Annotated in this window: 47 protein-coding genes and 2 pseudogenes (1 of these 49 running past the window's edge); 15 read left to right on the forward strand and 34 right to left on the reverse strand. The window is 42.8% G+C overall.

Going from position 1 to position 57671, the window contains the following annotated elements:
• The 14 genes from DZ860_RS15725 to DZ860_RS15790 form a co-directional block, all read right to left on the reverse strand.
• The coding region (locus DZ860_RS15725; protein ID WP_133305448.1) for a hypothetical protein at nucleotides 1-202 on the reverse strand (202 nt) is incomplete at its 3' end.
• Between the two features lie 330 nt (nucleotides 203-532).
• On the reverse strand, nucleotides 533-1939 hold the full coding sequence (locus DZ860_RS15730) for a YfcC family protein (RefSeq protein WP_120033115.1): 1407 nt from the start codon (nucleotides 1937-1939) through the stop codon (nucleotides 533-535).
• A 48-nt stretch (nucleotides 1940-1987) separates the two neighbouring features.
• The gene (locus DZ860_RS15735; RefSeq protein WP_120033118.1) at nucleotides 1988-3097 is read right to left on the reverse strand and encodes an NAD/NADP octopine/nopaline dehydrogenase family protein; all 1110 of its coding nucleotides are present in this window, start codon (nucleotides 3095-3097) and stop codon (nucleotides 1988-1990) included.
• A gap of 202 nt (nucleotides 3098-3299) precedes the next feature.
• Entirely contained in the window at nucleotides 3300-4223 is a 924-nt protein-coding gene (locus DZ860_RS15740) for a LysR family transcriptional regulator (RefSeq protein ID WP_120033121.1), read from the reverse strand.
• A gap of 327 nt (nucleotides 4224-4550) precedes the next feature.
• Nucleotides 4551-5984 carry a sensor domain-containing diguanylate cyclase gene (locus DZ860_RS15745; RefSeq protein WP_120033124.1) on the reverse strand — a complete coding sequence of 478 codons (1434 nt, stop codon included), beginning with the start codon at nucleotides 5982-5984 and terminating at the stop codon, nucleotides 4551-4553.
• A 245-nt stretch (nucleotides 5985-6229) separates the two neighbouring features.
• Nucleotides 6230-6829, reverse strand: coding sequence for an outer membrane protein (locus DZ860_RS15750; protein WP_120033127.1), 600 nt, complete (start codon nucleotides 6827-6829; stop codon nucleotides 6230-6232).
• A 220-nt stretch (nucleotides 6830-7049) separates the two neighbouring features.
• Nucleotides 7050-7685, reverse strand: a complete 636-nt coding sequence (locus DZ860_RS15755) for a nuclear transport factor 2 family protein (RefSeq protein ID WP_120033130.1) — start codon at nucleotides 7683-7685, stop codon at nucleotides 7050-7052.
• A 10-nt stretch (nucleotides 7686-7695) separates the two neighbouring features.
• Complete coding sequence (locus tag DZ860_RS15760) at nucleotides 7696-8427, reverse strand: SDR family NAD(P)-dependent oxidoreductase (RefSeq protein ID WP_120033133.1); 732 nt, start codon at nucleotides 8425-8427, stop codon at nucleotides 7696-7698.
• Between the two features lie 29 nt (nucleotides 8428-8456).
• Nucleotides 8457-9614, reverse strand: a complete 1158-nt coding sequence (locus DZ860_RS15765) for an alkene reductase (protein ID WP_120033138.1) — start codon at nucleotides 9612-9614, stop codon at nucleotides 8457-8459.
• 9 nt (nucleotides 9615-9623) lie between these two features.
• Nucleotides 9624-10421: an SDR family NAD(P)-dependent oxidoreductase gene (locus DZ860_RS15770; RefSeq protein WP_120033141.1), complete on the reverse strand. Its 798-nt coding sequence runs from the start codon at nucleotides 10419-10421 to the stop codon at nucleotides 9624-9626.
• A gap of 133 nt (nucleotides 10422-10554) precedes the next feature.
• Nucleotides 10555-12168: a FadD3 family acyl-CoA ligase gene (locus DZ860_RS15775; RefSeq protein WP_207890645.1), complete on the reverse strand. Its 1614-nt coding sequence runs from the start codon at nucleotides 12166-12168 to the stop codon at nucleotides 10555-10557.
• A gap of 27 nt (nucleotides 12169-12195) precedes the next feature.
• Complete coding sequence (locus DZ860_RS15780; RefSeq protein WP_120033147.1) at nucleotides 12196-13995, reverse strand: FAD-dependent oxidoreductase; 1800 nt, start codon at nucleotides 13993-13995, stop codon at nucleotides 12196-12198.
• Between the two features lie 63 nt (nucleotides 13996-14058).
• The gene (locus DZ860_RS15785) at nucleotides 14059-15774 is read right to left on the reverse strand and encodes a class I adenylate-forming enzyme family protein (RefSeq protein WP_120033150.1); all 1716 of its coding nucleotides are present in this window, start codon (nucleotides 15772-15774) and stop codon (nucleotides 14059-14061) included.
• 12 nt (nucleotides 15775-15786) lie between these two features.
• The gene (locus DZ860_RS15790; RefSeq protein WP_165862916.1) at nucleotides 15787-16878 is read right to left on the reverse strand and encodes an MBL fold metallo-hydrolase; all 1092 of its coding nucleotides are present in this window, start codon (nucleotides 16876-16878) and stop codon (nucleotides 15787-15789) included.
• Between the two features lie 252 nt (nucleotides 16879-17130).
• On the opposite strand from DZ860_RS15790, the gene DZ860_RS15795 reads away from it, so the two are divergent.
• The 4 genes from DZ860_RS15795 (at nucleotide 17131) to DZ860_RS15810 (ending at nucleotide 23496) form a co-directional block, all read left to right on the forward strand.
• Entirely contained in the window at nucleotides 17131-18603 is a 1473-nt protein-coding gene (locus DZ860_RS15795; RefSeq protein WP_120033156.1) for a spinster family MFS transporter, read from the forward strand.
• Nucleotides 18596-19690 (forward strand): aromatic ring-hydroxylating dioxygenase subunit alpha, encoded by a 1095-nt coding sequence (locus DZ860_RS15800; RefSeq protein ID WP_120033159.1) that lies wholly within the window; start codon nucleotides 18596-18598, stop codon nucleotides 19688-19690. The genes DZ860_RS15795 and DZ860_RS15800 overlap by 8 nt, the downstream gene beginning before the upstream one ends.
• Nucleotides 19691-20027: 337 nt before the next feature.
• Nucleotides 20028-21068, forward strand: coding sequence for a ribosome small subunit-dependent GTPase A (gene rsgA / locus DZ860_RS15805; protein ID WP_120033162.1), 1041 nt, complete (start codon nucleotides 20028-20030; stop codon nucleotides 21066-21068).
• 1054 nt (nucleotides 21069-22122) lie between these two features.
• The gene (locus DZ860_RS15810) at nucleotides 22123-23496 is read left to right on the forward strand and encodes a sensor domain-containing diguanylate cyclase (protein ID WP_243641870.1); all 1374 of its coding nucleotides are present in this window, start codon (nucleotides 22123-22125) and stop codon (nucleotides 23494-23496) included.
• 249 nt (nucleotides 23497-23745) lie between these two features.
• Here DZ860_RS15810 and DZ860_RS15820 read toward each other — a convergent pair whose 3' ends face one another.
• Entirely contained in the window at nucleotides 23746-23973 is a 228-nt protein-coding gene (locus tag DZ860_RS15820; protein WP_120033167.1) for a helix-turn-helix domain-containing protein, read from the reverse strand.
• 9 nt (nucleotides 23974-23982) lie between these two features.
• Nucleotides 23983-24531 (reverse strand): DUF2975 domain-containing protein, encoded by a 549-nt coding sequence (locus DZ860_RS15825; protein ID WP_120033170.1) that lies wholly within the window; start codon nucleotides 24529-24531, stop codon nucleotides 23983-23985.
• A gap of 348 nt (nucleotides 24532-24879) precedes the next feature.
• Here DZ860_RS15825 and DZ860_RS15830 point away from each other — a divergent pair, with 348 nt between their 5' ends.
• On the forward strand, nucleotides 24880-25836 hold the full coding sequence (locus tag DZ860_RS15830; protein ID WP_120033173.1) for an AEC family transporter: 957 nt from the start codon (nucleotides 24880-24882) through the stop codon (nucleotides 25834-25836).
• A 77-nt stretch (nucleotides 25837-25913) separates the two neighbouring features.
• Here the strand turns inward: DZ860_RS15830 and DZ860_RS15835 are convergent, their stop codons facing one another.
• The 8 genes from DZ860_RS15835 to DZ860_RS15870 are packed head-to-tail and all read right to left on the reverse strand — an operon-like array spanning nucleotide 25914 to nucleotide 35594.
• Complete coding sequence (locus tag DZ860_RS15835; protein WP_165862917.1) at nucleotides 25914-27575, reverse strand: family 20 glycosylhydrolase; 1662 nt, start codon at nucleotides 27573-27575, stop codon at nucleotides 25914-25916.
• A 19-nt stretch (nucleotides 27576-27594) separates the two neighbouring features.
• Complete coding sequence (uxuA, locus tag DZ860_RS15840; RefSeq protein ID WP_120033179.1) at nucleotides 27595-28779, reverse strand: mannonate dehydratase; 1185 nt, start codon at nucleotides 28777-28779, stop codon at nucleotides 27595-27597.
• 35 nt (nucleotides 28780-28814) lie between these two features.
• Nucleotides 28815-29567, reverse strand: a complete 753-nt coding sequence (locus DZ860_RS15845; RefSeq protein ID WP_120033181.1) for a sugar isomerase domain-containing protein — start codon at nucleotides 29565-29567, stop codon at nucleotides 28815-28817.
• Nucleotides 29568-29573: 6 nt separating this feature from the next.
• Complete coding sequence (locus DZ860_RS15850; RefSeq protein WP_120033184.1) at nucleotides 29574-30722, reverse strand: N-acetylglucosamine-6-phosphate deacetylase; 1149 nt, start codon at nucleotides 30720-30722, stop codon at nucleotides 29574-29576.
• Nucleotides 30719-31489, reverse strand: a complete 771-nt coding sequence (locus DZ860_RS15855) for a glucosamine-6-phosphate deaminase (RefSeq protein ID WP_120033187.1) — start codon at nucleotides 31487-31489, stop codon at nucleotides 30719-30721. The genes DZ860_RS15850 and DZ860_RS15855 overlap by 4 nt, the downstream gene beginning before the upstream one ends.
• 1 nt (nucleotide 31490) lies before the next feature.
• Nucleotides 31491-32777: a hypothetical protein gene (locus tag DZ860_RS15860; protein WP_120033190.1), complete on the reverse strand. Its 1287-nt coding sequence runs from the start codon at nucleotides 32775-32777 to the stop codon at nucleotides 31491-31493.
• Nucleotides 32771-34063, reverse strand: coding sequence for an AGE family epimerase/isomerase (locus DZ860_RS15865; RefSeq protein WP_120033193.1), 1293 nt, complete (start codon nucleotides 34061-34063; stop codon nucleotides 32771-32773). Before DZ860_RS15865 ends, DZ860_RS15860 begins: the two co-directional genes overlap by 7 nt.
• 1 nt (nucleotide 34064) lies before the next feature.
• Nucleotides 34065-35594: a sodium:solute symporter family protein gene (locus DZ860_RS15870; RefSeq protein ID WP_120033196.1), complete on the reverse strand. Its 1530-nt coding sequence runs from the start codon at nucleotides 35592-35594 to the stop codon at nucleotides 34065-34067.
• Nucleotides 35595-35902: 308 nt separating this feature from the next.
• On the opposite strand from DZ860_RS15870, the gene DZ860_RS15875 reads away from it, so the two are divergent.
• Entirely contained in the window at nucleotides 35903-37075 is a 1173-nt protein-coding gene (locus tag DZ860_RS15875) for an ROK family protein (protein ID WP_120033199.1), read from the forward strand.
• Between the two features lie 109 nt (nucleotides 37076-37184).
• Here the strand turns inward: DZ860_RS15875 and DZ860_RS24960 are convergent.
• Nucleotides 37185-37319: pseudogene (locus tag DZ860_RS24960) on the reverse strand (IS5/IS1182 family transposase); the annotation flags it as partial.
• A 303-nt stretch (nucleotides 37320-37622) separates the two neighbouring features.
• On the opposite strand from DZ860_RS24960, the pseudogene DZ860_RS15890 reads away from it, so the two are divergent.
• Nucleotides 37623-37814 (forward strand): annotated as a pseudogene (locus tag DZ860_RS15890) (tyrosine-type recombinase/integrase); the annotation flags it as partial.
• Between the two features lie 146 nt (nucleotides 37815-37960).
• On the opposite strand, the gene DZ860_RS15895 reads toward DZ860_RS15890, so the two are convergent.
• From DZ860_RS15895 to DZ860_RS15915, 5 genes are all read right to left on the reverse strand, one after another.
• The gene (locus DZ860_RS15895; protein WP_120033202.1) at nucleotides 37961-39004 is read right to left on the reverse strand and encodes a GMP reductase; all 1044 of its coding nucleotides are present in this window, start codon (nucleotides 39002-39004) and stop codon (nucleotides 37961-37963) included.
• Between the two features lie 464 nt (nucleotides 39005-39468).
• The gene (locus DZ860_RS15900; RefSeq protein WP_120033205.1) at nucleotides 39469-40977 is read right to left on the reverse strand and encodes an NAD(P)H-hydrate dehydratase; all 1509 of its coding nucleotides are present in this window, start codon (nucleotides 40975-40977) and stop codon (nucleotides 39469-39471) included.
• Nucleotides 40978-41058: 81 nt separating this feature from the next.
• Nucleotides 41059-41508: a PAS domain-containing protein gene (locus DZ860_RS15905; protein WP_120033208.1), complete on the reverse strand. Its 450-nt coding sequence runs from the start codon at nucleotides 41506-41508 to the stop codon at nucleotides 41059-41061.
• Nucleotides 41508-42512, reverse strand: coding sequence for a response regulator (locus DZ860_RS15910; RefSeq protein WP_120033211.1), 1005 nt, complete (start codon nucleotides 42510-42512; stop codon nucleotides 41508-41510). Before DZ860_RS15910 ends, DZ860_RS15905 begins: the two co-directional genes overlap by 1 nt.
• 341 nt (nucleotides 42513-42853) lie before the next feature.
• Complete coding sequence (locus DZ860_RS15915; protein ID WP_120033214.1) at nucleotides 42854-43315, reverse strand: TetR/AcrR family transcriptional regulator; 462 nt, start codon at nucleotides 43313-43315, stop codon at nucleotides 42854-42856.
• 499 nt (nucleotides 43316-43814) lie between these two features.
• On the opposite strand from DZ860_RS15915, the gene DZ860_RS15925 reads away from it, so the two are divergent.
• The 3 genes from DZ860_RS15925 to DZ860_RS15935 all read left to right on the forward strand — a co-directional run bounded on the left by DZ860_RS15925 (nucleotide 43815) and on the right by DZ860_RS15935 (nucleotide 46510).
• Nucleotides 43815-44114, forward strand: a complete 300-nt coding sequence (locus DZ860_RS15925) for a YfcZ/YiiS family protein (protein ID WP_120033220.1) — start codon at nucleotides 43815-43817, stop codon at nucleotides 44112-44114.
• A 129-nt stretch (nucleotides 44115-44243) separates the two neighbouring features.
• Nucleotides 44244-44843: a hypothetical protein gene (locus DZ860_RS15930; protein ID WP_120033223.1), complete on the forward strand. Its 600-nt coding sequence runs from the start codon at nucleotides 44244-44246 to the stop codon at nucleotides 44841-44843.
• 179 nt (nucleotides 44844-45022) lie between these two features.
• Entirely contained in the window at nucleotides 45023-46510 is a 1488-nt protein-coding gene (locus tag DZ860_RS15935; RefSeq protein WP_120033226.1) for a DUF2264 domain-containing protein, read from the forward strand.
• A gap of 198 nt (nucleotides 46511-46708) precedes the next feature.
• Here the strand turns inward: DZ860_RS15935 and DZ860_RS15940 are convergent, their stop codons facing one another.
• Nucleotides 46709-47809 (reverse strand): 1-acyl-sn-glycerol-3-phosphate acyltransferase, encoded by a 1101-nt coding sequence (locus tag DZ860_RS15940; RefSeq protein WP_120033229.1) that lies wholly within the window; start codon nucleotides 47807-47809, stop codon nucleotides 46709-46711.
• Between the two features lie 274 nt (nucleotides 47810-48083).
• Here DZ860_RS15940 and DZ860_RS15945 point away from each other — a divergent pair, with 274 nt between their 5' ends.
• The gene (locus DZ860_RS15945; protein WP_243641871.1) at nucleotides 48084-48608 is read left to right on the forward strand and encodes an AraC family transcriptional regulator; all 525 of its coding nucleotides are present in this window, start codon (nucleotides 48084-48086) and stop codon (nucleotides 48606-48608) included.
• 128 nt (nucleotides 48609-48736) lie between these two features.
• Here DZ860_RS15945 and DZ860_RS15950 read toward each other — a convergent pair whose 3' ends face one another.
• A complete protein-coding gene (locus DZ860_RS15950; protein WP_120033233.1) occupies nucleotides 48737-50095 on the reverse strand; it encodes an alpha-amylase family protein in 1359 nt (452 codons plus the stop codon).
• A gap of 292 nt (nucleotides 50096-50387) precedes the next feature.
• Between DZ860_RS15950 and DZ860_RS15955 the strand changes: the two genes are divergently transcribed.
• A complete protein-coding gene (locus DZ860_RS15955) occupies nucleotides 50388-51044 on the forward strand; it encodes a DsbA family oxidoreductase (RefSeq protein ID WP_120033235.1) in 657 nt (218 codons plus the stop codon).
• Between the two features lie 106 nt (nucleotides 51045-51150).
• On the opposite strand, the gene DZ860_RS15960 is transcribed toward DZ860_RS15955, so the two are convergent.
• A complete protein-coding gene (locus DZ860_RS15960) occupies nucleotides 51151-52050 on the reverse strand; it encodes a DUF808 domain-containing protein (RefSeq protein WP_120033238.1) in 900 nt (299 codons plus the stop codon).
• Nucleotides 52051-52232: 182 nt separating this feature from the next.
• Here DZ860_RS15960 and DZ860_RS15965 point away from each other — a divergent pair, with 182 nt between their 5' ends.
• Complete coding sequence (locus DZ860_RS15965; protein ID WP_120033241.1) at nucleotides 52233-53162, forward strand: M14 family metallopeptidase; 930 nt, start codon at nucleotides 52233-52235, stop codon at nucleotides 53160-53162.
• Nucleotides 53163-53253: 91 nt separating this feature from the next.
• Here DZ860_RS15965 and DZ860_RS15970 read toward each other — a convergent pair whose 3' ends face one another.
• Nucleotides 53254-54855 carry a long-chain fatty acid--CoA ligase gene (locus DZ860_RS15970; protein WP_120033244.1) on the reverse strand — a complete coding sequence of 534 codons (1602 nt, stop codon included), beginning with the start codon at nucleotides 54853-54855 and terminating at the stop codon, nucleotides 53254-53256.
• Nucleotides 54856-55356: 501 nt separating this feature from the next.
• On the opposite strand from DZ860_RS15970, the gene DZ860_RS15975 reads away from it, so the two are divergent.
• Both DZ860_RS15975 and DZ860_RS15980 read left to right on the forward strand, forming a co-directional pair.
• Nucleotides 55357-56733: a hemolysin family protein gene (locus tag DZ860_RS15975; RefSeq protein ID WP_120033247.1), complete on the forward strand. Its 1377-nt coding sequence runs from the start codon at nucleotides 55357-55359 to the stop codon at nucleotides 56731-56733.
• Nucleotides 56730-57671, forward strand: partial view of a CNNM domain-containing protein gene (locus DZ860_RS15980; protein ID WP_120033250.1) — the 5' portion only. It continues 75 nt past the right edge of the window; only the first 942 of its 1017 coding nucleotides appear in the window; its start codon is at nucleotides 56730-56732; its stop codon lies off the right edge, out of view. The genes DZ860_RS15975 and DZ860_RS15980 overlap by 4 nt, the downstream gene beginning before the upstream one ends.

Raw genomic sequence — 57671 nt, forward strand, 5'->3', positions numbered from 1 at the left:
TAATTACTTTATCTTCAACAATACCCATACCAGACTCAGCAACCGCTTGTTGAGCAAGAGGAATACGAGCTTGGTTAGCTGCTAGAGATGCTGCACGGAAAATTGCATCTACTTGTTCTTGAGAAAAAGTAGCGAATTCTTCTTGAGCAGCTTTTACGCGAGCGACGAGTTCATCGAGCTCTGATAAATTACTTACGTACATATAATATTGTCCTAAATACCCATATATAAATACCCATATATAAACAATCATATACTCGTTAAAATAATAGACACTGAGATTCAAGTAATGTCATTTCTCATCAGTATTTTGAGTGTTAATTATCTTGATGTATTTAATTACTCTGTATGGGTTTAATTAATTTCAGTTTTGAAAGTCGATTTTACAATCGAGTTTTAATTAAGGAGCAGCGTAATAAACCCCACGCCAACTAACGTGTTATTTAAAAGCAGTTATTACGCTGCGAATTGATGAAATATCTTATTATTGTGTTCTATTTCTAACTCAGCACTTATTTGGATAAATAAAGTACTAGCTAAATACTACACCTAGGCTTAAAAACAGCATGATCATTGCCGTAATCATTCCGATTAATGGGCCAATAAATCGTAGCCAAGAGGAGTAAGCAACTCGACCAATCGCAAGCCCGCCCATTACAACCCCAGAGGTCGGTGTAACAAGGTTTGGTAAACCGGAGGCCGATTGGAATGCGGTTACAACTAGCTCACGACTCACTCCAGCAAAATCCGCTAACGGTGCAAGTACCGGCATAGATAAGACTGCAAGGCCAGAAGAAGATGGTACAACTAGACATAGCACCGCTTCTATCCAATAAATTGCATTAATAAAGGCAATTTGGTTTAAGCCAGCTAATAAACCCTCAGCATAATTAAGAATAGTGTGAGTAATATTACCGTTATCCATTACAACGACTAAGCCACGAGCAATAGCAATAATAAATGCTACGCCAAGTAAGTCTTTTGCTCCGTTAATAAAACTATCGGTAATTTCAACTTCTGTCATACGGGCAACAAAGCCGACGACGATACTCGCACCTAAGAAGAGAGCCGATAATTCCGCCATCCACCAGCCTGCGCTAGATACACCCCACATCATTAATACAAAGGTAAGGCCGAATATCATCAACACGACTTTACGAGTTGTTGTTAGCTCAGGTACCTTTTGATCTCTCGCATGTAAGAAGTGGCTTAAGTTATCTTCATATTGATGAGCAACAATCGAGCGCGTTGGATCTTGTTTTACTTTCGCTGCATAGCGCATCACATAAACAACACAGATTAACCAACCAATCACTAGAATAGCTAATCGGAGACCAAAACCATCCATAAAGTTGATTTCAGCAGCGTTAGAAGCAATTACCGTCGCAAATGGGTTAATAGTAGAGCCCAAACAACCAATACCAGCACCAATCATGATGATAGCAACACCAACGATACTATCGTAACCAGCCGCAATCATGACAGGAATAAGGAGCGCATAGAATGGTATTGTTTCTTCAGCAGTACCGTAAACTGTACCACCTAGAGCGAACAAACCCATTAGGATAGGAATCATCCACTTCTCACGGCCAGCAAGACGTTTCATGGTTCCACCGATACCAGCATCGATTGCACCAGTGTCTGTCACGACAGCAAGGAAGCCACCAATAACAAGTACAAACAGGGCAACGTCAACAGCTCGTGCAGCGTAGCTTAATGGATCATAGAAACCTTGAATCGGTGCCATCACAATATCAAACAAACCTTGTGGGTTCGCTTCTATTGTTTGGTAGGAGCCGACCATTGGAACCATTTTTCCTAATGTTTCATTCAGGACCATTTGGTACTGACCCGCTGGAATAATCCAGGTCAAGCCAGCCATCAGAACCGTCAGAAGCATCAAAATTGTATAAGCAGAAGGAAATTTAATTTTGTTCATTATTTCGTCCTAAAGTAAGGTTAACGCCCTACTAAACAGCTATGCTTGTTATGCAACACAATCCATGATTTCTTCAATACTTAAGTTACTAAGCCCCATTTTTTTCAGTGTTCTACCGTTTTCAAAGTAGTTGGTATCGTTGTAGGCATTATCAATATGCAAACAGCTAGTAATCATTGGCGTCTCAACGCGAGCCAATTGCGCAAATTCATAGCAAGGTACAAGAAGATAAGCCGCATCTTCAGTGATGTAACGGTTGCTAGCCGAGTTTGGCGCGCTGTTTAACTTGCCATGGGTTTCTGATGTACGGTTCACTTCATAAACGCTAGTGCAATCCATATCATAAAGATTGTTCATCGCTTCTAGCTCAGGTTTCAATGACAAACCAAACGCTGAACCAACCGCTAGACGCTCATTCTCCATTACTGCAGCCGCTTTTGCTGTTGAAATTGAGCAGCAGTCTTTGTAATAGTTAAATTGACCATCAAAGTTCTCCAATAACCCCATATTAAGCGTGGTTAATAAAGGGTGCCCGCCAAAGTTTATGTTTTCGAGACCTGCCTCAATAACATTACTTAAAGGTTTTAATGGCAGCGGCATCACTGGCTGTAAAGCATCAATTGCATGTTGGATACGATTCGCTGGTAATGACGCCACAGGTAAGTGGGTCTTCATACCCAAAATGGCAAGCTGAGCAGGACCGATGATTCGAGTTGCCCACGGAATAGAAATCGCGTCCACAAACGTAATATCTAGGTTTGCGTAACCTTGTTCAAATTTGATGTTGTTAAGCACAAGTGACCCATAATTTCCAGGCATCAGCATGATGATTTGTCCATCACGTAAGTGAGGTAGCATATCGACAAACAATTGCTCTTGAGCGAATGCTGGCACTGGCATCACAATAAGGTCTGCATATTCTAATGTTTCCGCAATATCACGGCTCAGCTTATCGATAGGTTGAAAACCTGAGTACTCAAGTGATACATCGTTAAAACTCGCAAGAGCTTCAATACCACCACGCTCTTCAATATCGGCTAGCGGATGATCAAAACCTTTTGAACCATACAAGCAGACTTTAGCACCGTGCATAGAAAAGTGATAAGCCGCAGTTAAACCCGCATTACCAGAACCAATAACAGAAACTCGAGTAGACATAATTTTTCCTTAATAACGTTTAATTTCTGAAACGCAGATTAAGGTGAACTCTGGAAACTAAGCCAATGACAAACCGTTGGCGAGCTATGCAAAAAAGTTATAGTCTCTTAATACTTACAAGCTAACTCGCAGAAAACATTAAACTTATTCTTTATTTCACAATATGTACATTGCGTGGAAAAGTGTGATTGTGAACAAGTCACTAGATATTACCTTTATGTAAAGGGCTCACTTTTAGTTGAATTCCCAACTCATCGGCTAACAGTAAAAAATGCTCGATAAAACGTTCAGCATGTCGATTAATAGGTTTCAATGCTGGGTAGAGAATATCGAATTCAAACGGGAGGCTAAATGCCAGAGGGCGCATCACTAATAAAGGATTTGTACTGTCTAAGACGGCTGTAAATGGATCGGTAATTGCGATACCAACCCCTTGTTGCACCAACACAGACGCGGTACTTGCTAACGATACTTCAATCTGTTCATTGAGCGTGAGATCATAACGCCTTAATAGCGTATCAATACGATTTTGTTGGCTATCTTTTTCATGACGAATAATGACTTGATTGGCAATATCTGGAATATCGATAACATCCAGTTGCGCCAAGGGCGAAGAGACAGGAAGTAGACAAACACACTCACATTCGACATGTTGGACATCGACACCAGCAAAACCCTGCCCAAGGAAAGAAAAACCAATATCAATTGCTTGGCTTTGTGCATGACGCAATACATCTTCAGAGCGATAAGTTTTTAAGCCGACTTTAAGCTTGGGCGCTTGCTGGAGAAAATTACCTAACACTCTTGGTAGATAAGCATTCGAAAGAAGTGGCATTGCGGCAATATTGATTGAACCAAACTGATTTGTTTTAATTAATTTAGCCGCTTGTTCAAGGCCGAGAAGCGCATTAAAAACCTTCTCAGCTTCAATATAGAATGCCTGCCCCTCACTACTTAAAATAAGACGATTACCCTGACGGGTAAATAACTCAAAACCGATTTGTTGTTCTAGATTTGATAGTAAACGACTAACGGCAGGCTGACTTAAATGGAGCCGATTGGCCGCTGATGTCATTGTTTGACATTCGATGATCGCTTTAAAAGCACTTAATTGAGAAAACTTCACGTCATATCCTATGCTTTAATGTCGCTTTTTTACGCCTCTATTTGCTGTTTGCATATTGAGGCTCCCCGATACTAAACGCCGTCAAGTTACAGATAGCGTACAGATAAACGAAAAGCGAATGAACTCCCACAAGCCTAGATAAACTAGGTGGTTGAGATGAATAAACGCAGTCAACACCATTTCATGTTCAAGTAAAACGGGTATATAGCGATAAAAGTCGCATAATATCCCCAATCAAAGAAGGGACGTACGTTTTATTCTCATTATTGCGCTATTCGGCAGAATCGGTGACATTACGCTCTAATGACTGTCGAGAATAGCGTGGCATCATGATTCAATAATTAACCACTGCGCCTTTACCTGATTTCTGCCATTCTCTTTGGCATCGTATAATGCAGAGTCAGCTCGAGCCATTACTGATTTAAAGCTGTCTTCTGGTGAGATATTGGTAATTCCAATAGACAATGACACCCTAGTTTCTTGCTCTACATGTTCAATGATTCTTTCCGTAATCTTAATCGCATTTTGCGCATCCATATCAAACAAGACGATAAACTCATCACCACCCCAGCGAATAAAATCATCACTGTTTCTCAAGCAACTTCTAACGATTTCAGCGACCTGTTTTAATACTCGATCACCTTCCAAGTGGCCAAACGTGTCGTTAATGTTTTTGAAATGGTCGATATCAAATGCAATTAAAGAACATTCGGACTGTCTTATTTTTAACCAGTATTTACTCTTTTTAATTCGACTTTCTAGATAATGACGATTGCGACAATTAGTTAATGAATCGTAATAAGCCGTATGTTTTAATTTATGGCTTTGATAAAAGCTTAACAATAGATTTAAAACGACAATAATTAATATCAGTCCGACGCCTAAAATAAATGAGTAGAAATGTTGTTTTTTAGACTGATTATAATATTCAGTAAAATCCATTTTTAATAGAAGCACTCTATTAATATCTGTCAAGTAATGAAAATACAATAGAAAACTCTCACCCGTACTATCCTCCCATACAATCTGGTCCTCCCTCAATGCCGAGTGAAATTGCTCTTCAGTTACATAAGGAAAAAGAGAAAAAATGGATTCGCCTTTAGTATGCTTAGGGAGTCTAACTGCACCACTTTTGTTCAGAAAAGAGACATCAATATTTTCATCTAGTCCCTGAACGCGAGTATAGAGTGCATTATAATTTATCCCGACCCCTAAAATTCCGATCACATTTCCGTTATCATCTTTGAGTTTTTGATCGTAGTAAAAAGAGTAAAGCGTCTCATACTCGGCATCATCTGGGTCATAAAAGTTGTATCTATAATCCTGAGGCAAATCGAGAAAATCTTGAATCCATTTATCTCGGTCCGAGGTGGTATCGATGGAAAGAATACGACCAAAGTTATCTAGGTAAAGCTTCTTTTGTATATCGACTAAGCCAATAGTCTTCACCGAAAGAGATTCCTTTTTCTCATTTAATTCAAGCAGGAGTGCTGTAGGATCATAATGCTGTTGTATTTTATAGGAATATAGCTCAGCAAGGGCCAAACTTGCATATTCATAGGTATGATTTACATCTTTCAGAGTTCTTGAGATGTAATTTTTCGTTCTTTGCAAAGTGGTCTCTATCATATTTTCTTGAAATATTCGTAGACTCATGTAGTAATGACCAAAATTAATCAATGAAAATACAATGATAATCAGCACTGCCATTCGTATTGAATTGAGCATGTGACCATCAACATAATTCCGATCAATTTTCATTTCCACCTCAAGAATAATGTAAGAAATTATCAAACAACGAGCGAACAATTCTCGGGAAAAGCATTTAACGTAATGCTGTAGTGGACCTTGATTCTGTTCAAGAAACCGTACCCCATTCGCTTGGATTATATACCGTTATTGAGGAAAGATAAGTGATGGTTGATTGTTTTTCATAAGTATAAAGGGCACCTCAATGAGAAACCCTTTCGTGATTAATGCAACCTATTTTTATTGGGAAAAGTTATCTAGAAAAAGTATCTTGCGCCAATATAAGCGCCAGACAAATCAACATCGATATCGCTACCACCATAGTTAACTGTGGTAAATGTCGCTCGATAACCTAAATGCAGATCGACGCCTTGTCTTAAGCGAGTTCCCAACTCAACACCCGCTTGATAGGCAAGTTCAGTCTCAGAGAAACTTGTATTACTTGTCGAACCATCTATTGATATCTGACCAACACCAACCATAGGGGCAAGGTATAGATTACCAAAATCGTACTGAACAAATAGTTTCGCTTTGGCGTTAACAAATAGCGCATTCCCGTCTACTTTAAGCACACCTGTACTATCAGCCTCACCAAAATTTCGATATTCAGCTTCAACACTTGTTTTGACTAAAGGGTGTGTATTAAATTCATAACCCGCTAATAAATTAAAACCCAAATCTGCGGTTTCGTCAGCCGATGCGCCATGAATCGTGATATCGACACTATTTGCTGCTGTTATGTCAGCACCAATATAAAACTTGTCACCCGTCTTAGTAACAAAGTCATCTGGCTTTGCTATAGCTGATGTACTAAAAAGAATGAGAGAACCTGCGATTAAACCAACGACGTTTTTCATAGATAATAACCATTGAATAAAATTCAATCATACCAAACATTAACACTTATGGAATAACATACGGCAGAAAGTTATCTATTGTGCAACAAAAAATCGTTCACGATGAATTACACAAATTAAAATGAAGTGGCTAATGAAACATCGTATTAAGCGTAGAAACCAAAAGGAAAGGTTCTCCTCTGCATTCATCTTAGATGAGAGCTATGCAGAGGAGATAACATTAACGAACTCGAATACGTGGTGCAGGGGTGTCGCCTCTCATGGTCAATAAGAACTTGTCCATGGGTGCTGGTGAAGCGACCTCTGGCAACTCATTTCCTGTTGGCCTATTTCGCCAAAAGGTATCCCACGAGGGGAACAGGTCATGAAAAGTTCCGTTGTAAGGCTCACGCCCCGGCCAACGCATTTTCATATCGCCAATCGCAGGTCGGTTCAAATCGCTCGCATACCAATAACACGGTAAACGACGACGGAAAAACCACTCTCCATTAATTCGCTCGTAGTCATCCCAATACAGCATTTGCATGATGACCCATTCAGGTCCGGTTTCATGTTCATTTTTTGAGTAAACGACGCCAATGGCATGGTCCTCGTCGATGAACTCAATAATGTGCTGCCCGATATGATGCGATGTTCCTGTGAATTGATCTCGTAACGTTTGGTCGACCCAGCTTTTAAGATGAGCACGACCTACTTTTTCTTTCCCTACTCGGATATCTTCGGCAAACAAACCGACATGTGCATCCAGATCTCTCATATCCAATGACAATGCGTATTTGCCAGCCAACTGGCGAATCGCTTCAGTAGATTCAAGACGATCCAGACGCTGCGCCAAGTTAGTATCTGAAATAGCCATCATTACATCCTTATAAAAATGCCATGCCGCCATTTACTGCAATATTTTGCCCAGTCACAAACCCAGCATCATCACTGGCTAAAAAGCTCGCCACTTTCGCGATATCTTCACTTTCACCCATTCGGCCAAGTGGAATCGCGTTGATCATCTGCTGTGTCCACTCTTCTGGAATATCAGCCATCATTGGCGTATTGGTTGGGCCCGGTACAATAGTATTCACTCGAATACCCGCCGATGCCAACTCACGAGCCATGCTACGCGTTAAACCAATAACACCTGCTTTCGATGCGCAGTAATGGCTTGGCCCCTCACCAGTCATTGCAGCAGTACTCGAAACATTGATGATCGAGCCACCACCCTGCTCTTTCATCGCTTTTGCGCCTTCACGACAACAAATAAATGTCCCCGTAAGGTTTACTCCAATGACTTTATGCCAGTGCTCATCTGGTGTATCAATAAACTCATCAATCGAACCAACACCAGCGCAGTTAACAACAACGTCAAGACGTCCAAACTGTTGGATGACGGTTGCCATTGCATCTCTCACCGAACTGCTATCGGAAACATCGCAAGCGACACCAATCACATTGGCATCAAAACCGTCCGCCGTCGCTTGAGCTGCTGTGGCATTAATATCGATCGCTGCCACTTTGGCGCCTTGTTGTGCAAACTGCGCCACAACAGCTTGACCAATCCCCTGGCCAGCACCTGTTACCCATACAACTTGTTCCTGATGTTTCATACTCTTGTTTCCTTACTAGTTAATTTAGGTTACTGACCCAGCCCTGCGCGAGGGTAGTCGATGTAGCCTTTTGAGCCTGGTGTATACAAGGTTGCTCGATCAAAATAGGCGAGCGAAATGTTGTGTTTAAAGCGTTCAACAAGATCCGGATTAGCAATAAAATGACGGGCAAAAGAGACTGCATCTTTGCTATGCCCCAAGGCTTCGTTCGCGGTATCCGCGTTGAAACCATCATTTAAAATGAGTGAACCTGTGAAGTATTGTCTCGCCAAAGCAAACGCATCGATATTCGGGGTGGGTGCTCGCATCACATGCACGTATGCAAGCCCAATCGAGTTTACACCTTTCAGTAAAGCGCGATGACTTGCCACAGGATCGAGATCTTGGGTGTCATTAAATTGATTTCCCGGATTGATTCTTAAACCAACTCGCTGAGGGAAAATGGTGCTCATCGCCTCTAAACACTCGATAGAAAAACGAGCACGATTTTTAGCATTGCCACCATATTCATCAGTTCGAACATTGGTATTACTGCATAAAAACTGCATAGGTAAATAACCACTGGTACAGTGCAGCTCTACTCCATCAAAGCCGGCTAGCTTGGCGTTAATTGCCGCTTGACGATGCTCTTCTACTACCGCTTTCACTTCGTCAGTCGATAATTCACGAGGCACATCAAAAGCCTGCATGCCTGCGGAGTCGGTATACACTTTGCCTTTGGCATGTAACGGTGATGGAGCGACAGTTTCAACTCCCTCAGGTTTGATATGATGGCTACCAATGCGTCCCGCATGCATGATTTGCAAGACGATTTTTCCACCCTCTAGATGAACTGCATCCGTCACTTTACGCCACGCCTCAATATGCTGTTCAGTTTCAATACCGGGCTGACGACAATACGCTTGGCCTGTCACGCTAGGCCATGAGCCCTCCGCGATAATAAGGCCTGAAGATGCGCGTTCTGCGTAATACTGAACCATCATCTGGTTTGGCGTACCATCAGCATTGGCCCGATTACGGGTCATAGGAGCCATGACGATACGATTTTTAAGCTCGATTTTGCCAAGTGTCAGGGGCGAAAATAACGGTGATTCAAGTTTCGCTTGAGATTCCTTTTTATTTTGAGTGCTCTGTACTTTATCGGCGCATTCTTTATCAACGCATTCTTTATCAACATAGCTTTCCATGATCCATCCTTAATCCAATGCAGTAACTAAGACAGCCGAACGACCACCATCGACAGGCAGATTCACACCCGTGATATAACTCGCCTCATCACTAGCAAGGAAAGCGATTGCAGCAGCCAGTTCATGAGGTTGTCCGACTCGACCCATAGGGATCAATCTTTCTGTTTTATTTTTCATCTCTTCATCGGACAACATACCTTGCGTCGCAGGTGTTTCAACGACGGCAGGCATCACACAATTGACACGAATACCAAAAGCCGCTCCCTCTGCAGCTGCAGCACGAGAAAAATTAATCACTGCAGCTTTTGATGCGCTGTAGCCCGACATATAAGCGGTACCTAACTCGCCACATATCGATGAAAGATTGATGATAGAACCACCCTTTTCTTTCATTAATCGCAGTGCACAGCGCGTTGCCCAGAACGTACCATCCACAGAGGTGGTGAAATTCGCATGCCACTCAGCTGTCGTCATCTCCTCAATGCCACCCCAAGTAAAGGCCATCGCATTGTTCACCAGAATATCGAGTTGACCGTAATCATTATCTACGCTGACCAATGTTTCGATCAGTGCTTGCTCATTACTTACGTCACAGACACGAGCTTCAGCGCTGCCACCAGTTTTTTGAATGCGCTCGACGACCTCATTCAATGGATCTAATTGACGGCCACAGATAACCACTTTTGCTCCTTGCTCAGCAAAATATTCAGCCGTTGCTGCACCAATCCCACTGCCGCCGCCACTAATGAATGCGACTTTACCCTTGAGTCGCGCTGCATTTGATTGTGGTTCGCTAATCCTTGTCATATATCCTCCTGATGAATCGAAATGATGAGTTTATGCTCGAAGAAAGCCGCACCGTATCGTTAGATAAAGTGGTATTTGCTCTCTAGATATTTGCCTTTCAGATTAAGGGCAAAGCTTAATTTCTATGCAGCGGCTAATCAGCGGTTGCATGGGTGTCTGATTGGAATCGTTGGACAAGCTCATTCTTCAACACCTTATTCGAGGCGTTAACCGGTAAGCTATCCACGAAGCGCACATAACGCGGCACTTTGTAATTTGACATTCGTTCTCTTGACCAACGAATCACTTCCGTTTCATCCAACTCGCTGCCATCTTTAACGACGATGTAGGCACAGCCCACTTCTCCCATCCGCTCATCGGGTACACCAATAACGGCAGACTGAGCAATCTGGGTATTTTCAGCCAGCGCAGCTTCTATCTCAGCGGGATAACAGTTAAAGCCGCCGACAATGAACATATCTTTGATGCGACCAGTAATTTTAAGGTTACCCATTGCATCCAGCACACCGAGATCACCGGTATGAAGCCAATGTTCAGAGTCGATCGTCTCTTCCGTTGCAGTCGGGTCTTCGAAGTACTCTTTCATCACATGAAAGCCGCGAATACACACTTCGCCAGCTTCACCATAAGAGAGTTGCTGCCCTTGTTTATCAAAAATAGCGACGTCTGTCCCTGCAATCGCTTTTCCACTCGTTTGAGCGATAACTTCTGATGGGGAGAGTGGATCACATATTGTGGCTAACCCACCACACTCCGTTAAACCATAAGCGGTTGTGACGGTTTCAATCCCCAACTCGGCTTTCATTTGCTCAATCAGTATTGGAGGAATCGTTGAAGCCCCCGTCACTGCAACTCGAAGACTCGATAAGTTTGTCTTGTTTAAATTTGGATGGGAGAGTAATGACAAATAAAGTGTCGGTGGCCCAGGTAAAATGTTGATGCTTTCGGACTCGATGCGCTTAAGGACTTTCTCCGCATCGAACACTTGCTCAGGTAAGATAGTCGCACCGGCTAACAAGGCGGACACCCATCCTGCTTTATAACCGAAAGCATGGAAAAATGGGTTGATCACTAAGTAACGTTCTGCCGGACGTAAGCCGATAATTTGAATGTACTCTTTGAACGCCTGAATACAGGCGCTATGTACACTCACGACCCCTTTAGGCTTGCCTGTTGTGCCCGAAGTAAACATCAAGTCAGAGGCATCACTCGCTTCAAGTGAGCTTAAACGGGAGTAGACATCATGATGAGAAACCCTTTCGCCCGCACGAATCACGTCGTCCCATTCGAGCATGTTCGCTTGCAGTGGTGCTGTTCGCTTACTCATTACGACAATTTTTTCTAGGCCAACTGGCATTGCATCCGCTAGCTGTGCAGGGAAATCACTATTTAGAAAATCACCGACACAAAACAATACTTTGCTACCACTGCGTTCAATAATTTCTTTGGCTTCATGGACTTTCATTCGTGTATTCAATGGAACCAATACCGCTCCAGCCGCTTGTAAGCCCAATGCTGCCACAATCCAACGCATGGAGTTTGGTGCCCAAATTGCTACTCGGTCACCTTTGTTAACCCCAAGGCTTATTAGTCCTTTAGTCACCTCAACCATTTTTTCAGGCAGCGCTTCATAAGCGATTGATTCGTTACCATCACGAATGGCGGTAATACCTGTATATTTTGACGCAGCATCGATGACGACGCCGGGAATGGTGTCGGCTTGAACATCAAATAATAACGTATCCATGTTTTTATCCTTTATCGATGCCATGATCTATTCACACTCTGCTTGTGCTTCTGCCTGAGCCTCAGTTGATGCCCCTTGTGTAACAAAACCTGCAGTATCACGCTTAGCATCTTGATTGGCAGCAATATGATTCGCGGCGATATAACCGAATGTCATCGCTGGTCCCAATGTTGAACCTGCACCGGGGTAGCTTTTACCCATGACAGAAGCTGAGCAGTTACCGATGGCGTATAGCCCCTCGATATGGGTGTTGTTTTCAGATAATACGCGGGCGTTATCATCAATGACTAAGCCACCTTTCGTGCCGATATCTCCGGCATTCAGCTTCATTGCGTAATAAGGGCCCTTGCCGATAGGAGCTAAACATGGGTTTGGTTTAACGTTCAAATCGCCATAGTAACGGTCAAAAACATTGCCGCCACGGCCAAAATCTGTATCAACGCCAGTTTGAGCAAACTCATTCATCTTAGCGACCGTCTCTTTTAAACCGTCAGCTTCAATGCCAATGCGTTGTGCTAATTCTTCTAACGTATCAGCTTTCCAATAGAGGTTTTCATTCCATGCAGCAGGCAATCGCGCATCCGGCATTATTTGCCCTGGCATGAGCGGACCCATCGCGTAGTTGAATCGGAACTTGGCATCAAATACCACCCATGCAGGGATAGTTTTTCCGCCCGTCTCTAGGTTGTCTTGATACATCGCATGACCGAACTCTAGATAAGGTGCGGCTTCATTGTAGAAACGCTTACCTAAGCCGTTGACAACAATGGCCCCTGGGAATGCTCGCTCAGCAAAAACGCCACGAGATTCGTTTTCATTCGGCACTGACAAAGTCGGAGCCCACCAGCACCAATCAAGTAAATTGGTGGCTGCGCCATGACGAATACCCGCTTCTAAACCTGCACCAGCATTGGCACCTTTCGGTGTCGCGCTCCATGATGTTTTGGTTGGTGCTCCAAGATATTTTTCGCGCAACTCTTGGTTTTGTTCAAAACCTCCACTTGCCAGTACGACCGCTTTGTTGGCTTTTAACACAAGAGGTTCACCCTGCTGTTTCGTTTGCACCCCAACAACACGGTTGTTTTCAACCACAAGATCGGTCAACTCAGTATTAAGTAGTAGCGGTATGTTACGGTCCAGCATGCCTTTTCGTAGTGCCGCAATTAATGAGCTTCCTAACCCTGCCCATCGGTCACGTTTACCTTGGCGACGCTGACGAAAATCAAACTTGTAACGCAGCATTCGACGAATTAGCAATAATCGCCAACCTCGTTCACGTGCCATTGCTTTGTGTGCATCACGGGCTGTCCAAGCTATTTTTCCCATCAGCAGCGTCGAACGAGACGCCTTACGCATGGTATGAATTTCATCCCCTAAGCGAGAGGTATCAAACAGTTCAGGATCAAGAGTGCGACCGCCAGGTAATGAACCAGAAAGATGTGGATAGTAATCGGGGTATTTCTCAGCGACTTCGTATCTCACTGGAGTATGTTTTTCCAAATACCGTATCATTTTCGGTGCATTGTCGAGATATGCGTCCAAAGTGGTGATATCGACCTCACCTTCAGTGGAATTCTGTAAATATTCTAGAGCGAGGGCTTTGCTGTCATTTCCACCTTTAGCACGAAAATGATCATTATTCGGTATCCAAATACCCCCACCAGATAAAGCTGACGTACCGCCGTATTGATCGGTTTTTTCAATCACCGCCACCGATAGACCTTTATCTGAAGCAAAAATGGCCGTAGACATAGCACCCGCGCCGGAACCGACGACGACGACATCAAATTCTTGCTGCGATGATATTGAGCTTTGTTCGTGTTTCATTGGTTATCCTTTTCATTTCCATCTTTCCAAGCCTCGATGGATTAAGTACGAAGCTATTGAGGGCTAGGCTTCGGCCTTCGCTGAAAACTCGCGTTTAATCTCTTTTCGAAGTAGCTTTCCAGCAGGACTTCTTGGCAAATTACGCTCTAGAATATGAATTTGAGAGGGCACCTTGTAACTCGCTAGATGCTCGTTCACAAAGCTTCTCAGCTCTTGCTCATCGGCATAGCAGTGATGATCAAGTGAGACAACCGCGACAATCGCTTCGCCAGTGTCGTCGTCGTCAATGCCAAATACAGCCGCTTCTTTCACGGCGGAGTGACGTTGCAAACAAGATTCTACTTCTTGCGGTGATACATTTTCACCATTGCGATTAATCAGTTCTTTGAGTCTTCCAACGATGAAGAGGAAGCCATCTTTATTGCGCAGTCCGAGGTCGCCGGTTGAAAGCCAACCGTCATGCATCACTTCCGCAGTACCTTGCGGATTAGCAAAGTACTCGGTCATGACCGTCACGCCTTTAAGCCAAACTTCACCAACTTCACCCTCTGCCATCTCTTGCCCAAGGTAATCAACGATTTTCACTTGCATGATTGGCGAAATAACACCTGAACTACTTCGATTGGCTCGGAAAAGGTCACCTGAAATAGCTGACGCAACACCGTTACTTTCTGTCATCCCGAAACCAATACCGATCATCTGTTCTGGCATAATATTAAAGACATGATCCATCAGTGATTCTGGTACGCCCGCGCCCCCAAAACCAAGACCAACTAACTGCGCCAATATTTCATCCTTGTTCGGATGGTTATCACGAAATAGCTGCAATAGCATCGACGGCGCACCGTTAAACTGCGTCACTTGCTCTTTTTTCATTAAGTCATACGCGGTATGAACATCCCATTTATGCATAAAGACCAATCGGGTTCCATTGCGCAAAGCTGTCAAAAATTGAGCATGCAAGCCACTGACGTGGAATAGCGGTACAGCAGAAAGAATGACGGGTGTCTTGGCATCAGCGATGATTTTTTGAACTTTTCCTGGCGAACTCATCCCTGACATTGCAGAGATAAAATCAATATTAAATAAAGACTGACACACTGCTTGCTGGCTAGAAAGCACCGCTTTGGCGCGGCTTGTCGTGCCTGACGTAAACAGGATCAGTGCAGAGGAGTCATCATTAAGTTCAGGCATCGGCAAGGGAGCTTGTGGCTTATTGATTGTCTCAATAACTTCACGAAAATGAACCACACTCTCAATCTCTTGACTCTCACACTCTTTTTGGGAGTCATCCACCACCAATATCGGGCAATGTTCCACTGAGATTTTCCCCTCTAATCGAGCAAATCTGTCCTTATCACAAACCAACAGAGCGGGTTGAATATCTTCAAGTGCTGCTCGAAGTTCATCTTTTCTACCAAAACTATTTAAAGGGGCAGGAATCGCGCCAATACGCGCCGCGGCACAAAAAGCGACAGCCCATTCTGGTCTATTTCGACAAGCAATGGCGACGACGGAACCTTGTTTAACTTGCTGCTCTAACATCCAACATGCTAGACGATCTAACTCATCGAAAAAGCGTTCAAAACTCCAACGTTCTTCTTGGTAGACCATAAAACATGCTTGATCTTCGCGTCTCGCACTTTCGATAACCTCAGGTAGTGTCTTTAGTGCATTCTGATACGACAACAAACCACGACTGTCCTTTTGCAAAGCAAATGGGCTTTCCGATGCTGTTAGCTGCGATATCAGCTGAGAAACTTGAACATCCCGTTCCATAGACCAACCTCCTTATATATTCGATTCACTTGGGCAAGACAGGCTATATATGATGGTGCCATCGTCTTTGCTGTGCTGTTTTTTCAATTTTTTATCAAGCAACAAATAGTTCACATGGGCCGCCGTTTCACCGAGAGCCAGCATGGAATTCATACTATTCATTTCTCTTTTAAATAATGCGCGCATCAGTTGATACAAGTTACATTGTCCCTGAGTTTCAAGCACATCGCGCAGTTGCGCTAATCTTTTCTGATGAAGTGAGTGGATAATTTTTGCACGTTGATGAAGCCCTAAGAACACGCCACCATGAGACGGCAGAACTAATGTATTCTTTGGTAACGCTTGCAGCTTTTCCAATGATGCCAACCAACCCTTGAGTGGATTCGCATTGGGTTCGATTTCGTTAACAAAAACGCTACTGCTGATTTCAGGTAGCAGTTGATCACCACAAATCAACAAATCGTCTTCTGCGCTCCAAAGGCAAATGTGCTCAGGAGAATGGCCCTCCCCCATAATCACTTGCCATTTTCTACCCTTAATCTCAAAAACATCCCCCTCGCGAACACGATTATAAGTCGATGGATAAATGCTTGATAACGGGTCACTCTCAACCATCGAAAGGATGTTATCGATGAGATCTTGCGGTACACCATGAGTAAGATAAAACGGCTGAAGTTGAGAAGATACACGCTCAGTTTTCGAATCTGCTAGCACTCTCATCCATAAATATTCTCCTGCAGACATGTAAAGGGGAATATTAAATTTTCGCATCATCCAAGGCGCTAAACTGGCGTGATCATAATGAAAATGAGTACAAATTAAACCTTTAATAGGCAGCTCGAATAACAACTCATTAACAATTTTATTCCAAATTGTTTTTACTTCTTGGGTTGCCAAACCAGTATCGACCACATACCAACCATCCACATCTTCAAGTAAGTAGATATTGATATGGTCTAAACCTAAGTCCATGGGCATGCGTACCAGATAGACGCCAGACGCAATAAACGTCAGTGCTCCATTGATTGGATCGGGTTTGATTGGATACGTCAGTTCGTTCGTTTTGGACTTGGTTAAGTCGGTCGTTGTGCTATCTACTGTCACCAATAACCTCTTCATTTCGATTTTTCGAAAAAAAACAATGTTAGCACCATGTAAACAGAATGATATGAAATGCAATACGTCCAAAAGGACGATGTTTAATTCTACAAAGTCTCTATCTTCTTGGTACAACAAACAAACTCAACTGTGTAAAGCTCGTAACACCAATCTAATTAGGTGCTTACCTATTGAGTGACATTTTAAACACCGGCCTTTGAAATTTTTCGATGGTTGTTCGACTGACAGGAGATACGCATGGATCCGTCACCACAAAATGCAGTCAATTGGCGCACTCACACTACGTTATTGTTGCTCGCACTAATTTATGTTTTTTCTTATATCGACCGTAACGTTATCGCGATCCTTATTGAACCTATTAAGCAGGAGTTTGGTGCGACAGACACCATGATGGGCTTATTGTCAGGATTGGCCTTTGCCACGGTATATTCGTTGCTGAGTTTACCTTTGGGCCACTTGGCCGACAAAGGCGTAAACCGTCGTAATATGGTTGCTGTATGTTGCGCATTATGGAGTGTTGCAACTGTGCTATGCGGAGCCGTACAAAGCTTCTGGATGGCTTTGCTCGCTCGTATGGGCGTTGCGGTTGGGGAAGCCGGAGGAATGGCCCCGTCTATTTCAATGTTATCTGAACTCTACCCAAAAAACCGCCGTTCACTCGTCATTAGTATTTTCATGATGGGCCCACACTTAGGTCTATTGTTGGCCATGATGGTCGGTGGTTGGGTCGCCCAAGAATATGGTTGGCGTTCTGTGTTTATGCTGTTTGGCGCACCAGGTATCATTCTTGCTGTTTTACTCTATTTCTTCGGTATTGAGCCAGTTCGTGAAAGTTCTGCTCAAAAGAGTACTGCACATGCAAATAACAACGCAGGTGAAAAGGACTCAACTAACGAGAAAAACTGTGTTGCAGAAGAGAAACAAGCCGAGCCTGAAGCTAAGCCTAATGTTTCGTTATTTTCACAACTTTCTTCGATTATTAAAGTTCCATCGTTCATTTGGTTAGGCCTTGGTTGTGCACTTGCTGGCACGGCTGGTTATGGTTATGTCATCTGGGCTCCAACTTATTTAGTCCGAACTCAAGATATGTCTCTGGCCCAAGCTGGGTTGTTATTTGGTATCGCCAGCGGCGTGAGTGCGTGTCTTGGTAGTGTGTTCAGTGGCGTACTTTGTGATCGCTTAGTTCAAAGACACTTTCGCTGGCAAATCATTATTCCGATGCTAGGAATTCTACTTAGCTTCCCAGCTGGTATCGGTCTTATCTTGTGGCCCTCTGATATGAATATGGAGCTACTTGGTTACAGCTTATCTCCAAGTTTCGTATTTATCGCACTATTTGCTTTCTTTAACTCTTGGTGGCCGAGCCTTTCTTATGCTGCGGTAAGCCAAGTCGTGAACTCATCCCAACGCGCTAGTGCAGCGGCATTACTGAACTTATTCCTAACTTTATTTGGTGCAGGCTTAGGCCCTCTGATTACTGGTGGACTAAGTGACTATTTCGGTGACAACGGACTTGCCGACGCATTACTTGTTACCTTTTCCTTATTCTTAATTTCAGCTCTTTTTTATCTTTTCGCTTCATTCGTTTACAAAATCAACGATACAGATGATTTAGCGCAAGAAGACGATACAACTTCAACTAGCAATGTCATAGATACACAAAAAAATCTAACAGAATCAAAATATCAACAAGGAGAAAATCATGGCTAAAACCGAAGACTACCGCCTAGGCGAATTCACATTCCCACGAGGTTGGTTCATGATCGCGACTTCCGAAGACATTAACCAACCAAAACCACTTGCTGTGCGCTTTTTCGGTCGTGATTTCGCTCTTTATCGTGGCCGTGCAACGGGTCGAGTCGTATTGTTAGATGCTTACTGCCCGCATATGAAAACGCACCTAGCGGCTGAAAATGATACTTCTTATGTGATCATCGATGGTGGCGGTACCAATATTGATGGTGATGGTATCCGCTGTCCTTATCACGCTTGGCGCTTTGGCCCAGACGGTCAATGTGACGATATCCCTTATCATGAAGGACCAATTCCAAAAACAGCGTGTGTGAAATCATGGCCAGTAACGGAAAGTATGGGCGCAATTTGGGTTTGGCATGATCCAGAAAATGGCGACCCTGAATGGGATCATCCATCATTACCTCAGTGGGATGATGAGTCTTGGGTTCAATGGAAGTTTGACGATCTTGGCGTACTGAACCAGCACCCTCAAGAGATCATTGATAACATTTGTGATTATGGCCACTTAAGCCCAATTCACGGCTCAACAGTAGAGCGTTACGAAAATGAGTTTAGTGGCTACAAGGCGACACAACGACAGTGTGGCCCACACCGAACGCTTGTAGGCGATGATGGTGTAAGCCCTATCCTGCATACCGATACGACCTATCATGGTCCTGGCGTTCTTATCTCTTACCTAACTGGGTACTATGATTCCATTTTGATGATCACCCACACGCCAATTGAAGATGGCTCTGTTCATGTTTGGCATGGTTTATTAGTCAAATCACCAAGTGGTAAAGACAAAGCAAGTGTGGAAGATACGATTGCTGCAGGTCAATTCCAAGCGGCAAGTAAGCATGCGTTTGCTCAAGATTTTGAAGTATGGGTCAATAAAGCAGCATGTCTAAACGGGCTATTTTTACCAAGTGATGGTCCGTTTATGAAAGCCCGTATTTGGTACAAGCAATTCTATAACCCTAAAGCCCGCAAGCAAGAGTTCCTAGACAAATGCGAGGGCGTTTACGTTCCGAAAGGTGCTATCGCTTATACTGAGCAGTAGGCTATCAAATGCACATTAATGATAGTAAATACTTACTGACTTAATATAAAGGCCTTTATCTCGGTATCTCCTTGATGAAGGCCTTGTTCCAACTTGAATTATTTTATTAGTGAATAATTGAAGCTCAATATCGATTCACTCACCCATGTTTCGATTCTTCTATGACCGAACTTATGCCACTGGCATGATGCGGCTTTTCCAGTGCCACTCTTCCATTTCCCGCATTCAACATTAAAATTATTAAGATAATATTGACCTGTCTATAACTTTACACTTCATACTATATTAATGACGTATCGATCCAACTAATACACCAGTTTACTGGGAAGAGAACATTATGAACGCTCCATCATTAACTGATTTAGGCCTACGACCGTTTTTTCAACAACAATTGTCTTTAGAAGAGCTAGAAAATGACGCCCTTGGACGAGTTATCGAACACCATAAATCCGAAGTCGTCCTATTAGCGGGTGATGACGTATTACGATTTAGACTTCCTCCTAACCTCGATCCAGTTTGTGTCGGTGATTGGGTTTTGTTTAATGATCAACGTCTACTTCGAGTGCTAGAAAGACAATCACTATTTCAACGGAAAGCGGCCGGAAGTGGCAGAGAACGTCAGTTAATTGCTTCCAATATTGATACCGTTTTTATTGTTAGCTCACTCAATGAAGATTTTAGCTTGAATCGTATCGAACGTTACTTGGCATTGGCTAAAGAAACTCGTGTTGAGCCTGTGATTGTCTTAACCAAAGTCGATTTATGCACCGCTGATGTAGAAACGATTCGTAACCAAGTTCAGCAGCTCGATTCTCTGCTGAGCGTTTATTGTGTCAATGGCTTAGATAGCAACGATATTGCTGCTTTGAAAGGCTATTGCCAGCGCGGCAAGACAGTGACATTTTTAGGCTCATCCGGTGTAGGTAAATCAACGCTAGTTAACAGCTTACTGGGTCATAGTGAAATGGAAACCGGTGCTATACGCGATCAAGATAGCAAAGGTCGCCATACGACGACTTACCGCACAATCAAATGGCTCCCAGAGGGCGGCTTGCTGATGGATACGCCGGGAATGCGCGAACTGCAACTGAGCGATGCTAAAGAGGGAATTAAACTCACGTTTGCAGATATAGAATCCTTTGCTGAACAATGCCGCTTTAAAGACTGCCAGCATCACAATGAACCAGGATGTGCGGTGAACAAAGCAATTGAAACGGGTGAGATCTCACCTAGAAGATTGGAAAACTTCCAAAAGCTGCTGCGCGAAGAAGCTCATAACAGTGCATCTTTAGCAGAGAAGCGAGTAAAAGATAAGGCGTTTAGCAAGATGGTTAATACGGTTCAAGAACAAGCTCGTTCGGTGAAGAAATTTAAGTAATTCTTAACTGCTTCATATGGGTATCGAAACGAAAGCCGCTATAATTGCGGCTTTATTGATACTTGTTGGTACCATTTTTTTACGTATGTTATCAACTCAGCTAAAGTGACTGGATAAGCCTCACTACTTACCAGCCCGACCAAATCGTATCTCACACCTAGCTTCTCCTTCGTTTAACCTTATGGTGTAGTGGCTTATTGTTACGACCCTTTCTAGAGAAGTAGAGAAAGGACTGTAATAACGTTTGAAAGCTTTTAAAAGAACACACGTCACAAAGCACTCCACAAAGAACGCCACAAAATAACTACTTAAATTTCTATCCTGCTAGCTCATTAGCTAAAAATCCACTTAAAACTTACAATGGATAATCGGGTAAACACTGATGCCGTTAAATATATTGAGCAAGGACCCATTAGATACATTAGTTCCATAAAACAATGGCCTTACTGACAATAAACTCAGTATTGGATTGATATATTCCCCACTAACTCAACCTTGGTAAACTAATTAAAATTGACTTCATTTCAACCCAGTGAAAACTTTATTACATTTTGTACCAAAAATGAGACTGGGGGTATCTTGGTGATTTTTATGTTGACATTTACACTTTACTAAAAAAGCAAGTGCGAGGCGTAAGTTTATATATTTCTATAGCTTTAATTGTTGATAATTCAATCAATAACAAAAATATAGTTCACATATCGAAACCAACAGAACACTCAAAACAAATAAAAATCTCTTTAGTTTACAACCACACACAAACACCCGCTCAAAAAATAAGCATAAGCAATTGAAACTAAACAACAAAAATAGTGTGGTTTATTTATTTTTCTCGTGTCGATCATTTTTTTTGATTAACAGAATCATTCGTCTCGATCAATCAATTCGATCGATAAAAAATACATTTTTGATGACAAAAATTTTTATTCGTAACGACACGTAATGATCATCGATAGTTGTTAATTTATGCGTATAATTCTCAACCATTGGGTTTTATTCATCATAAAATCATTAATAAGAAAAGATATAATTAGTTTTTAAATGGATTTTTACGATGCAGATTAAGGATGAGGGAAGAAATTTAAATGGAAATGTAACTATGGGTATAGCAATAAAAATAGCATTGGTAGTTTCAATATTTATATTATCTGAGTTACTTGTCATTGAATTAAGCTCAATCAACAACGAAAAAGAATCCAATAAGGTCATTGCTAGCATCAATAAGGAGATGAAATCAATCTTCAGTGATGCGTTGATCACGTCAGAAGTATTAAAAGAAATGGTCGTGCTGTCCGAAAATTATTCCATATCTCAAGACGATTTCAACAAGCTTAGCCAAGCATTATTGGCTACCTATGACCATGTCGATTCACTGTTATTTTTACCCGATGGGATTGTTACCTTAGCCTATCCTTATGAAGAACATAAATTAGCGATTGGACATAACGTTCTTCAAGACCAAAGCCGAAAACTTGGCGCCAATCAGTCTATTTCCGGAAAAAACAACACCGTTATAGGACCTGTTACCTTGGTTCAAAATGGTAAGCAAGCCTTTATTCTACGTAAAGGTATCACAAACGAGGATGGGTGTTTTGTCGGGTTTTCCTCGTCTGTCATCTACCTAGAGTCTATCTTAAGCACGCTCGAAAACCTTTTGAGCACAATGAATGTAATCAATTACTCAATCATAGGATATGACCCTGATAACAGTAATTATTACGATAAAATCATTAGTGAAAAAGGTGTAATTGAACGGCAGGCGCATTCTGGAATCATTTGTATTTTCAATACGAGTTGGCAAATATCAATTTCGCCACGTGATACTAGCGTACCGCTTCGTTTGCTCATTATGATGGCTCTTTTGTTGACTTTGTTTCTTATCGTCGCACCTATAAAGTACTTTAATAAGTATCGCCTTTCTGAAAAAGTGCGTAATGACTTACAAAAGGAAGCGCATACTGACTTCCTTACCGGACTTCTCAATCGGCGTGGACTCGAAAGTAGATTTGATAGTTTAAAAAGTGAGAATGTCTCGGGATCTATCGCGATCTTTGATATAGATTTTTTCAAAAATATCAATGATTCTTATGGCCATGAAATCGGTGATATCGTGTTGGTTCAGTTTTCAAAACTGTGCACGGCCAAGATGAATTCGGAGTTTACTTTGTCACGGACTGGAGGCGAAGAGTTTATCGTCCTAATGCCACATATTGACCAATATCAGGCCAAAGAATATTGTGAACAACTTCGAGAACTCGTAGCAAAAGCTCCATTTTTCATTAAGCATTTAAATATCAGCTTAACTGTCAGTATTGGTATCGCTTGTTTTAATGGGACAGATGAAATAAAAAGTGCTCTCACTGAGGCTGACGATGCCCTGTATCAAGCCAAAAATACCGGCCGAAATCGAGTCTGCATAAAGGACTAATAGATACGAAACCCAAAAGACATACGTCATTTTATTAGTAGTAAATGATAACGTTTAAACCATCTTATGTCGTATCGCTTGTAAGCATTTCCTATAGGGGGATATATTGCCCCCTCAAAACACCTACCTTCGGTGGCGTAAACGCTATTACATCGTTTTATGGCAATCACTTGGCTTTTTAGCTGCACGACAGTTTGCCATGCAGCTAAAATATTAGTCTTCGTTGACCGTGAAGGAATGGCATACAAACTAATCATCTAAAGACAGATTTTCTTTCAGTTCGTAAGCCAGAATATCACCAGGTTGGCACTCTAAAACTTCACAAATCTTTTCTAAGGTACTAAAGCGTATTGCTTTAGCTTTGCCGTTTTTTAAAATGGATAAATTTTGTTCACTTACTCCAACTAATTGAGAAAGCTCTTTTAAACGCATTTTACGTTTTGCCATCATTACATCGAGATTAATGGTAATGTTCATGTTTGTTCCTTAGATGGTGTATTGCTGCTCTTCAGCGATTAGCTGTGCTTCTTTCATCACCCAAGCAATAACAAGAATAATAAAACCACAGAGTATCGATATAGCATCTAAGCCTGCAAACGATAGTACCAATATCCGGTCACCCGGAGGGTTATTAAAACTTAGTGTAACGGAAATCAAACCGCTGTAAATAAAGCCGCCAATAACCCAATAGAAGAATGATAAACCTATCTTTTTAAAACAATCAGCCGTACTTACGGTAAACACTTGGGATTGCTCATAGCTCTTGAACAACTTCACGAGTACCCCAAGTGCATAAACTAATATCCCACATGGCAACATACTCACTAAAAAAGCCAACAATCGCGTCGTTACCGTCAAGGGATCTTGTGTAAATGAAGTGATATCGTAACTTAATTGAACAATACCGGTCGAAGTCAGAAAGTCACTTTCTGTTTGGATTGTTAGCCAGAAATACAGATTCATAATCGGCAATGAAATCATTAAGAATTGCAGTATCAATCGAATTCTATGGCTATAAATTTTTATTTTGTGCATGGTTAAGCTCCTCATTAACGAGTATTCAAAATAGCATAGCTAGTAACTTTATCAATCGTTTTTTATCGTTTATCGATAAATTTTTATTCTTTAATAACAAGCACCAGAACAATTCAATACTGTACTTAAGTAAACTCACCATCACCACTTTGTCGCCACTATCCAATTTCACGCAAAAAAAGAGCCGCTAAAAGCGACTCTCAATTATTCATTATTTGTTGAAATCCCCAACGTATAAATTTATAGCACCATCAAGCGCTTTTTATGTCCACATTTTGCTATTAAACACCCATCAATTTGTGATTAAATTGTACGACAAATATATCCCAACCTGCTCACGGATAAACCATGGACGTTGTCTTAAACCAATTGCAATTCTCTCTCTCTATCACAGGTCCAATATGCCTAATGCTCGTTTTAGGCGTGATATTTAAACGCATTGGTTTGATCAATGATAACTTCATTGAAGTCGGTTCAAAACTCGTCTTCCAAGTTACGTTACCCGCCATGTTATTTGTGAGTATCGTGACAGCGAAGCATGACTTTTCAGCGGCTAGTCAATTCATTGGGTTTGGCATCATTTCCGGCATCGTATTTTTCCTGTTCACTCTTATTTCTGTCAGATTGTTCTTTAAATCATCTCCTGATCAAGGCGTGATTATCCAGGGTGGCTTTCGTGCCAACACAGGAATTATTGGTATTGCTTACGTTGCGAATGCATTTGGTAGTTCAGGTGTGGCATTAGGCGCATTGTATGTTGCGGCAACGACATTTCTCTACAATATCCAAGCCGTCATCTGCCTTTCTCCACGGGGCTCCGTATCAGGTATGCAAGCACTGAAGATGATGGGGAAAACATTAACCAAGAACCCTCTGATCATTGCGATTTCACTTGGTCTTCTTTTTTACGTTCTTGCCATTCCTGTACCGACAGTTATTACTGAAGCTGGTAATTACTTGTCGAAAATGACGCTACCTTTGGCTTTGTTGTGCACCGGAGGGTCACTGAATCTGAGCGCTCTTAAAGCAGAAAAAGCAGCGCAGTGGTTTGCCAGCAGCTACAAGTTAGTCATAGCACCAATACTGATCACATCGGTCGCTTATTGGATTGGTTTTAGGGGCATTGAACTTGGCATTTTGTTCTTTATGAACGCTTCACCCGTTGCGGCAGCAAGCTACGTGATGGCTCGCTCGATGGGAGGAAACTCGATACTGGCAGCAAACATCATTGCGTTCACAACGGTGGCATCCACTATCACTTGCACTATTGGCGTTTTAATCTTGCAAGCCTATAGTTTGATATAAGCTTAAAAGCGATAAGTGGATATAAAAAGAGCCGCAAAAGCGGCTCTCAATGGTTCGGTTGTTGATCGAATTAAGAATTAACGCTCATTCGATAGACGATCAAGCAGTATCTCAATCTTGTGATTACGGTATTCGTTCAGAACTTCGATTTCTGAATCGTATAGCGCACCGCTGAAAGAGTCTTCAAAACGTTCGTTCAACTCTTCGCCCTTCTTTAATAGTGCTTCTAGCATTTTAACTGCTGTATTACGATCTTTGCGCATGAATTCATCTGACTGTACCCAGCCTTGAATCACACGGAAGTTCAGCCAGAATTCACGTAGGTCCAACTGTAGTAAGTAGTGAGAGAACTCTTCTTCATTGATCGTAGGGACGATCTGTTTCAGTTGAGCTTGTAACTCCCTCACTTTATCTAGCGTCACTTGTGCTAATTGACGCTGTTCTTCAGTTAGGCCTTTAACGCCTGACAATTTAACAGAGCCCACTACCACTTTGTTATTCATCACTTCAGAACTCAGAATCTTCCAAAGATTTGTTGCTTCTGCCGCGGTCAAACCGAAACGCTCTTTCGCGTATTGACGAGTAAAGCCCTTCACCTTGATTGGCTCTTCTTGTTCTATCGCCGTAATAAATGCTGATGTACTCATGCGGAACGCATCGTTAGGGTACGAATGCGGATACACCTGACGGATTGGGTAGATTTCAACCGTTTCAACCTCACCACTGAACCAGTTATAACCATATTCACCTGACGTTGACCATGAGGTCAGTACCATACCTGTATATCCTGCCTTTTTCGCTTCAGGAATATAATCAGCCATGTTGTTCAGATGTTTTTCCCATGAGTTGCTATGGTAATCATCTGGGCCCGAACGAATCGAAGGCGCCCCCCAAAACTGAAGATCGTACTGCTTGATTAAATCGCGAGGATCCGAGCCGAAACGATCAAAGTCCCAACCGTAGTTCCAGTCGATGTAGATCACATTCTTCGGCATATCTTTGATAGCTTCTGGATGTTTTAGAATCATATCAGCCCAGATAAGAGGCGTTTTACCGCGCTCAGTAACGATTTCAGCAATCATCTTCATGTAGTCAACGTAGATCTTTGATTTACCGGCTTCTTCGCCCAAATCACCCCAAGCATCTTGGCAGTTTTTACAGTCAAGAAGACGCGTTTCATCCCCCCCAATGTGCACGTATTCAGAGTTGTGTGTTGAGAACATATCATCGAAAAGTTCTTCAAACAGATCTCTTGCTGCATCTAGTCTTGTTGGATCAATTTGAGAAAGCTGTCTTGCGTCTGCTCGTAGATAGGCATAACGCTCATGCATTAAGATATATTCAGCATGGCCAAAGTTTTGCTGAAGTGGGATAACATCAAGACCTAAGCCATCACTATACTCAATAAACTCTTTCACTTCTTTACGTGTGTAAGCATATTGATTCGATATAATGCTATGCTTCTTGTATGGGTAAGACGCTTCCCATTCCATGATAATCGTATTGAAGCCTAAAGAAGCGACCTCTTTTGCCATCGCTTTTAACGCTTCAATCGGCATCACTTGGACACGAAAATCAACGTGATAAGCCACAACCGGCTCTTCGTTAGCATTCTTCTCAACTTGCTCATTTGCTATCGAGCCTTGAGAAGCACAAAGTAACATGGTTCCTAAAATAGAAAGACGACTACGTTTAAACCAAGAGAGTCCAGATTGACTCCGTTTATTACGTTTAAGCATGTTTGTATTCCTTACAAAACTAGTCATTGAAAAAAGCGCGTTTTAATCCCAGTTCGAGACCTCGAACTTCTGCTAATCCTTTAAGACGACCGATCGCAGAGTAGCCCGGATTGGTTTTTTTATTTAAATCGTCAAGCATTTGATGACCATGATCTGGGCGCATTGGGATCTTACGTACATCACCAGTTTGCTCTCGGCGTTGCTCTTCTTTAAGCAGAGCCTTAACCACGCCATACATGTCAACATCGCCTTCTAAATGCGCCGCTTCATGGAAACTTTTCGCATTTTCTTCGCGTTGAGTAGAACGAAGATGAGTGAAGTAAATACGCTCGCCGTGTTTCTCGATCATGCTGATTAAGTCGTTGTCGCCACGTACACCGTAAGAACCAGTACACATGGTTAAGCCGTTTTTCGGGCTAGGAACGTTTTCAGTTAGCCAATCGATATCTTCGATGGTTGAAACAATGCGAGGTAGACCAAGAATCGGACGCGGTGGATCGTCTGGATGTACGGCCATCTTGATGTTTTCTTCTTCACACACTGTCATAATTTCATTTAAGAAATACACCATGTGCTCACGCAATTTGTTTTTATTAATCCCTGCGTAACGATCTAATTGCGCTTGGAACGCTTCAAGCGTGTAACCTTCTTCCGCACCAGGTAGACCTGCGATAATATTCGCGGTTAGCTGCTCAATTTGTGCGTCAGTCATTGCATTATAGTAAGCTTGTGCTTCTGTTTGCTCTGCTCCGGTGTAATCTGCTTGTGCACCAGGGCGCTTAAGAATGTGCAGTTCAAAAGCGGCGAATGCGATTTGGTCAAAGCGTAACGCTTTTGAGCCATCCGCCATTTGGTATTCAAGGTCAGTACGCGTCCAATCCAGTACTGGCATGAAGTTATAACAAACGGTATCAATACCACATTGAGCAAGGTTGCGTAGAGTTTGCTTGTAGTTATCAATCCAAAGTTGGTAATCACCGCTTTGTGTTTTGATTTCTTCGTGAACAGGCACACTCTCCACAACTGACCAACTGAGGCCTTTTGCTTCAATCATCGCTTTACGTGTAAGAATTTCTTCTTTTGACCAAATCTGACCATTTGGTATGTGGTGTAAAGCGTTTACAATTCCAGTGGCACCAGCCTGACGAATATCATCCAATGATACTGAGTCGTTAGGGCCATACCAACGCCATGTTTGTTCCATAATTTTCTCTCTTAATAAGACAGTTGTGTCGGTGATTAAAGTAGTCGGATTCGGTCTTTAAAGCGGGTGATGAACTGTTGATTCCACGCATCGCCACCGGTCGCATTACCACTTTTCCAAATCGGTGGTTCAATGCCTTGTTTCGCCAGTAGGTTTACTGTTTCAATCACAAGCGCATTCAGAATGAACGAGTTGGCGAAAGTCGACATTGCCGCCACTTTTTGGCTAATCCCGTCAATTTCAACTACTGCGTCACCAACTTGCACTTTGCAATCCAGTACGATATCTGCCACTTCAAATAGATTCTGCTTGCTTGGATGGCGTGCAGGGTGATCAAGCGGAGTCTGCTGAGCATGCTGCACTGACGTCACAGCAATAACGGTCAGTCCTTTCTTTTTCGCTTCAAGCGCAATATCCAGAACCGCCGCATTAATGCCATACGCGTTGATCAGCAATAGCACTTCACCCGCTTGCAAATTGTGGTTACTTACCACAATTTTGCCGTAATCAGGCAGACGTTCGATTGCCATTGAGCGCAGTGCGCCATTGGTCAACAATGTACCTTCATCAATGATTGGGTTGATATGCATCAACCCACCCGCGCGGAAGAAAATCTCTTGTGTAGCGAGATTTGAGTGGCCACCAGCGGCAGCCACATGAATGATTTTATCTTGGGCGATTTGCTCACTCAGCAGAGCTGCAGATTGCAAAATCGCATCGTATTCCGTGGTTTGGATTTGCTCCAAATGCGCGGTAATACTCTGTAAATAGTCAGATGTTAAACTCATCGTTTATTAAGCAGTGTACACTGCCTCTCCCGCTAGTATCGTTTTCGCCACGCTCAAGATACCGTCACGTTTCTCAAGCTCAACCAAATCAGCACGTTGGCCGACAGCCAAGTGACCACGTCGTGATAGATCCATAAATTGCGCAGGTGCTGCACTGGCTTTATCCCAAGCACTTTCTACATCCAGCAAGTTCGCGCGAGTTAGGTAGTTGATGCAATCCAACACAGATTTCGCAGAACCTGCGAGAAGCTCATCGTTGCTCGCGAGGTGTAGTTTGCCTTCTTCTGTCAGGATGACATCACCGCCGATATGAGTCTGGTAGCGACCCGGCTTCATACCCCCAAACGCTGTGGTATCACTGGTTAAGATCACTTGATCTTGTTTCGCTTTCAAAATTACTTTGATAACTGCAGGTGGAAGGTGAAAACCATCCGCGATAATCGCAGTCCATAGATTGTCTTCTGCCAGTTGCTGCCAAATGTAGTTATGGTGACGGTGGATCTGTAAGTCACAGCCATTACCAAGATGCGTTGACATTGTCGCGCCTAATTGTACAGCGTGTGCGATCTGCATAGGCGTAGCAGCCGAGTGACCAATAGACACTTTGATGTTATTAGCAACACAGTACTCAATGGTTTCTGCCAATCCCTGTTCCCACTCAGGGGACAAGGTCAGAATACGCAGCTGATCTTGTGACTCTTGGTGCCATTTCTTAATCAACTCAACGTTTGGCGCTTGAACATAATCACGATTGTGAGCACCACGAGGGCCGTCATTTGGTGAAATAAACGGACCTTCTAAGTGGTAACCAAGCAGACATTGATCAAGACGTGAGTCACTGCCTCTCAATAACTGGAAGGTTTGGAATAATTTGCAAATATTCTCATCACTGTTAGTAATCACTGTTGGGTAGTAACCCGTTACGCCATTACTAAGCATTGCTTCGGTAGCGTGGATCAAGTCGGTTTTATTTAGGGGTAGCGTATTAAAATCCACCCCTGCAAAACCGTTCACTTGTAAGTCTAAAAGACCCGGTGCGATGTATGGCAAGCTACTAGTATCTTGAGTGTCTAGTGACTCAACCGCCGTAATCATGCCCGCTTCTGTAATCAGTTTCACAGGCAGCTCAGCAAGTGTTTTACCTTCAAAAATCATAGTAGATCCGCTCCTGAATCTTTATCTAGGAATAGCGCAGCGCTCGCATGATTTCTTAGAATTGACGCCGGTAGATCTTCGTTGATATCACCATTAATCATGGTTGTGATCGCTTGACGTTTCGTTGGTGCAGGTACGATACATACCATATGTTTTGCGCTCACAAGCGTTGGGATTGTTAACGTAAGCGCGAACTCAGGAACGCTATCAAAGTCAGCAAAACAGCCGTCGTTCACTTGCTGTTGACGACACTGAGTATCAAGTTGAACCTTTTTAACCACTTCTTTGTCATTAAAATCTGCCACCCATGGGTCGTTAAATGCAATGTGACCATTTTCACCAACGCCTAGACACACAAGATCGATTGGCGCTTCTTGCAGTAGTGCACTGTAACGTTGACACTCTTCTGCGCTGTCTTTGGCATCAATATTGATGAAGTTTGCCGCGTGTGGTTTAACATCATCGAGTAGCGATTGTTTAATAAAATGGCTGAATGCTTGTGGTGCGCCCGTCGGCAGACCAATATACTCATCCATGTGGAATGCCGTCACTTTTGACCAATCAATTTGGCCAGAACGCTTCAGGTAAGCCAGAAATTCGTTTTGTGATGGTGCAGATGCAAAGATAATGCGAATCGAATCTTGTTCATTTTGCAGTTTAACTAATAACTCTTCCGTGTATTTAGCTGCTGCTTGGCCCATCGCATCGCGTGTTTCATACACTTGGTAATTCAATTGATCTTTTTTATTGTTGATAAGTAAAGTCATGTTATTTCTCTAAAATTAAGTTAGCTAGCGCGAGCTTTAAACTAGTTTCGACCGTTTGATCAAACGTCGAAGGTAAATAAAAGTAGTAAGAAGACAAATCCGCTTCATACCCACCTTGGTTAATTTGTTCTGCGGTAGCGATATAGCCAATCATCCCGTTGCTATACCCTACTGCGAGCGCTTCAGAGTCTATGCTTTCGGTAATGTAACGCTGATACTCGTTGACGACTTCTGCGTTAATCGTGACCAATTTGATCACATCACAAATATTCAACCAACCAAGCTTCACTGGGTGTGTGCTTGGTGTTGTGGAATTGTCCTCTGATGCCTTTTCCAATCGAATGAGCTGCTGCTCTGCCCATTCAAAATGAATATCGTCCGGGGCAAAATCTGCTTGGTAATTCGTTAGTTGCTCTGCGGTGAAGCGACGCGCTAACGGCAAATCAACCGTCTCTTCCCGGTAACAGCATGTCGCAGTTGGGATACGCTCAATACTGGTAGTCAGCGCAGCTAAATAATTGTTTGCCAGCTGCTTTCCTAGTTGAGCTACATCGCCAAAATCTCCGCGGTAAAATTGATTAGATCGACTTAAATTCGGTCGAATATCACCACAAAACCCTTGCAAGAACAGGCAGACCGCATTGGGGTAGTTTTGCTCTATTACATCACTGACCACACCTGGATATTCGCCAGATAAGGAGTTTTCAGCACTGATCGTCGGATGGCAATGGTTATGCACCATCAACGCTTTCACTTGCCCGCTAAGGCTAACAAATTGCCAAATGTGTGCGCTATTATCAAACGCCACATTTGGGTTTGGAGCCATCTCAACACAGCCTTGGGCATTAACCACACGGCGATGCACACCAAAATCACAAGTACTACGTGCACTTCTGATTTGCGCTGGCTCTTGGTTATGTTGCGCTTTGAGTAGCGCCTCTATCACCCACTCAACCAGCGTTTGGCAATAATCATGATTGACTTCACCAAGGCGCGGAGAGTGACCATATTCGGTTTGAAAACTCGAATGGCTGTGGGTGGCACAAATTTGCACATTTAAATGCTTTAATTGCGGATGAGAAGCAGCACGTTGACGAATCTCTTTTGTCACTGCCTCACCAACAAATAGTAACTCCAAGCTAACGATCGCTACCGACTGATTCAGCACCAGACAACGGCAATGGATCGGCATTGCAACACGCTTATATTCGCCAACTCGAAAATCAAAGCCACCAAGTGGCATTGGATCGACTGGCGTAATGTAAATTTTGCTGCAACCCACTAACATTGCGCTTCCTTCTCTACTTGCGATTCAGAGGCAAATAGTGACACCATCAATTGCAAGTTACGCATAATGTGGAACGGATCTTTAACTGGTAAGGCAACCACTTTATCCAGCGGCTTACCTTGGCGGTCACGAATCTGTGTCCACTCACCAAATTCAGCATTTGGGAAAGTCGACAACACATAGTGTGCCGTTTGCTCATACATAGAGAACAAAGCTTCATCGCCACTTAGCTTGTAGGTTAAAAGCAAGGTATAGAGTGCTTCAGAATGCACCCACCAAATCTTGGTATCCCAAGTATCCAGCACTAAATTCTCATAAGGATCGTTCCCTAATAGATCACCACTAGGCTGGGTGCCTTGTCGCGAGGTATAACGGTATAACCCTAAATATTCTTTATCCCACCCCAGCGTCCACATCATTTTTGTGATAGTAACAATCTTTGTTAGGTAGTCAGGTAACTGGCCTAACAAGCTTGCCGCTTCAACACAAAACCACATGTTCTCCAAGGTGTGACCTGGCGTGACATGTTGTGCCAGCAAAGTTGTATGATTCTCTTTCGCGGTGCGCATTTCGAAAGGAATTAGTGAATCCGAATCATGAAAGTCGTTAAAAATACGCTCTAAGCTCGTTTGACACGCGGCTTTCAGCACTGCCAATTGAGGGTGTTGATATTTGATGGCGTAGCGCAGTAATTCATTGATTACGCCAAGAGTAATCATTTCAAATGCATAGGGCTCAAAGCCCTCTGCAGCTGGATAAGGTTCACTACGAACCTTACCGCTATTAAGACGAGCTCGAATGCTCTGATAAAGCGTCATTGCCTTTTCAAAATATGAAGCTTCACCAGCAACATAGGCATACTCACAAAATCCCATTACAACAAAACAATCGGCATAGAATGAAGTATCAAAGCCTGCACCTGGTACTTGTTCTTTTTTGTCACCTTGTTCGGTGAGAACAAAGCTGCAGTGGCCGTTTTCAAGAAATACATGATTATCAAGAAACTCAGCAGTTAACTTTGCATGGGCCAAATATTCGTTTGCATTTCCTTCCAGCTGACCTTGTTGAATCAAATAAGCTTGTCGACACCAGTTCCATAAAAAGCGTCCTTGTGACCACGTGAACTTATCATGGCTTAATAACAATGAACCCTCGTTATTAAAGCAGGTGAAAACACCGCCATGTTTTTCATCAATGGCAGCCTGCCAGAAAGGAAGAACATTATTGACCAACTCTTCGAGCCATTGGCTTGCGACCGTGTGTAAGGAATTTTGTGAGCAATTCATCTTATTTACTCTCTGCTAGATCTAGCTTCACTTTCGCTTCGACTTCTATGTCATCACGGCTTAGTTTCACCATCAATTCTTCGATTTCTGGTTTCACTTTAAACTTACGATTGTAAAGAGCAGCAAGGCTGAAGAATGTAAGCGAGCAGATTACTGGACCACCCACTGAAAGTGCCATTGATGGGTCTTCAACGAAGAGACGAGTGAAGACAAATACCGATAGACCTATAGCCATTGAGCCAAGAGCTGACTTCGGACCACAGTGTTTGTAGAACGGTAGTAGACCTAATACCATTGGGATTGACGCAGGACCGATCAAGCCCCCGAACCATACGATGATCAAACCTATAATGCCGCCAAAGTAGTCTTTGTTAAGCGCGATTAAGATAGTAGCGAGTGTAAAAGTGAATGTTACTGTACGAGCCACTTTTAGTGGGGTTTCGCCATTCTCATTCTTAAATTTCTTGCTGATTAGTGGCAAGATATCGCGAGATAATACAGAGCTGATTGCGTTTGCATCTGATGCTACCATTGAAAGCGTTGCAGCAAACATTGAAGCTAGAACCACACCTACAGCGCCGGCTGGTAAGTATTGTACTGTCATCATGGAGTAGACTTGAGTTTGGTCAGCAACTGCTAGATCTGGGAGCAAAATTGGTGCTGCCCACATAGGTGCAAATAGCAACAATGGCCAAATTAGGTAAAGAACTGATGACAACACCATTGCTTTACGCGCATGACGACCCGTTGGAGAAGCAATGAAGCGTGATGCAAGGTTCCAAGTCCCCCCTGTGTAGCTTAGGAAGATAACCACACTGAAACTGATGAAGAACAATGGTGAATATTCACTGTTAAACCAGTTGCCGTGGCCTGCTGGTAGTCTGTCCCACATTGAGATATAGTTTGTACCCACTTCACCTAATTGCTGTTGAATGATGAAGAACATCGCCAAACCGGCTGCAACTTGCACTAAGAATTGGAAGAAGTCATTCATTGTGTCAGCCCATAGACCACCAACTGTCACATAAAGCATTGCTATAAAGCCAGCAATCAAGATTCCGTAGTGAATTGGCACACCAGCAAAACCGTATAACAATACACCGATCGCTGCATATTTACCGGCTGTATCTAGAAGTTTTAGTAGCACACCTAACCAAGCAATAACTTGCTGAGTTTTCGTATCATAACGAAGGCGAAGATATTCCGTCGGTGATTGAATATTAAGAGCTTTGCGTAAACGAGCCCAACGAGGCACAACTAACCAGGCACCAACAAAACATGCAAGTGCAACGTTTAATGCCCACCAGATATAAAGGTTAAAACCGGTTGAATAGGCAATTGCAGCGTAACCTGTGAATACTACGCCTGAGTAACCTGATACGTGGTGTGAAACCCCAGCTAGCCACCAAGGCAAGCCACCACCTGCCACATAGAAGTCATTGGATCCTTTAATTTTTCGATAGGCGTTTAGGCCTATGCCTATCATAACTAAGAAAAAAGCTACCAGAGCTAACCAGTCAAGCCATTGCATAGTGTCATTCCTTTTCCATTAATATTTATTCATTTCTAAAATCGATAGAAATGAGCGTTATTTCAACAACACAGACATAATAACACTCAGTGTAATTATATATAATTACACATAGCGTAATTATATGACAACGCTCACGAACAATATTACAAAATCGATCAAAATCAACAACTTAAACAAGCAAACATAGATCACAAATCCAAAGTAGCGGTCAATAAATGAACAGTTACATTGGTAAATAGAGCAGGTAAATGATTGAGTAATCACGTGCGAGTGGTTATCATGATGTACGGATATTGTGTGCATTTATGAATTTGATGGATAAACAGCAAAGCCTCTCTCTAGAAAGAAAAATACTGCTATTTGAACAGATACTTAATGGGTACCAGACGAGTGAAATTGTTACGCGAAAAGGGTTAGTTGAAGCGAATCATTTACGCCCTGCAACAGTCACTAAGTTGATTGGTGATCTCTTAGATTTTGGATTGGTAAAAGAGGATACGAAAACGCATGTATCGGGCCCAGGTCGGCCTGAAGTTTGCCTTATCCCAAATAAAAACCAATACAATGCAATTTTTGTTTATGTTGATTCTCTTACGCTAACAGCATCTCTTGTCAACCTGACAGGAGAAATCCTCTATAGCTCAAGTTGTGAATTTGAGAATCGCTCGGCAACGAAAGAGCAGTTAATTTCTGTAATAGAATCGCAGGTTAAAAACGCTTATGAAACAATAAAAACAGGCACTACCGTTTGTGGTGTGATTCTATCCTTACCCGGTATTGTTGACCGTAAGAACCAAGTTTGGAAATACTCGAATCGCTGGCCGAACGCCACCGATATCTCTTTTGCCTCTTTAGAGGAAACGCTCGCTTGTAAAGTTATTTTGGTTAAAAACCTACAGGCTGAGCTGAATGCTTTTATCCTTGAAAACAAGCAACTTAAATCTCGTAATACTCTATATATACACTGGGGTGAAGGGATTGGTGCTGCCAGTTATGACGCCAACCGTATGGTGCGTTTTCGTCAACAAGGTTTATTCAGCGAAATAGGACAAACGATCATCGATAACGACGGCTCAACACTAGAACAAATTGCTTCTTTAGCCTCGCTTCGTGGCACGTTAGGTCAGAATTTAAATTGTATTATTGGTAATGAGAAACAGTGCGCGGTGCAAATTAAAGATTTGCCTTTATCCTCATTACCTTGTTTGGAACAAGCACAACAGGTATTTTCTCGCTCCTTAGTGAACGCCTACTTAACGCTCTTTCCGGACACTATTATTTTGACCGGACCGTTTATTGAAAACACCTGTATATTTGAAGAGATTAAACGCCAGTTTTTTGCGCAATTACCTAGTTATTGTCCATCTGACATTCAGCTGTTGGTTAACTCGAACACGGTAATCAATGAACTCCAAGGGGCTGTTATTCCGTTTTTCTCTAATTATGTAAATGACAAAATCACTCAAGCTCATAATTAATAATTCGCATCAACTACATCTTGGGTAAGTTTGTTTAAGGCCCCAATTATAGCGTCACTCTCCCTGTGTGATGTAGTGACGCATAGGCTCCGAGTAGCTACTGCCCTCAATACATGGCCGTTTCAGATAGTGAGCACTTATGGTAGCCATACTTTTGTGTCCACTTTTTGTTCGAACTATAGAGCTTTTGACAACCAATAACGTGATGACGAAGATGTCCTTTTTCCCAGAAAGCTTCACCGTCTAACAGGAGTATTAACGTAGCCCAGTTTCTACGATTGAAGTACAGGAAGCGAAGCCAGAAACAGGCTTACATGATAATCCCGACCATTCAATTACTTATTTGACCTCGTGGGGACTGACACATATTGAAGAACTTCATAACCCTCAAGGTGAACCATACTTCTTGTCTTTTGGTAAGTGGGACTCGAGCGGAAACATCCAAGTAACGGATGGAATGATTGAACCAAGTTACAAACGGTGGTCTAACTCCCAATCAGCCAGAACGACTATATTAGGAAAACTCTAAAATAGTGGCCAACTTTAGTTGCCCCCTGGTCAAGCGTCTCACGTTTTGCGCCACACATTCGCCAGTCACTTTATGATGAACGGGGGGAATATTTTGGTATTGCGTGACGTACTTGGTCATGCAGATATTTCAATGACGATGCGATACGCTCACTTTGCTCCAGATCACTTAGCAGAAACAATCGAAAAGAACCCTCTCGCTTTTCTTTAATTTGCATAAACCCGCATAAAAATGCACTTTACCGCAATTACTCAAAATAAAAGTGTCTCAGGTGTAGACACTTTTCAAATTTCACGCAAAAAAAGAGCCGCTAAAAGCGGCTCTCAATTGTTCGATTTTTCCGAAGAGTTATGGTTTTACTCTTTACCGTAAACGTTGTTCTCTTGCTCTTGTACGCGGATGAATGTCGTTCTCTTTGTTAGCTCTTTAAGCTTTGCTGCGCCTACATATGTACACGTTGAACGTACACCGCCAAGGATGTCTGAAATCGTTTCGTGAACGCTGCCACGGAATGGTAATAGTACGGTTTTACCTTCAGCTGCGCGGTATTTTGCAACGCCACCAGAGTGCTTCGCCATCGCTGACTGTGAAGACATGCCGTAGAATTTCATGAAAGTTTTACCGTCTTGCTCGACGATGTCACCGCCTGACTCTTCATGACCAGCCAACATGCCGCCAAGCATAACGAAATCGGCTCCGCCGCCAAACGCTTTCGATACGTCACCGGCACATGAGCAGCCGCCGTCACCGATAATCATACCACCTAAGCCGTGCGCAGCATCACCACACTCGATAATGGCAGAAAGTTGTGGGTAACCAACACCGGTTTTAACACGTGTCGTACATACTGAACCAGGGCCAATACCTACTTTAACAATGTCAGCACCTGCAAGGATTAGCTCTTCACACATATCACCAGTAACAACGTTACCTGCTGAAATCACTTTTTCTGGGAATGCAGCACGTACTTTTTGCACGTACTCAACAAGGTGTTCAGAGTAACCATTAGCAATATCAACACAGATGAAAATCAGTTCATCTGAAAGTGCCATGATATCTTTTGTTTTCTGAAAATCAGCATCAGAAGTACCCGTCGATACCATTACGTTGTTCAGCGTTACTTTATCAGCACCTTGAACAAACTCAGCCCAATCAGCCACTGTGTAGTGTTTATGTACTGCGGTCATTACACCATGCTCAGCAAGCGCTTTTGCCATAGCAAAACTACCCACAGAATCCATGTTAGCAGCAATGACAGGTACACCAGACCATTGACGACCACTATGCTTGAATGTAAACTCGCGGGTTAAATTAACTTGAGAACGACTTTTTAACGTTGAACGTTTCGGGCGAAACAGTACATCTTTGAAGCCTAACTTAAGTTCTTGTTCGATACGCATTGTGCATTTCCTTGATTCAATAATGTAAGTGTCACGATTTAGTGCGTAGTAAAAGCGTTGGCAGACGCAATTACTGTTTTTCGGACACAAAAAAACCGGAGCGTTGGCAGACGCTCCGGTTTTCAGCATTATAGGTTGCGATTTCTTTCTAGCAAGTCTGATAATTCTATTTTTTTTATGATACCATTCTTAAAAGCTACAACCTCGCGTTTAAAACCCTCTCAACACCAAACTTAAACCTTAATAATCAATAAGTTATAAATATAGCTTTTTTAAGAATTTTCCTCGCAAACGTTTTTCGCAATCGATAACTTACAAAAACAACGTTAATTCACTCTTTTTTGCTCCTAAAACCCCTTTATACCCCAAAGATAAATAGTGATCTAGGTCACAAAAAATAAGATTTCATCTCGTTTTGAGACTGATCAGATACGATTCAGTGAACGTACTAACATTGGGCAATTTCATGACGCATTGACGAGAGCGCGAATATGAGGCATTAAATCACTCGCCACGAGCCCCCTTTGTCCCTGTTTTGCCGCTAAATCACCCGCTCGAGCATGAATTTCGACCGCGATAATGGCCGATTTCATCAATGGAAATCCCTGAGCAACCAAAGCAGTAACAATACCCGTTAACGCATCTCCCATTCCGCCGCTCGCCATGCCTGAATTTCCAGAAGCGGAGACATACATGTTATCGCCATCAAAAACCAATGTACCGGCACCTTTTAGAATAACCACACCACCATATTGTTGTTGTATCGCTTTAGTCGCTTGGTACCGATTTGCTTCAATCTCATTCACTGTGATATCAAGCAAACGTGCCGCTTCCGATGGATGGGGAGTTAGTATCCGATTTGACCGATAAGATGGGCTGTGAGCGAGCATTGTTAATGCATCCGCGTCATACACAACAGGGATAGAAGTTAGCTCAACCTGTTCGTATATTATTTTGCTGTGTGCCGACAGTCCTAATCCGGGGCCGATAGCAATGACATCACACCATTCCATTCGATGCTTCAACTTTTCACATTCAAGCCAACTTGAAGCCATTATCTCCGGACTAGAAATTAATACTGGTGTGATGTTAAATGGGTCACAACAAGTCGCAACCAGTCCAGCACCACCTCGTAACGCCGCTTTGCCTGCTAAAATTATCGCCCCGCCCATTCCCTCATCACCACCTATCAACAACGCTTTACCATGATGGCCTTTATGAGCAGTCGGCTTTCGTTTCGGCAAGATGATATCGCTACTCGTGATGATGTGGGCAAAAGGTTCATTCTGACGATGAAAATAGTGATGGAAATTTTTACCACTCCCTCTTTCACAACCCAATGGAGCGTATATGATCTCTCCTGTATAGTTCCGAGCCAGACCCGTCACTAATCCCGCTTTTATGCCAATAAACGTCACCGTATATTGCGCTTTTATCACACGGCCTAAACAACGTCCTGTATCAGCACACAAGCCCGATGGAACATCGACGGCGATAACGGGAATATCTGACTGATTAATGGTCTCGATGACATCTGCAACATTGGAACGTACTGCTCCCACTAAGCCAATGCCCAGTATCGCATCGATAACTACATCAACAGCTCTTGTGTTTGATGCATCTGCAATTGATATTCTCGGCGAGGAGATTTTCCCACCTGCAGCCAAATAAGCTTGCTGCGCGATGAGCGCATCACCTGTTAGTGTATCCGCATCGCCCACATGCCACAGTTCAACATCAATTCCCTCCCCCATAGCCAAACGAGCGACGATATAACCATCCCCACCGTTATTGCCGCCACCACAAACAACTAAACATGTTTTAGCGTTCGGAAACAGACGCTTCATATGAGAAAAAACGCATTCACCCGCGTTTTCCATCAGTTGATACATTTCCATGTCGCAGAAAAGGGCTGATTCTCGTTCACCGGTTTTCACTTGCTGGCTTAAATAAAGTCGAGAAGAATAAGGCATGATGGATTCCTTACTTATCAAAGTAGCTATTACAGATGAGAAAAAGGCCGGAGTTTCCTCCAGCCTTTCACAATCAATTGGTTATTTTAGTGATTGTTGTTGGGTAAGCACCAATGCTTCTGATGTGGCATCTTGTATTGAGAGGAATAATGATCTGACTTCCCCCGTTGGCATTCGCATCGGGTTTAACGTTATGTTCTGATACATAAAGTCTGCCTGTTGCGTCACTGGGCGTACGTTGCGGCACTTAAATAAGTATGGACGTTGCTGCCATGTAATAAAGCTACGGCACCCCAAATCGTAAACCGGTTTTGTTTTTAGTCGAAACCACTCCTGAGGTATCTCAGGAAATATATCGAACAACGATTTACCAATCGCATCATGGGCTTGAATACCACTGTGATGTGTCATAAAGCCATTCCAAACTTGAACTTGACAGTCGCGATCTAACACAACTAACCCAAGATCAACGTTTTGAACCATATCAACCATCCAATGGAACTGTTCAAATTCTGCCGGTAACGAAATCATTAGAACTCCTCCATCAGATACGCAAGCTTATTATCAAGTAGGGGTAAAGACTCATCGACAAACATAAACAACAAATCACATCGAATAGAGGTGCCATCAATGTTGTAGCTTACTTCAAATGTCATTGTCTTTTTAAAAGAACCTGAAGTATTGCTGATCACTGAATCAATCGATATGTGCTGGCCGAGCAATACCGGTGAACTTTGGAAGAAACGGACTTCAGCTTGCTCTCCCAAACCATTAAGAAATGCTCCAACAAGAATGTTGGAGACATCCATCAAGAGTTCAAGCTCTTCCAACTCTTCGCTATCGGCCGGAACTTTCATCAATTTTTTGAGGTCAGCAACACTGCCATCACTGAGAAGCACTAAAGCTTCACCGGCGATACCCTCACCACTAAACCCCTGACAAACTCCTGAAACTTGATCGTTGTTGGCTAAGTCACGCAATGCCATGTGCAACTCACTCACCTCGAATATATTCACATTCGGTAGCGGTAAATGAACAAAGACATCAAAGTGACGTGCAAGAGCATCAGCTGCCCTACCAATAGCCACGTTCGCCACTTCCATATAGATATCGCGACGGCGTAATATTGGCAACTCTATTGAGACTGGCGTATAGATCTGTGGCTTATCCGACGGATCGACCAGATCTTTTAAGATCTGATTGAGTACATCTTTATCAATCGGTTTTTGAATGAATGCTTTCGCGCCAAGCGCCAGCACACATTCTTTTGCTTTAGGCTGAATATCACCTGAGACAACAACAACAGGAACAGATAAGCCACGATTTCGAATTTCTTCTAATGTCCCAAAACCATCCAATTCCGGCATAGTAAGATCAAGAAACATGAGTTTAAAATCATGAGCTTCCAGCTGAGCAAGAGCATCAAAACCATGAACTGCAAAACGAATATCTGCATTTAAAGAAGCAGGCAAAGAGCGAGCCATCTGTTTCCGCGCTAAAGCAGAATCATCACAGATGAGAATTGGGTAAGACATTCATATACCTACTGCAATTGATTTAACTAATTGACCAAATAGTAACAGATTGTAAGAGTAGCAGGTACTGAGGGATAGGGGAAAATACAACATATTGCACATCAGGAATTCTAATTTCAGCAAGCCTCTCGCTTATCTCCATTCAACTTAAAGCCGCAACCTTGAGTACCTTTCATATTAGTGGTGCTTTTCTCGACCAATCAACGAGTTTAGTCAAGCTCATTAGGATTTCGCTGGCCTGCTGTTTTCTATTTCTACAAGCAGCAAGTTAGAATCGCTTACGAACACGGATACAAAGTAAAAAACCTTCCGAAGAAGGTTTTTAAAATTTAACGTATCAATTAGTTAGCCATATGAATCAGAGATTTACCAATCAACCATTCAAGTTTCTGTGCGCTGTCACCTTCGAAACGAGATTCAACCGTTTTGTATAAGCGGTCAACACCATTCGTTGCGAATTCATGTGCACGTTCTGCTGTTACGATATGGTGGAATAATAAACGTAGAATTGCCAAAAACTCAGGGTTATCTAGCGCTTTAACCCAGCTATCAGAAAACTCAGAGAGTGAGCCATCGAAATTAAGGTGCTCAACGAACATTTTAAAAATACGGCCATCAAGTGCTGCGGTAAAATCAGTTTTCTTAGGGAAGTGGTGGCTAATACCAGTACGTGATACACCCGTTTGTTGACTAAGGGTTGTGTAAGACATCTTGTCATAACCGAGACGAAGAAGTTGGTCTACGACCGCATCCATAATCTTTTGAATGGTGATTTCTGTATCTTCTTTGCTACGCTTTGGCATATTTAGGCTCTTCTCTTTGTAAATCCGTCTAACTCAAAAATGAGTATTAAAAGACCCATTTGACTTGGTATCCATCTCCTCAACCTAGGCAGTATTTGAATGCCTAGTATAATATTAGAGACATCGTATCATAAAAATAGCTGCATTTTTGTGCACTTTAATACTAGGTCAGTCATTTCTCACAAATGAAGCATAGGCGCCACGTATGAAAATAGGAGTCATTATCTTTCTTGTATGTGTTTGTCCAAATAATCATATAAATCAAAACCAGTTACAACTAACTGAACGCCATTCTGACAAAATAATGACATGTATTTCGACAAAATCGTGAGAGATGTCACCTTAAAATCGCAACTTTTGTTAAATTCACCCCCACTTTGAAACAAAGAAAAAACATAATCGTGCATTTTTCACCCACCTTTTACTGCTATTTGTTTTTATGGATATAGTTCAAATATCTCGATAAAATGCCCTCACTTTATGTAAGAGGATAGTCAAAATGAGCATTGAACAAGATCAGATCCAAGTCTGTGAAGCCTGCGGTTGTGCTGGTGAAATGGGATTTATCATTAAAGAAGGCGACGACGTAGCAGAAGTGACCATTTTTGGTAGCGATCATGCACTACTAAATGCAGAACTCACTAAATACGTAGAGCTAGCAAAACAAGTATGCGCTAACGTAGAGCACGAAGTATCAGAACTTCAAGAAGGTTCAACTGAGTTGACTGCACGATTCAAATTTGAAGTAAGCGCTGAAAAGCTGATTTTTGAACTAAAAACTCGTTCATTATCACGCTAAGATCGAACAGGTAAATAAGCAGACATTTTTAGTACTCCTGTTTATTTACCTAGTTTTAATCACCGATTTATTGACGACCTCTCCACACTCCCTGATACTGGCTTTACGCTATTCTCTTCTGAGTAAACGATGAAAACTAAGTTCGCTTGTCTCCTTATTGGCTTTCTGTGCTCTGCAGGTAATGCTCAACCATTAGATACTTTTCGTTCACTCAATCATTTAGATAACTACGGCAATCTTGATCTACGTAACAAACCCTATACTGCTCTGCCGGATGGCTTCAAGCTGAAAGGCAACCTCAACATCAGTAATACGCAAATTCAACGCCTACCAAAAGATCTTGATGTACAGGGTAATTTAGAAGCATCAAACAGTGCGCTAAGACAAATACAAAAAGGCACGAATATTAAGGGGTACGCGAATCTATTCGGTTCAAAAATCACTCGTTGGCCAAAAGGAATCCGCGTTGGTGGCTATATTAACTTGGCGGATACGCCTCTCACTAAGCTGCCAAATCGCCTACGTGTAAAAGGGGATTTGAGTCTCATTCGAACGCCAATACAGCAGCTACCTGAGGGTATCGTAATTGATGGTGACCTATACATCGGTGGCTCTGCTATTACTACTTTTCCTAAAACAATGACGGTTAAAGGCAACATATTTCTTGGCGGCAACCGTATCACTCAATGGCCAGACAACCTCACATTAGGTGGCGCTGTCGCTCGTTAACTGACTGTTCGTTCAACTTTTTATCATGCTGTGATCTAACATTCATTTTTGTCTTGCAAAATCAGTACACTCCTCGCTGTCGTTTTGCCTTTATTGGCTTTGAAATGACAGCTTGATTTCTACGCACCTTAATAAGTATTACTTGATCATGCTGTCATGTTAGTTATGGATAGCTGTAAATGAACAACAATATTAAACCAACCACTCGTCCTATCATTCCCTGTGAACACCCAAGTTTATTAATGCGATTGAATTTGTTTAAAGAGAATCTGATTCGATTAAAACACAAGAAAAGCCGCTATAAGACCAATGACACCGCGATCAAAACACTCTTTTCCGACACGACCGAACTCAAACATCAATGCGAATCTTTAGTTCAATACGTTGCCGAAGCTTTTGAACACTATGCTTTGTGGGATTACACTCACGCCTATTACCCAGGAAGACCAAGCCAACAATCCGCAAGGGTTGATGCGATGGAAGGTTGCAGTAGAGTTATTCCTACCCTCGCGGCATGGATTCATCAAAATGAAACCAAAAGCATTCCCTCACTAAGCCAAAATGGCAAAGCATTAGATGTTACCCATTGGCTAAAGCAAGCATTTCTCGCAGGGACATCCCCCTCTCATCCAGGTTATTGGGGGAAGCTCGGTAACTACGACCAACGTATTTGTGAAAGTGCAGATTTAGCATTGGCGTTATGGTTAAGCCGACAGTACGTGTGGGATACCTTTAATGAAAGTGAAAAGCAGCAAGTCGTTAACTGGTTCCAGCAAGTGAATGATTGCCAAACTGTCGATAACAATTGGCATCTATTTCCTTTGACAGTACAACTGGTCATTAAAGCTTTAACTGGTAATGACCATGTTCAACAAGAGCGGTACACACGAACCAAAGAATTTTATGTGGGAGAGGGATGGTTCCGTGATGGCGCTAAAGGTAATTTTGATTTTTACAATGCGTGGGGATTTCACTACTCACTCTACTGGTTAGATCAAATCGATCCTGAATTCGACCCTGAATTTATTCGAACCACAATGCGCGAGTTCTCTAACTCTTATCTGCATTTATTTACACCAAAAGGCTTGCCTCTGTTTGGTCGAAGTGCGTGCTATCGCCTTTCTGTCTCGGCACCTTTACTCGCCTCCCTTGATAGCCCACCTGAAGAGGGTAATACGCTGTGCGTGGGACAAGTAAAACGAGCATTTCGTACCAGCCTAGACTACTTCATCGCAAACGGCGCCCTAGAGTATGGTTCACCAACGCAAGGTGTGTTCGCTGATGATGCTCGCCTTGTCGATAACTACAGTGGTCCAGCAAGCAGTTTTTGGTCGTTAAGAGCATTGAATGTCGCTATTTATTGCGGTGATCGTATCGGGCTATGGGATGCAGAGGAAGCACCATTACCTATTGAACAAGCGGACTATCAATTCAAAATTGAAAGCATCAACGCACTTGTTATTGGCACTCAAGAAACTCAAGAAGTCGTAGTGATCTTCCAAGACGACTACACGCAAGAGCAAGACCCAATAAGTCGCCGCTTAGAGTCTCAATCACGAGCTAAAAAACTGTTGGAGGTATGCTCGGGTCGAGCAGAAAGACCAAAAAACAACTTACTCCGTAAAGGATTGACTTGTTATAGCTCCAAAATGAATCACTTATTCTAAGAGCACTGATTGCTAAAAATAATCGGCTGTGACAAGTGCCTGTCCCTACAAGACTATCCTACAAGACTGTCCTTGTTACGGTGTCTGTCCCGATAAGTCTTCTGCCGATAAGTTTTCTACTAGGTGTTTGAGCCAGATAACAAAAAAGGGATGCCTCAGCATCCCTTTTGAATTTCATATTAATAAACAGCTATCGATTTAAGCTTGATTTCGAACTGGATTCGCATAGCTCTGAATAAGGTAGCTATGTGCCCCTTCTGGTAGTTGAAGCAATTTATCAGTCAATGCTTGCTTAACATCTGAATCGACACTTTCATCGCCTGCTGCCAGCTGATTAATTGGGAACAATTTATAGTTAGTATGAATTTGACGGTCAATCTCTTTCGCAAGTAAATCTGGCGTTTCAAACTGCTGATCAATCACTTCACCAAAGGCAACATGTACTCGGCCTTTGTCACCGATGATACCTTGAATAATGCTATCGATATCTTCGAATTCACCTTTTTCGTAGGTACCATTCGTTGCCTTTTCGTATAGTTCGCGCGCTTTAGCGGTATCACACGGATCATTTTCATATGAAATCGAAACAGGTACGATTTTTAAAGACTGAGTATATTCGCCAAATGATAGTTTCTGCTTACGGCCTTCAACGTTAAACATTTTAAGAATAGCTGGATCGGTGAAATCATTGCCATCTTTAGCACGACCTTCTTTTTGCGCAATCCAGATAGAGTTCCCCGTATCCAACGAGTGTTTAATATACGCAGATAACGTTCCGAGAGCCTTCATCATCTCACGCGGACCTTTTGCTGAGCGTTTTACAATAAAGCTTTTGTTCAGTTTCATTAGCTCTGTTGCACACGGTTTCTTCAACAAGTTATCACCGATCGCAATACGTACTGTATTGTGACCATGTTGAAATAAGCCGTAATTCACCAATGCAGGATCCATAGCGATATCACGATGATTAGAAATGAACAAATAGGCACTCTTGGCATCGAGTTTATCTAGGCCACTATAAGTAACACCTTTCGTTGTCGACAATACTGTTTGTCTTAAGTACTTTTTCACTTCAAGCTGAATCGCTTCAACGCTAGTTAATTTTGACCACTTAAGCTTAAGATATACTTTCACCATTGGCGTCATCAACGCTTTAAACCAAGGTGCGTGACTTGAAAAACGGTGATGAAGAATCGCATTAATGAATTCTTCATCATTAATCAATCGGTCAATTGCCGCAGGGATTTCGTCATCATTGTAAGGACGAATTTCTACAAAAGGATCAGTGTTATCAGTCATGTTCCGGTTCATTCGATAAAAAGCTCGCCTATTCTACTCATAGAACTCCAACTTCGCAGCTATACTCTTCATAGAATTGTGAAGGTCAGACCAGAATCATTAAAGCATTTACGGAGGAATTGCGTTCTCTAAGTGGCTTTTTGAGAGGATTAACGTTAACCTTAGCGCCCCGCAACAAACGAGATATTTCGACTTCATGCATTACGCTATTTCTCATCAAGTACAACATTATTCCTTTCTCTCAACAACACCGAGAAAAAAAGTGTTAAAGCATATGCTATTGAGAGTTGACCAAGGTTTAGCTTTACTCAAACTTGGCAAAACCGAGTATGCAGTCGAAGCGGGACAAACTGTCTGGATTCCTTTCGATTCTTTATGCTCACTGACGTTCTTTCCAAATACGCATATTCAACGTATCGAAGTATCCAGTCGAGTAACATCAAGGCTGCCAAAACAAGGCGGTTTTGTACAATTGAATGAGTTGTGTACCGCTTTACTTAATCGCTTAGGTGAGCAGCAACAAGCTCATGAGAAAACGGTCCCTATGTTGGCAGTTTTCAAGCAAGAACTGAGTCTTCTTGCTCCTGAGCTCAATGAAAGTGAAATGACCCAAGCTATTAATCACTGGAAAGTGGATGTGAAATCGACGCTCTCTTCAGAAGTTCAGCTTGTGTTGAAAATGCGTGAAGCCGGTAAACGTATGCTCTCAGGGCAAAAACAGGCTCAAGTGGTGGCTGATTTGTTCGGCAACCAAATGGAAGCCTATTTGCAACTTCGCAGCGCGTTACTCGGCGAATAAAGGCAATATCCCCCAGATAACCTTGGCCTAATAACTTCGCACTAACTATCAAAATAAGTGGTGAAGATAAGTTATTAGGCTAAGCGTATAAAACTAAGGACATTTGGCTAGGTAGATTCAAAGATGAGTTAGCTTGAATATCTAATTAGCATCGCGCTATCTTTAGCCAGTATTTTTAATGAAATACGGCCTAAATCAGGTTGATAAGTGATTCCAGACAAAAGATCATGCCAAGTATCATTGGTTGTGATTTCAACACTTTGAGAACGCACAGACTTATTCATCGCAACCCAACCATCATCTCCCCGGCTAAACACGAGCAAGTCATCATTCGCTTCTTTAACTTTCATGGCTTTACCATGCATCAAGTTGTGAAACATGACTCGAGAGACCATTCGTGAATCCCGCCATGTATCTTTCCAACGAGGTTCCCCTTCTGTGCTTAGAATACCACTGGTATCTAGGTCGGTATAAATCAATGGAACGCCACCATCACGCCCAAGGATGAAAGTATTCGCCAGCCATTCAGACTCTTCATCCATCACCAAATCAGAAAACACCCGATTATTCGGAATATCGTGGGTAATGCTAAAGGTAAGCGCGCGGGATTCTGACAAAGCCAAACCATAGTGATAAGGGTCAATCAACGCAGTAAAACTGCCCTGTGTTTGAAGTGCATCATACAGCGTTTTAAATAACGGAAAATCATACGCACCCAACTGTGTCTTAGCTAAAAATGGTTGGAGAAATAACTCATATTCTGGTTTGCTGGCTCCGCCATCAGTGATAATTTCACCAAAAATATGAACATTTTCACAAATATCTTTCGTCCAAACCTGCTGCAAATGCTCGATTGTCATATGCTTGGCAGCATCAATCCTAAAGCCAGTCACACCCAGTTGTTTCATCGCCAACAAATACTCTTTTTGCTGCCCTATCACATTCGTGTTTGCGGCTAAAGTTGGCAGACCAATGTCCACAGGGCTGCCGGTCAGACGACCAAACTGTACTTGCCATTTATCTCGCCAATCTTCAATAGGAAAAGCGGCGACAAAATCGAGATGAGTAAATAGTGGTTGTGAAAGATCGCCAAATAATCGAATAGATTGGTAATAGTCATGTTGCTGCTGATAGCGTTGTAAATCCTCATCACTAGGGTATTGTAGATTAGAACGCGCATCGGCTTCGTTTTCCATATGATTAAACACCACATCGATATAGAGTCGAATCCCTCTCTCTTTTAGAGTCGAGATCATCGCAACAAAATCGTGAGTGTCACCTAACTGATTGTCAATGACACGATAATCTTGTGGTTGATAACGTTGCCACCAACAAGTTCCTTGAGGACACTTTTTTGATTTCATTGGAGAGGAAACAAGTACTGATTTATACCCTGCTCGATCGATTGCTTCTGCTCGTTGCGCCACCAGCGTATACGGCCAATCAAAAGCATGCAGTATCACATCCGTGCTCTGCGCTGTTAACATTCTTTCTGCCTCGTTCCCTAATTTACTATTCCATTTCACGCGATCTAGTCCATGCAACGCTCTTAATAAGCGCGCTCAAACGGAATTTGCTTTTTAATATCCATTGCGTTACCCCATTCGCATCGAATATATCGAGCGCGAGAGAGGTAGCATATCAGCCTATACGACAAAAGATAGTTTGAGATCGACTGCTCAACATTATAGATAAGGAGCCACTATACTTTCGGCTGATCAAGTGGCTAGCAAAGCATGATTTCATGATATGAGGCATACTTTGAATGATGGAGGGAAAATGAACAACATTCGTATTGATATCGTTTCTGATATTGTCTGTCCTTGGTGCGTTATCGGTTATAAGCGATTAGAGCGAGTACTGAATTCACACAGTTCCCACATCAAAGCCGACATTCACTGGCATCCATTTGAACTCAATCCTGCTATGCCTATACAAGGGCAAAATCTACGCGAACATTTAGCCGAAAAATATGACACAACACGAGAAGCAAGCACGCTAGCCAGAAAGACTTTGACCCAATTAGGCCAAGAGGTCGATTTCGAGTTTCAATTTTTTGATGAAATGCGAATTTTCAACACCAGAAAAGCTCACCAACTGCTGCTATGGGCCCAAGATCAAGATAAACAATCTTTGCTCATGACTTTGCTATTTCAAGCCTATTTCACTCAAAGACAAGACATCAGTAACCCCGAGACGCTAATAGGATTAGCACAAAGTATTGGTCTTGATCTGGATACTGCGCAGCACGTTCTATTGGATGAAAGCTGGGCAAACACTGTTTTAGCAACGGAAAGACAATGGCTAGACGCTGGCATTCAAGCGGTGCCAGCTTTTATCCTCAACCAAAAACATCTAATTTCAGGAGCTCAAACTGAAGCGATCTTAACCCGTGCCATTTGCGAGATTACAAAACAAGAAAGCTGGCCAAAATGACCAGCTTTCATCAAAAATAGAAATCGCCTAACTTTGCTCGGCTTTAACGGTGATTGAAGTCCCTTACTTTACGCAAATTACTTTTCACAAATTACTTTCCACAGAATTATTTTCCGCGAAGCTTTCCAACGACAGCAACAGCGGCTACCACCAATAAGCCAGCAACAAGGCCAATCAACCCGTTAAGTAATGATGGGAACAAGGCTTTGGCCAATGAAATATTTGGAATATTCATGATCACAGGTTCAACCCAGTGATGAATTGCCGGAACATTGTGCACGACAATCCCCCCACCAACTAAGAACATCGCAATGGTACCGACCACAGCAAGACATTTCATCAACTTAGGCGCAAAGCTAATTAAGCCGCGACCAATAGCAGAAAAAATTCCTTTGCCATTTGAACGTCGTTCCAGATAAAACCCTAAATCATCCAATTTAACTATCCCTGCAACTAAGCCATACACGCCAATTGTCATGACTACCGCGATCAAACTCACGACCATAATTTGCGTTGCCATGAATTGGCCCTGCACCGTCCCTAATGCGATAACAATAATCTCTGCCGATAAAATAAAATCGGTTCTTATCGCTCCGGCTATTTTTTGTTTTTCATATTCCTCAATTGGCAAGTCACTTGGAGGTGCGTCATCATGTACTTCATGGGAATGAGGGAAGAGTTTTTCGAGGATTTTTTCTGCCCCTTCAAAACATAAAAATAGCCCACCGAGCAACAACAGCGGCATGATCAGCCAAGGCGCAACCGAGCTAATAATCAACGCAGCAGGAACCAGAATCAATTTGTTGCGAAATGAACCCTTAGCAACGCTCCAAACCACGGGTATTTCACGCTCTGCTGCAACACCAGAAACTTGTTGAGCATTCAGTGCTAAGTCATCGCCCAATACACCCGCCGTTTTCTTAGCGGCTACCTTTGACATTAATGCGACATCATCGAGCACACTCGCAATGTCATCTAAAAGGGTTAATAAACTTGCGCCAGCCATAAGAAGCTCTCTTACTGATGAATATTTGATTGATGTAAGAAAATGTAACAGTGATTGAATAAATCTCAAGGCAAAAAGTCAATTTTAACCAAGGATTTACTTGTAATTCTTAATTCCAATTGCGCTTGCGACAGCAGCGTTCTATTCTTTTGCTTCTTATTACAAAGACAAAGGCACACATAATGAGCAGTTCTAATGCCTACCCTATTGGAATCGCGGGAATGAAATGGAACGATACTGATCGCCAAGCATGGCGCGATTCAACATCGATTAAGCGAGAATATCAGCAAGAAGTCGTACCAAAAATCGAAGCACTACGTGCGCGTTTTGATGTTGAGCAGTACGGTGCACTTTCTTATGATGAAAACCGCTTTCCGCTTTTTTGTATCAAGACCAAAACATGGGATGCCAATAAGCCTATCGTATTGATCACGGGTGGTGTCCATGGTTATGAAACCAGCGGCGTTCACGGTGCACTTCAATTTGCCGATACGCAAGCTGAGAAGTATGCACAATATTTCAATATCATCATTGCGCCATGTGTGAGCCCTTGGGGTTATGAAACCATCAATCGTTGGAACCCACTTGCACTCGATCCTAACCGTTCTTTCTATGCCGATTCTCCAGCCGAAGAGTCTGCAAATATTATTAAACTGGTTAAGAGCTTAGACCAAGACGTGTTTATCCATTTCGACCTGCATGAAACGACTGACACCGATGAAACAGAGTTTCGACCAGCGCTATCTGCAAGAGATGGTATTGAGTATGTTCCAGGTACCATTCCAGATGGGTTTTACACCGTCGGTGATACAGATAATCCACAACTTGAATTTCAAGCCGCAGTGATTGAATCTGTTCGTCAAGTCACTCATATCGCCCCTGCCGATGAGCACGGCCAGTTGATTGGATCCGACATGGTTCAAGATGGTGTCATCCTTTACCCTATGGATGCTCTGGGCTTATGTGGCGGTGTAACGACTTGTGTATATGGCACAACGACAGAAGTTTACCCAGACAGCCCTACAGTGACTGATGGCGAATGTAACGATGCACAGGTGGCAGCAATTGTTGGTGGCCTAGATTACGTTCTGAGTGTGACTGAACGCACGTAACACCTACTGCTACTCAAGATTAAAAAGAAAACAGCAACTCATTTGAATTGCTGTTTTTATTAAGTAGCATTAAAAGCTACGATATCAAAAGCTATAAATAGAGCCTGCGAAGTTCTTTCTTATCCACTTTGCCTACACTGGTCTTCGCTATTTCTTCAACGAACTTAACTTTCAATAGCAATGCTTCTCTGGCGAGAATACCTTTGCTAATGAAATCTTTTGAAAAGCCAAGCAGTTCTTTTTCCGTGACTTGCATTCCCTCTTTAAGCGTGACAAGCGCAAGAGGTACTTCTCCCCACTTATTGTGAGGCATACCGATAACTGCGACTTCAGAAACTGTTTGATGTTGATGAAGAATGTCTTCAAGTTCCAGAGAACTCACCCATTCACCGGAGATTTTGATCATATCTTTAACCCGGTCGGTGATCTTAATAACCCCATCACTATCAATCGTCGCAACATCGCCTGTATGTAAATAACCTCCACGCCATAGCGCTTTAGAATTCTTGTTATCTTTGTAGTAACTAGGCGTTAACCATGGTGCACGAACGACTATCTCACCGCTTGTTTCACCATCATGCGCGAGTTTATTCATATCTTCATCAACAATATGAGCCTCTACCATCGCAACTTTCTTACCCGTCTTAGAACGATATTCCGCTTGTTGATCGAGTTCAAGTTCCAAGTATTCTGGGGTCAATTGTACGATAGAAAGAATTGGGCCACTTTCACTCATCCCATATCCGGCAAATACATCAATATCGCGTTCCAATGCTGATTTACATAACGCTTTAGGTAGAGCTGCCCCACCAATAACCACTTTCCAGCGTGAGAAATCCACTGACTTAGATTTAGGTGAGCTTAGCAGCAAATGTAAAATCGTCGGCACACAGTGCGAAAACGTCACTTGTTCTTGTTCAATCAGATTAAGCAGAACATCTGGGATATACTTGCCTGGGTAAACTTGTTTAACCCCAAGCATGGTTGCCATATAGGGTAGCCCCCACGCATGTACGTGGAACATTGGCGTTATTGGCATATAGATATCGTCTTGATGAAGTCTGCCTTGGACTGCATTTGTTCCAAGTGTACTCAGGATGCCAAGTGTGTGTAGAACTAATTGACGATGCGTAAAGAAAACCCCTTTAGGCATGCCCGTTGTACCTGTGGTGTAAAAGGTTGTCGCCACCGTATTTTCATCAAACTCAGGAAAGTCGAACTGTGCTGTTTCTTGCTCTAAAAGCTGTTCGTACTCACATTCTCCCTCATCACGCAACACAACATATTGAGTGACGGTATCAATACGGCCTTTAATCTGATCCAGAATAGGCAGAAACTCTTCATGGATGAGTAGGATGTCATCTTCTGCATGATCAATGGTATAAAGAATTTGTTCTGGGGACAGGCGCACGTTGATCATATGCAACTTCGCACCAATCATTGGAATAGCAAAATAACACTCCAAATAACGATGTGAATCGTAATCCATAACGGCAACCGTATCGCCTTTTTTTACCCCCATTTTTGTCAAAGCATTAGCAAATTTCTTCACTCGTTCATGGAATGTTTTATAGCTATGACGGCGATGGTTTGCGTAGACGATCTCTTGTTCAGGATTGAAAGCCACTGGAGAAAAAAGCAGATTTTTAATTAGCAACTGGTAGTTAGATGGTTCATTAACGTATTGGTTCATATAGATTCTTCGTTATTTTTGTATTTGATTTTCAAAAAGCTCGCTCTACGTTTAACGAGCTTCATTTTGCTCTAAAGTGAACGATTCTTCTGTTCATCGCAATTAGGTTAGATCCCAACTGTTAAGCGGGTAAAGTTTTTTAATTTTAACACCAATCGGCAAGGGTCACCTTTAAAAGACCAAATTGACGATTGCATCGAGTAAAGAGCCTAAAAGTTGCGCTCAAACATGGTTATTTGTAACAGGTCGTAACGCATTAGAGCAGTAAACACTATTAGCTAGAGCGCCGAATATGGCGTCTTTCCTAGGGAAGTGGGAGTTTAACGGGTTACTCGCATTCATTTTGTTCACTAGAAAAATTTAACTATTGAGTAGACTGGATTGTTATCGCGGGAATATACTGCACGTCCTGTTTTAACGTTAGGAATACTTTGTGGACCCCAACTCTAGTCGATTGTGTACACCCTTACTGGCATTATGTTACCAAGGGAGGACACAGCAATGATTGAGCCCATTCTTACCCTTCTATTCGGCATTTTCTTCATCTTAGCTATTATTGCGCTAAACGGTTATTTCGTTGCCCAAGAATTTGCTTATATGGCCGTCGACCGAGCAAAACTCGCAACCTTAGCAGCCGCTGGCGATGAAGCAGCAAAACGCGCTCTCGCAGTAACAAAACGTACTAGCTTTATGCTATCTGGTGCCCAGCTAGGGATTACAGTGACTGGCCTCGTATTGGGTTTTGTCGCGGAACCTCTCGTCGGACAATCGATGGGCGTTCTATTACAGACCTTTGGCTTATCACTTGAAGCTGGTATCGCAATTGGTACTGTTATCACTCTCGCCATTGCCATGGTTGTGCAAATGATTATGGGTGAGCTTTACCCTAAAAACCTTGCGATTGCGAACGCTGAGCCAATGTCTCGAATGATGTCTCGCTCAACTCTGCTTTATATGTCTATGTTTGGCTGGATCATCAGCTTTTTCGACAAATCCGCTAACCTCCTTCTTCGCGCTGTTCGTATCGAACCTGTGCATGATCTCGATGTGAGTGCTTCAGAGGAAGACTTACATCACATCATCGCCAACTCACGCGATAGCGGTGATTTACCTGTCGAACTGTCACTGATGATGGATCGTATTCTTGATTTCCCAGAGCGCGATGTAGAACACGCTATGGTGCCTCGTTCGCAAGTGGATTGGGTTGAACCAGAAACCACATTGACAGAGCTCTTATCGCTCATGGCTCAGGCGCACACTCGCTACCCTGTAATCAATGATGATGACGCTCCAGTCGGTGTAGTTCATTTATCGGATGTGCTAGCGCGAATAGATGCTGGAAATGCTGATGATACCGTCGCGGCAGTGATGCGTCCTGCGACTGTCCTACCAACTCTTATGCGATTGCCTGATGCACTTGATCAACTGGTCACTTCAACCAATCAACTTGCCTGTGTTATCGATGAGTACGGCGGTTTTGCTGGCGTGCTAACCATTGAAGATCTAGCGATGGAAATCGTTGGTGAAATCACCGACGAGCATGATGAAGATAACGGCGATGCTGTTGTGTCTGAAAGCGGTAATGTTTGGTTGATGGAAGGCGATGTCCATATTGATGAAGTCGAGCGTGCAATTGGCTATGACCTGCCGCGTGGTGATGTAGAAACGATTGCAGGAATGCTGATTGCCGAACGTGGTGCGCTTCCAGCAGAGGGCGATACAGTGATTATTGCGCTTCCGATCGATCCATCAGAACTTGCTTCGGGTGAGCCGATAATGCGACACCTCGAGGTTGATGTGTTACGTATTGAGCGACATGTACCTACCGAGGTGCGTGTAAAACTGGTAGAGCAAGCTATCGTGGAGGATGAAGCATGACCGATCCTTTGATTGTTACCCTAGTAACAACAGCTCTAATTATATTGAGTGGTTTTTTCGTCATCATCGAATTTGCTTTGATGGGTGCTCGCCGACACCGACTTGAAGAGATCGCTGTTGAAAGTGCGTCAGCGCGAGCTGCGCTGCGTGGTATGAATGACTTAACACTAATGTTGGCTGGTGCCCAATTAGGTATCACGTTCTGTACGTTTGCGTTGGGTGCGGTAACTAAGCCTGCTGTCGATCTTTGGGTTGGCCCTGTATTTCTTGCTATGGGCTTGCCTTATTGGGCTGCTGATGCTGCAGCATTTGGTTTTGCGCTATTTGTTGTCACGTTCTTACACTTAGTCGTTGGTGAAATGGCGCCAAAATCTTGGTCCATTGCGCATCCAGAAAAATCAGCGTTGGCAATTGGTATCATTGCTCGAGCTTACGTTTGGCCGCTACGTCCACTGCTAAACTGGATCAACAGCATTGCTAACCGCTTAGTAAAAGCATCAGGTGTAGAACCAGTGGAAAGCGCAGCTGTCGGCGGACAAGATGTTGATACTATTCGTCAATTAGTTGAACACTCTGGCAAAGTAGGGACGCTAAATCCGAGCACTCAAAAGCAACTATCTGGTCTAATCGACTTGAGCTCAATCCCGGTTGAAACCTTGGTCACTGAAGGCCAGGTAATGGCTCATGTAGACAAGAACGCAACAGTCGCCGATGTGCGTGCTGCCGCGATGGAATCAGGACATTTACGTATTCTTGTATACGGAAAAAGCGGCCTGAAGCCATTGGTCGTTCATGTTCGTGACACGTTACTGGAGCCAGCAGATAAACCAGCAAGAGAAGTCGCGCGCAATGCGTACGTGCTTAATTCAGAAACTCCTGTCTATGAAGCCCTTGCCCGTATGCGTAAAGCTAGCGTTCAATTAGCGGTAGTGAGTAAG

The organism is Vibrio sinensis (assembly GCF_003605645.1).
Taxonomy (GTDB): Bacteria; Pseudomonadota; Gammaproteobacteria; order Enterobacterales; family Vibrionaceae; genus Vibrio; species Vibrio sinensis.

Excerpts from the sequence above, each read along its gene's own strand:
- DZ860_RS15730 (WP_120033115.1), bottom strand. The coding sequence starts at position 1,939 with ATGAACAAAATTAAATTTCCTTCTGCTTATACAATTTTGATGCTTCTG.
- DZ860_RS15735 (WP_120033118.1), bottom strand. The coding sequence starts at position 3,097 with ATGTCTACTCGAGTTTCTGTTATTGGTTCTGGTAATGCGGGTTTAACT.
- DZ860_RS15745 (WP_120033124.1), bottom strand. The coding sequence starts at position 5,984 with ATGAAAATTGATCGGAATTATGTTGATGGTCACATGCTCAATTCAATA.
- DZ860_RS15750 (WP_120033127.1), bottom strand. The coding sequence starts at position 6,829 with ATGAAAAACGTCGTTGGTTTAATCGCAGGTTCTCTCATTCTTTTTAGT.
- DZ860_RS15755 (WP_120033130.1), bottom strand. The coding sequence starts at position 7,685 with ATGGCTATTTCAGATACTAACTTGGCGCAGCGTCTGGATCGTCTTGAA.
- DZ860_RS15760 (WP_120033133.1), bottom strand. The coding sequence starts at position 8,427 with ATGAAACATCAGGAACAAGTTGTATGGGTAACAGGTGCTGGCCAGGGG.
- DZ860_RS15765 (WP_120033138.1), bottom strand. The coding sequence starts at position 9,614 with ATGGAAAGCTATGTTGATAAAGAATGCGTTGATAAAGAATGCGCCGAT.
- DZ860_RS15770 (WP_120033141.1), bottom strand. The coding sequence starts at position 10,421 with ATGACAAGGATTAGCGAACCACAATCAAATGCAGCGCGACTCAAGGGT.
- DZ860_RS15775 (WP_207890645.1), bottom strand. The coding sequence starts at position 12,168 with ATGGATACGTTATTATTTGATGTTCAAGCCGACACCATTCCCGGCGTC.
- DZ860_RS15780 (WP_120033147.1), bottom strand. The coding sequence starts at position 13,995 with ATGAAACACGAACAAAGCTCAATATCATCGCAGCAAGAATTTGATGTC.
- DZ860_RS15785 (WP_120033150.1), bottom strand. The coding sequence starts at position 15,774 with ATGGAACGGGATGTTCAAGTTTCTCAGCTGATATCGCAGCTAACAGCA.
- DZ860_RS15795 (WP_120033156.1), top strand. The coding sequence starts at position 17,131 with ATGGATCCGTCACCACAAAATGCAGTCAATTGGCGCACTCACACTACG.
- DZ860_RS15800 (WP_120033159.1), top strand. The coding sequence starts at position 18,596 with ATGGCTAAAACCGAAGACTACCGCCTAGGCGAATTCACATTCCCACGA.
- rsgA (WP_120033162.1), top strand. The coding sequence starts at position 20,028 with ATGAACGCTCCATCATTAACTGATTTAGGCCTACGACCGTTTTTTCAA.
- DZ860_RS15810 (WP_243641870.1), top strand. The coding sequence starts at position 22,123 with ATGCAGATTAAGGATGAGGGAAGAAATTTAAATGGAAATGTAACTATG.
- DZ860_RS15820 (WP_120033167.1), bottom strand. The coding sequence starts at position 23,973 with ATGAACATTACCATTAATCTCGATGTAATGATGGCAAAACGTAAAATG.
- DZ860_RS15825 (WP_120033170.1), bottom strand. The coding sequence starts at position 24,531 with ATGCACAAAATAAAAATTTATAGCCATAGAATTCGATTGATACTGCAA.
- DZ860_RS15830 (WP_120033173.1), top strand. The coding sequence starts at position 24,880 with ATGGACGTTGTCTTAAACCAATTGCAATTCTCTCTCTCTATCACAGGT.
- DZ860_RS15835 (WP_165862917.1), bottom strand. The coding sequence starts at position 27,575 with ATGCTTAAACGTAATAAACGGAGTCAATCTGGACTCTCTTGGTTTAAA.
- uxuA (WP_120033179.1), bottom strand. The coding sequence starts at position 28,779 with ATGGAACAAACATGGCGTTGGTATGGCCCTAACGACTCAGTATCATTG.
- DZ860_RS15845 (WP_120033181.1), bottom strand. The coding sequence starts at position 29,567 with ATGAGTTTAACATCTGACTATTTACAGAGTATTACCGCGCATTTGGAG.
- DZ860_RS15850 (WP_120033184.1), bottom strand. The coding sequence starts at position 30,722 with ATGATTTTTGAAGGTAAAACACTTGCTGAGCTGCCTGTGAAACTGATT.
- DZ860_RS15855 (WP_120033187.1), bottom strand. The coding sequence starts at position 31,489 with ATGACTTTACTTATCAACAATAAAAAAGATCAATTGAATTACCAAGTG.
- DZ860_RS15860 (WP_120033190.1), bottom strand. The coding sequence starts at position 32,777 with ATGTTAGTGGGTTGCAGCAAAATTTACATTACGCCAGTCGATCCAATG.
- DZ860_RS15865 (WP_120033193.1), bottom strand. The coding sequence starts at position 34,063 with ATGAATTGCTCACAAAATTCCTTACACACGGTCGCAAGCCAATGGCTC.
- DZ860_RS15870 (WP_120033196.1), bottom strand. The coding sequence starts at position 35,594 with ATGCAATGGCTTGACTGGTTAGCTCTGGTAGCTTTTTTCTTAGTTATG.
- DZ860_RS15875 (WP_120033199.1), top strand. The coding sequence starts at position 35,903 with ATGAATTTGATGGATAAACAGCAAAGCCTCTCTCTAGAAAGAAAAATA.
- DZ860_RS15895 (WP_120033202.1), bottom strand. The coding sequence starts at position 39,004 with ATGCGTATCGAACAAGAACTTAAGTTAGGCTTCAAAGATGTACTGTTT.
- DZ860_RS15900 (WP_120033205.1), bottom strand. The coding sequence starts at position 40,977 with ATGCCTTATTCTTCTCGACTTTATTTAAGCCAGCAAGTGAAAACCGGT.
- DZ860_RS15905 (WP_120033208.1), bottom strand. The coding sequence starts at position 41,508 with ATGATTTCGTTACCGGCAGAATTTGAACAGTTCCATTGGATGGTTGAT.
- DZ860_RS15910 (WP_120033211.1), bottom strand. The coding sequence starts at position 42,512 with ATGTCTTACCCAATTCTCATCTGTGATGATTCTGCTTTAGCGCGGAAA.
- DZ860_RS15915 (WP_120033214.1), bottom strand. The coding sequence starts at position 43,315 with ATGCCAAAGCGTAGCAAAGAAGATACAGAAATCACCATTCAAAAGATT.
- DZ860_RS15925 (WP_120033220.1), top strand. The coding sequence starts at position 43,815 with ATGAGCATTGAACAAGATCAGATCCAAGTCTGTGAAGCCTGCGGTTGT.
- DZ860_RS15930 (WP_120033223.1), top strand. The coding sequence starts at position 44,244 with ATGAAAACTAAGTTCGCTTGTCTCCTTATTGGCTTTCTGTGCTCTGCA.
- DZ860_RS15935 (WP_120033226.1), top strand. The coding sequence starts at position 45,023 with ATGAACAACAATATTAAACCAACCACTCGTCCTATCATTCCCTGTGAA.
- DZ860_RS15940 (WP_120033229.1), bottom strand. The coding sequence starts at position 47,809 with ATGACTGATAACACTGATCCTTTTGTAGAAATTCGTCCTTACAATGAT.
- DZ860_RS15945 (WP_243641871.1), top strand. The coding sequence starts at position 48,084 with ATGCTATTGAGAGTTGACCAAGGTTTAGCTTTACTCAAACTTGGCAAA.
- DZ860_RS15950 (WP_120033233.1), bottom strand. The coding sequence starts at position 50,095 with ATGTTAACAGCGCAGAGCACGGATGTGATACTGCATGCTTTTGATTGG.
- DZ860_RS15955 (WP_120033235.1), top strand. The coding sequence starts at position 50,388 with ATGAACAACATTCGTATTGATATCGTTTCTGATATTGTCTGTCCTTGG.
- DZ860_RS15960 (WP_120033238.1), bottom strand. The coding sequence starts at position 52,050 with ATGGCTGGCGCAAGTTTATTAACCCTTTTAGATGACATTGCGAGTGTG.
- DZ860_RS15965 (WP_120033241.1), top strand. The coding sequence starts at position 52,233 with ATGAGCAGTTCTAATGCCTACCCTATTGGAATCGCGGGAATGAAATGG.
- DZ860_RS15970 (WP_120033244.1), bottom strand. The coding sequence starts at position 54,855 with ATGAACCAATACGTTAATGAACCATCTAACTACCAGTTGCTAATTAAA.
- DZ860_RS15975 (WP_120033247.1), top strand. The coding sequence starts at position 55,357 with ATGATTGAGCCCATTCTTACCCTTCTATTCGGCATTTTCTTCATCTTA.